Origin of the sequence: Hoyosella sp. YIM 151337 (assembly GCF_026041215.1) — a bacterium.
GTDB lineage: Bacteria > Actinomycetota > Actinomycetes > Mycobacteriales > Mycobacteriaceae > Hoyosella.
The window spans coordinates 57,672-101,677 of record NZ_JAPEIQ010000019.1 but is presented as its reverse complement, the minus strand read 5'-3'; the positions used below and the strand labels follow the sequence as shown (position 1 = coordinate 101,677).

The 44,006-nt window shown below is 62.2% G+C and carries 38 protein-coding genes, 2 tRNA genes and 1 CRISPR repeat array; of the genes, 5 read left to right on the top strand and 35 right to left on the bottom strand.

Annotated features, from left to right (window positions below; all coding sequences use genetic code 11):
- Window positions 1–16: 16 nt before the first annotated feature.
- Window positions 17–2,122: a CRISPR direct-repeat array (repeat unit 29 nt; unit sequence GGGCTCATCCCCGCATCCGCGGGGAGCAC).
- Window positions 2,123–2,179: 57 nt separating this feature from the next.
- The 10 genes from cas2e to ONR57_RS09470 all read right to left on the bottom strand — a co-directional run bounded on the left by cas2e (window position 2,180) and on the right by ONR57_RS09470 (window position 13,535).
- Window positions 2,180–2,512: a type I-E CRISPR-associated endoribonuclease Cas2e gene (gene cas2e / locus ONR57_RS09515; protein ID WP_308198676.1), complete on the bottom strand. Its 333-nt coding sequence runs from the start codon at window positions 2,510–2,512 to the stop codon at window positions 2,180–2,182.
- Window positions 2,513–2,535: 23 nt separating this feature from the next.
- Entirely contained in the window at window positions 2,536–3,495 is a 960-nt protein-coding gene (cas1e, locus tag ONR57_RS09510; RefSeq protein WP_265123028.1) for a type I-E CRISPR-associated endonuclease Cas1e, read from the bottom strand.
- Complete coding sequence (gene cas6e / locus ONR57_RS09505) at window positions 3,492–4,205, bottom strand: type I-E CRISPR-associated protein Cas6/Cse3/CasE (protein WP_265123027.1); 714 nt, start codon at window positions 4,203–4,205, stop codon at window positions 3,492–3,494. Before cas6e ends, cas1e begins: the two co-directional genes overlap by 4 nt.
- A complete protein-coding gene (gene cas5e / locus ONR57_RS09500) occupies window positions 4,174–4,863 on the bottom strand; it encodes a type I-E CRISPR-associated protein Cas5/CasD (protein ID WP_265123026.1) in 690 nt (229 codons plus the stop codon). The genes cas6e and cas5e overlap by 32 nt, the downstream gene beginning before the upstream one ends.
- Window positions 4,860–5,993: a type I-E CRISPR-associated protein Cas7/Cse4/CasC gene (gene cas7e, locus ONR57_RS09495; protein WP_265123025.1), complete on the bottom strand. Its 1,134-nt coding sequence runs from the start codon at window positions 5,991–5,993 to the stop codon at window positions 4,860–4,862. Before cas7e ends, cas5e begins: the two co-directional genes overlap by 4 nt.
- 6 nt (window positions 5,994–5,999) lie before the next feature.
- Window positions 6,000–6,653: a type I-E CRISPR-associated protein Cse2/CasB gene (gene casB, locus ONR57_RS09490; RefSeq protein WP_265123024.1), complete on the bottom strand. Its 654-nt coding sequence runs from the start codon at window positions 6,651–6,653 to the stop codon at window positions 6,000–6,002.
- Complete coding sequence (gene casA, locus ONR57_RS09485; RefSeq protein WP_265123023.1) at window positions 6,650–8,278, bottom strand: type I-E CRISPR-associated protein Cse1/CasA; 1,629 nt, start codon at window positions 8,276–8,278, stop codon at window positions 6,650–6,652. Before casA ends, casB begins: the two co-directional genes overlap by 4 nt.
- A complete protein-coding gene (gene cas3 / locus ONR57_RS09480) occupies window positions 8,275–10,968 on the bottom strand; it encodes a CRISPR-associated helicase Cas3' (protein ID WP_265123022.1) in 2,694 nt (897 codons plus the stop codon). The genes casA and cas3 overlap by 4 nt, the downstream gene beginning before the upstream one ends.
- Window positions 10,969–11,234: 266 nt before the next feature.
- The gene (locus tag ONR57_RS09475; RefSeq protein WP_265123021.1) at window positions 11,235–12,107 is read right to left on the bottom strand and encodes a sulfite exporter TauE/SafE family protein; all 873 of its coding nucleotides are present in this window, start codon (window positions 12,105–12,107) and stop codon (window positions 11,235–11,237) included.
- A gap of 33 nt (window positions 12,108–12,140) precedes the next feature.
- On the bottom strand, window positions 12,141–13,535 hold the full coding sequence (locus ONR57_RS09470; RefSeq protein ID WP_265123020.1) for a rhodanese-like domain-containing protein: 1,395 nt from the start codon (window positions 13,533–13,535) through the stop codon (window positions 12,141–12,143).
- Between the two features lie 257 nt (window positions 13,536–13,792).
- Here ONR57_RS09470 and ONR57_RS09465 point away from each other — a divergent pair, with 257 nt between their 5' ends.
- Entirely contained in the window at window positions 13,793–14,209 is a 417-nt protein-coding gene (locus ONR57_RS09465) for a hypothetical protein (protein WP_265123018.1), read from the top strand.
- Between the two features lie 13 nt (window positions 14,210–14,222).
- Entirely contained in the window at window positions 14,223–15,560 is a 1,338-nt protein-coding gene (locus tag ONR57_RS09460) for a DUF1254 domain-containing protein (protein ID WP_265123017.1), read from the top strand.
- A 276-nt stretch (window positions 15,561–15,836) separates the two neighbouring features.
- Here ONR57_RS09460 and ONR57_RS09455 read toward each other — a convergent pair whose 3' ends face one another.
- The 4 genes from ONR57_RS09455 to ONR57_RS09440 form a co-directional block, all read right to left on the bottom strand.
- A complete protein-coding gene (locus tag ONR57_RS09455; RefSeq protein ID WP_265123016.1) occupies window positions 15,837–16,946 on the bottom strand; it encodes an ATP-binding protein in 1,110 nt (369 codons plus the stop codon).
- A 41-nt stretch (window positions 16,947–16,987) separates the two neighbouring features.
- Window positions 16,988–17,953, bottom strand: a complete 966-nt coding sequence (locus tag ONR57_RS09450) for a linear amide C-N hydrolase (RefSeq protein WP_265123014.1) — start codon at window positions 17,951–17,953, stop codon at window positions 16,988–16,990.
- 153 nt (window positions 17,954–18,106) lie between these two features.
- Window positions 18,107–19,561, bottom strand: a complete 1,455-nt coding sequence (locus tag ONR57_RS09445) for a lipase family protein (protein WP_265123012.1) — start codon at window positions 19,559–19,561, stop codon at window positions 18,107–18,109.
- A 65-nt stretch (window positions 19,562–19,626) separates the two neighbouring features.
- Window positions 19,627–20,577 carry an alpha/beta hydrolase gene (locus ONR57_RS09440; RefSeq protein WP_265123010.1) on the bottom strand — a complete coding sequence of 317 codons (951 nt, stop codon included), beginning with the start codon at window positions 20,575–20,577 and terminating at the stop codon, window positions 19,627–19,629.
- A gap of 223 nt (window positions 20,578–20,800) precedes the next feature.
- Here ONR57_RS09440 and ONR57_RS09435 point away from each other — a divergent pair, with 223 nt between their 5' ends.
- Window positions 20,801–22,159, top strand: coding sequence for a wax ester/triacylglycerol synthase family O-acyltransferase (locus tag ONR57_RS09435; protein WP_265123008.1), 1,359 nt, complete (start codon window positions 20,801–20,803; stop codon window positions 22,157–22,159).
- Here ONR57_RS09435 and ONR57_RS09430 read toward each other — a convergent pair whose 3' ends face one another.
- From ONR57_RS09430 to ONR57_RS09370, 13 genes are all read right to left on the bottom strand, one after another.
- Entirely contained in the window at window positions 22,160–22,777 is a 618-nt protein-coding gene (locus ONR57_RS09430; RefSeq protein WP_265123007.1) for a TetR/AcrR family transcriptional regulator, read from the bottom strand. It abuts the gene before it with no gap.
- A 56-nt stretch (window positions 22,778–22,833) separates the two neighbouring features.
- On the bottom strand, window positions 22,834–24,405 hold the full coding sequence (locus ONR57_RS09425; RefSeq protein ID WP_265123006.1) for an ABC transporter ATP-binding protein: 1,572 nt from the start codon (window positions 24,403–24,405) through the stop codon (window positions 22,834–22,836).
- Window positions 24,402–25,223, bottom strand: coding sequence for an ABC transporter permease (locus ONR57_RS09420; RefSeq protein ID WP_265123005.1), 822 nt, complete (start codon window positions 25,221–25,223; stop codon window positions 24,402–24,404). Before ONR57_RS09420 ends, ONR57_RS09425 begins: the two co-directional genes overlap by 4 nt.
- Window positions 25,220–26,302 carry an ABC transporter permease gene (locus ONR57_RS09415; protein WP_265123003.1) on the bottom strand — a complete coding sequence of 361 codons (1,083 nt, stop codon included), beginning with the start codon at window positions 26,300–26,302 and terminating at the stop codon, window positions 25,220–25,222. The genes ONR57_RS09420 and ONR57_RS09415 overlap by 4 nt, the downstream gene beginning before the upstream one ends.
- Entirely contained in the window at window positions 26,299–27,987 is a 1,689-nt protein-coding gene (locus ONR57_RS09410; protein ID WP_265123002.1) for an ABC transporter family substrate-binding protein, read from the bottom strand. Before ONR57_RS09410 ends, ONR57_RS09415 begins: the two co-directional genes overlap by 4 nt.
- 202 nt (window positions 27,988–28,189) lie before the next feature.
- A complete protein-coding gene (locus ONR57_RS09405; RefSeq protein WP_265123000.1) occupies window positions 28,190–30,265 on the bottom strand; it encodes an alpha/beta fold hydrolase in 2,076 nt (691 codons plus the stop codon).
- Window positions 30,266–30,268: 3 nt separating this feature from the next.
- On the bottom strand, window positions 30,269–30,874 hold the full coding sequence (locus ONR57_RS09400; RefSeq protein ID WP_265122998.1) for a molybdenum cofactor guanylyltransferase: 606 nt from the start codon (window positions 30,872–30,874) through the stop codon (window positions 30,269–30,271).
- Entirely contained in the window at window positions 30,871–31,335 is a 465-nt protein-coding gene (gene aroQ / locus ONR57_RS09395; RefSeq protein ID WP_265122996.1) for a type II 3-dehydroquinate dehydratase, read from the bottom strand. Before aroQ ends, ONR57_RS09400 begins: the two co-directional genes overlap by 4 nt.
- Window positions 31,336–31,337: 2 nt before the next feature.
- On the bottom strand, window positions 31,338–32,618 hold the full coding sequence (gene clpX / locus ONR57_RS09390) for an ATP-dependent Clp protease ATP-binding subunit ClpX (RefSeq protein WP_265122994.1): 1,281 nt from the start codon (window positions 32,616–32,618) through the stop codon (window positions 31,338–31,340).
- Between the two features lie 314 nt (window positions 32,619–32,932).
- Complete coding sequence (locus ONR57_RS09385; protein ID WP_265122992.1) at window positions 32,933–33,598, bottom strand: ATP-dependent Clp protease proteolytic subunit; 666 nt, start codon at window positions 33,596–33,598, stop codon at window positions 32,933–32,935.
- 69 nt (window positions 33,599–33,667) lie between these two features.
- Window positions 33,668–34,255 (bottom strand): ATP-dependent Clp protease proteolytic subunit, encoded by a 588-nt coding sequence (locus ONR57_RS09380; protein ID WP_265123036.1) that lies wholly within the window; start codon window positions 34,253–34,255, stop codon window positions 33,668–33,670.
- A 206-nt stretch (window positions 34,256–34,461) separates the two neighbouring features.
- A complete protein-coding gene (gene tig / locus ONR57_RS09375; RefSeq protein ID WP_265122990.1) occupies window positions 34,462–35,889 on the bottom strand; it encodes a trigger factor in 1,428 nt (475 codons plus the stop codon).
- A 123-nt stretch (window positions 35,890–36,012) separates the two neighbouring features.
- Window positions 36,013–36,086 (bottom strand) — tRNA-Pro (locus ONR57_RS09370).
- A 249-nt stretch (window positions 36,087–36,335) separates the two neighbouring features.
- Here ONR57_RS09370 and ONR57_RS09365 point away from each other — a divergent pair.
- Window positions 36,336–36,406, top strand: a tRNA-Gly gene (locus tag ONR57_RS09365).
- Between the two features lie 339 nt (window positions 36,407–36,745).
- Here the strand turns inward: ONR57_RS09365 and ONR57_RS09360 are convergent.
- From ONR57_RS09360 to ONR57_RS09345, 4 genes are all read right to left on the bottom strand, one after another.
- A complete protein-coding gene (locus tag ONR57_RS09360) occupies window positions 36,746–37,072 on the bottom strand; it encodes a hypothetical protein (protein WP_265122988.1) in 327 nt (108 codons plus the stop codon).
- Between the two features lie 101 nt (window positions 37,073–37,173).
- Window positions 37,174–38,166, bottom strand: coding sequence for a DUF2804 domain-containing protein (locus ONR57_RS09355; RefSeq protein WP_265122986.1), 993 nt, complete (start codon window positions 38,164–38,166; stop codon window positions 37,174–37,176).
- 11 nt (window positions 38,167–38,177) lie between these two features.
- On the bottom strand, window positions 38,178–38,483 hold the full coding sequence (locus ONR57_RS09350; RefSeq protein ID WP_265122984.1) for a GNAT family N-acetyltransferase: 306 nt from the start codon (window positions 38,481–38,483) through the stop codon (window positions 38,178–38,180).
- A 25-nt stretch (window positions 38,484–38,508) separates the two neighbouring features.
- Window positions 38,509–40,107, bottom strand: coding sequence for a hypothetical protein (locus ONR57_RS09345; RefSeq protein ID WP_265122982.1), 1,599 nt, complete (start codon window positions 40,105–40,107; stop codon window positions 38,509–38,511).
- Between the two features lie 93 nt (window positions 40,108–40,200).
- On the opposite strand from ONR57_RS09345, the gene ONR57_RS09340 reads away from it, so the two are divergent.
- Window positions 40,201–40,962, top strand: a complete 762-nt coding sequence (locus ONR57_RS09340) for a DUF1542 domain-containing protein (protein ID WP_265123035.1) — start codon at window positions 40,201–40,203, stop codon at window positions 40,960–40,962.
- A 20-nt stretch (window positions 40,963–40,982) separates the two neighbouring features.
- On the opposite strand, the gene ONR57_RS09335 is transcribed toward ONR57_RS09340, so the two are convergent.
- From ONR57_RS09335 to ONR57_RS09320, 4 genes are all read right to left on the bottom strand, one after another.
- Window positions 40,983–41,786, bottom strand: a complete 804-nt coding sequence (locus tag ONR57_RS09335; protein ID WP_265122980.1) for an Fpg/Nei family DNA glycosylase — start codon at window positions 41,784–41,786, stop codon at window positions 40,983–40,985.
- Window positions 41,787–41,798: 12 nt separating this feature from the next.
- Complete coding sequence (locus tag ONR57_RS09330; RefSeq protein ID WP_265122978.1) at window positions 41,799–42,272, bottom strand: ribose-5-phosphate isomerase; 474 nt, start codon at window positions 42,270–42,272, stop codon at window positions 41,799–41,801.
- Between the two features lie 60 nt (window positions 42,273–42,332).
- The gene (locus ONR57_RS09325) at window positions 42,333–42,947 is read right to left on the bottom strand and encodes a DsbA family protein (RefSeq protein ID WP_265122976.1); all 615 of its coding nucleotides are present in this window, start codon (window positions 42,945–42,947) and stop codon (window positions 42,333–42,335) included.
- Window positions 42,948–43,047: 100 nt separating this feature from the next.
- Window positions 43,048–43,950 carry an SGNH/GDSL hydrolase family protein gene (locus ONR57_RS09320; protein ID WP_265122974.1) on the bottom strand — a complete coding sequence of 301 codons (903 nt, stop codon included), beginning with the start codon at window positions 43,948–43,950 and terminating at the stop codon, window positions 43,048–43,050.
- Window positions 43,951–44,006 lie beyond the last annotated feature (56 nt).

Below are 44,006 nucleotides of genomic sequence, written 5' to 3'. Positions count from 1 at the left end.
CGAGCCGGTAGGTGCCGGGCTCATCCCCGCATCCGCGGGGAGCACGTGCAGATCATTTCCACGAGCCGGTAGGTGCCGGGCTCATCCCCGCATCCGCGGGGAGCACCGGTAGTTGACGATCCCGCAGTAGCCCCGCGCGGGCTCATCCCCGCATCCGCGGGGAGCACTTTCTATGTTTGGTGTCCCCGAGGAATCAGCAGGGCTCATCCCCGCATCCGCGGGGAGCACTCATTCTCCCACCGCTCCCGGATCACAGCCCGGGGCTCATCCCCGCATCCGCGGGGAGCAGTTTTCCCAGTGATAGTGATCATTTCAGTGATCGGGCTCATCCCCGCATCCGCGGGGAGCACGGTACGCCGAGCCGCGTGCCGTGGAGAAGACCAGGCTCATCCCCGCATCCGCGGGGAGCACGTCCAGAGTGGACACTATTCGTGTCCACGTGAGGGCTCATCCCCGCATCCGCGGGGAGCACCGACTGATACCGGACATTCAGCGTGTCACCCGGGGCTCATCCCCGCATCCGCGGGGAGCACGCAGCAGAGGGTCACGACCGTCATCCGGCGAGGGGCTCATCCCCGCATCCGCGGGGAGCACCGGTTTCCCCCCCGACCCGATCGGGCTTGAGGGGGCTCATCCCCGCATCCGCGGGGAGCACTTGTGGAGAACCTGCCGAAACAGGGCGATAACGGGCTCATCCCCGCATCCGCGGGGAGCACGCGTTTTAAACGTTTTTACCGCTTCGGCTGTTGTGGCTCATCCCCGCATCCGCGGGGAGCACCGGGTTGACCGCGCGGTGCTTAAACGACCGGTGGGCTCATCCCCGCATCCGCGGGGAGCACCCCGATTCAGGCAGCGAAGCGTCGAGCGCGCCGGGCTCATCCCCGCATCCGCGGGGAGCACATCCCCAGCCCCCGGCTGCCGCTGATGATCCGGGGCTCATCCCCGCATCCGCGGGGAGCACCTGACGAGCACGATGCAGTCGCGGTCCACGTGGGGCTCATCCCCGCATCCGCGGGGAGCACAGTTCGGTGCGTGTGGCGCCGGGGGGTGGGGTGGGCTCATCCCCGCATCCGCGGGGAGCACTGGTGGACCCCCACCGACCCTGCCAGCAGCGAGGGCTCATCCCCGCATCCGCGGGGAGCACTGGAGCAGGTGCGGCATCAGGTGGTGGACGTGGGGCTCATCCCCGCATCCGCGGGGAGCACGCGGGGTGAGCGGAAGTGGTTCCCGTCGTGGGTGGGCTCATCCCCGCATCCGCGGGGAGCACCGTCTTCTCCTGGTGGTGTGGGGGTGGCGGAAGGGCTCATCCCCGCATCCGCGGGGAGCACCCCCACCGACACTGGGGCGTGCCACGCGAAAGGGGGCTCATCCCCGCATCCGCGGGGAGCACCCCGCGCTGATGTATGCCGCTAACCGTGCGGTGGGCTCATCCCCGCATCCGCGGGGAGCACCAGGTGACTGTGGAGGCTGATGAACCACCGGAGGGCTCATCCCCGCATCCGCGGGGAGCACTGGGATATGCGTGACCCGAAGCATCAGGCTCAGGGCTCATCCCCGCATCCGCGGGGAGCACAGCCTCGATCGACCCAGCATTTAGAATTTCCAGGGCTCATCCCCGCATCCGCGGGGAGCACATCACCGCTGATGCGTCACAGGTGCAGCAGGCGGGCTCATCCCCGCATCCGCGGGGAGCACCGGTCGCACCCGAGGAGTAACCGATGCCTGACGGGCTCATCCCCGCATCCGCGGGGAGCACGTGCTGGATGCGCTTGAAGAGAGGATGAACGGGGGCTCATCCCCGCATCCGCGGGGAGCACAAGGGGATGTCACGGAGAGTGCGGAGATGCGCGGGCTCATCCCCGCATCCGCGGGGAGCACCAGCGCAGAACTTCTGGTAGCGAGATATGACGGGGCTCATCCCCGCATCCGCGGGGAGCACGTGGCGGCGGCCCGGTGGGGGCGCCGCCGTCGGGGCTCATCCCCGCATCCGCGGGGAGCACCGACACCTGGGTCGCAGTGTCCGCCGCCGATCGGGCTCATCCCCGCATCCGCGGGGAGCACTTGCGCGGCTGCTACGGTCGGCTCCGGCTTCGGGGCTCATCCCCGCATCCGCGGGGAGCACACTTGCTGACCTGTGCAAATTTCGGTTCGACTTCGAGTTTTCATTCAGTTCATCCAGCTATCCTCCCCGCCTACGGTGCACTTTCCTATAGCGACTCGCCTTGCTCCAACCAGCCCTTGGTTTCGCCGCCGATTGAAGCGCCTGGCCTGTGTGTGGACGCCGTACGAGGTTCACACCGTCCAAATCGATGGGTTCCCAGTCGTATCGGTGGATCATGAAATCGAGCTTCTGCTCGTTTTTCGCCGGATACACCATGATCGCCCGACCGTCTTTGACGAGCTCACAGACACGCTCCCATAAAAGCTCTCGCACGCGGCGCGAAAGAACACCGACGAATACGCCGGGACTTATTTCTAGGAGCCAGCGGGTGACCTGGCCCCGGAGTCCCACAGGACACGCGGTGATGACGAGAACTACCACGGCGGATCCTCGTCAAGTTCCGCGTAGGACTGGCCACTCGCAAGGGGTGGGCCTTGATCGTCCCACAGGTAAACGACGTCTCCCTCCCACTCAGGTTCTTCGGGGCCAGCGTCGGGCAACAGAAGCGACTTAATGTCCTGTGCACAGCGCGTGAGGAGTTTCTCGCGCACAACGGCATCCCGAACCAGCCGCCTCGTGTCTCCTGCAATGTCACCGGACCCTGCTGCAGCTATGTCGAACGCTGCCGGTATGGCGACTTCCGCTTTGTACAGATCCGCGACATCGTAGACGAACGAACGATCGTGACCGGTGTGGATGAACCCGAGTCCCGGCGAGCACCCAAGCGCGGCGATCACAGCGTGCGCAACACCGTACAGGCAGGTAGTTGCCGCCGAGAGCGCCTGATTGACATCGTCACTCGCTGCGAAATCGTTCGGGTCGTAGTCGCGTCGGGACCACTCCACACCAGTTCGCGAAGCGTGCTCTCGGTAACATCGGCGGACACGTGCACCCTCACGTCCACGTAACTGCTGCATTGTCAGCTTCGACGTGTCTTCTCCTGGGAAGCGTATCGCGTACATGGCGCGGGCAACCGCGAGCCGACCGTCACGGGATGCGAAGGCTCTGGCTTGCGCATCAAGGAGGCGGCTTGACCTTCCGAGTGGCCGTCCGTGGGCGTAGTAGCGAACACCATGTTCCCCAACCCAGACAGTTGTGGCACCTGACTCACCAATAAGCAGCATTGCTTGATGTGTGACGCGTGTGCCCGGTCCGAGCAGGACTGCTCCGACGGCCGCTGTAGGGATATGAACCACGCCACGGTCATCCGTTGCTGTGAGCGCGTTGCCATCTCGATGGATCGTGCATCGTTCGAGGTAAATGAACGATATGCGGTCGGTGGCGCGTACTAGTTCACGTGGGCGGGTCGGAGATGCACCAGGATTGCCCTTCATCCCGGTGCGCCAATCGGTAAGGGTGCAAGTGTGAGCAGTCCACAGCCGTACGCCTTCGCCCGCCCCAGGCCTTCTGTCAGCGTGCGCCTCAGTGCTTGGGGATCTTGGACTGTGAGCACACCGTCGTATGTTGCCGTTGCGATGACAACTCGGTGCCCGCTTTTGAGGAAGCGCAGCGTCGATCGGTTCGTAACTCGTGAAGTCGCGTGCGTTCCCTCCGAACTTGTCAGCGCAAATCCGCACGTCTCCGCACGACGGACAAGCCACTCTTCCTGTTGTCTCACGGTGACATGCGCTAACGGCTTGGTATCAGCCCAGCCTTTGTCCGCTTTCGTACCGTGAAATACCGGGTTCGCGCGGAGCTTGAATCCCCACATCTGGCCCTTCGCCAGCCTGTCCAGCAGGGGGCGATAGTCACGGGTTTGCCACATATCACCGACCTGCCAGCCTGCCTGTTCTGCCACATGACTCAGGTCAGGTTCGATCGGACTCACCAAATAGAGCGCCGTCAACGAATCGCTTGTCTGGTCTACCCGCCACAGCGACCGTCCGCCTGCTCGCTCAAGCGAACTGGGAGGGAAAGCCGACTGCACCGCTGCATGCATGGACTGGGGAGAGGTGAGCAGTTTCATCGCACCACGCCGTCGCGTGTTGAGAGGCATTCTGGTCAAGTACAATTCACACACCTCCCAGCGCAGCAAGTGGCTCATGGCCGGTGGTCCCCAAAGGGTTGTCGATATCGAGGAAATGCTCGGAGACGGCACGCCAGTCATAGCTTCGGTACCGGGGGTCGAAGCTCCTCGGTTGATCGCGGACCAGTTCCGCGGAGTCGTCACCGTCGCTATCTATAACGATCCTCAGACGCAGTCGATCAGGTTGCTTTCTCTGGTACCACTCCGCGGCCCGCCAGGGTTGGTCTTGCAGCGCTGCCAATAGTGGTTCGTCGGTGACTTCCATGAGGAGCGGCTCGGAAGGCGGGCACGACCGCCTGCCGAGGTACAAAGGGAAGGTCGGGTTGATCAAGGCCTCGGAAAGACCCGAGATCAGTTCCTGGCCGCCTTCAACACCCGCGATAAAAGCGGCGTCCGCCAGGTAGTAGCGGTACGACAGCGGCAGTGTTTTCGAACCGTCGAGACTTCGGGCCACCTGGAAGTCTCGGATCAGAGTTCCCTGCTGGTCGACGCGCACACCGAACCGCAAACCCGCTAGATGTGAGATGTCATCGGTACGACGACACCCCTGCGCGGCGGCCAGCAATCCGATGATCCCACTCTTGGTCGGCTCGTGGCGCGTGTCCCTACGGGTATATCGACTCGCTGCTCCCCACGCTTGCAGTGGCGCTGCCAAGCGGATAATCAAGGTAGTCATAGTGATTCACCAAGGAGTCCGAGCACGTGCGTCTCAAGCTGGTCAACCAGTTCAGAGACGCTGACACGGTCACCGTGCCCCTCCAGGGGCTCGACAGCATCGCCGACGCTGACGTACCAGCGGTAGCTGGGGGCTCCGTAGGCCGACGCTACTTCTTTATCGCGCTTCACCAGTTCGCGCACGGCTGTGCGGACGGTACTGGTCTCAGCGCCCAACTGAACTGGGTTTTCGAATGCGCCGACGAGATTCACTGGCTGATCTGCTCGTACCGAGACGAGAATCGCATCGGGCACGGTCCTGTTTGCGAAAGAGTTCTGCTTACCCGTCGGCATAGACAGCGCTAGTGACTCCACAAAGGCAGCGGTTGCGCGGGCAGTTGCGGCATCGTCTCCAAGGTTCGCGCGCAAACCGTGAACGCTCACCGTCGCATAGCGGTACAAGGTCGAGGAGTTGAACTCGACAGTTCCGATCATCCCGGCGCCGGTTTCCTTATCTTCCTCTTTCAAGTCGTCGATAGCCGTGTAGTAATCGAATTCCGGTTCAACTGCGTGCACGCTAATTGCGTGGGCCACCTGAGCCGCCGCGTCAACACTCAGTTCGGCGTCGTCAGCAACCATCCGGCCGAAGAGCGCCACATCGAAGCTGTGATCCGAATTGATTGCCGCTTTAGCTTCCTTCGAGCCAATTTTTGCGCCTGCCCTGTGGGCAGCGATCGCGAGTTCCGCCAATTTGTGGAACTGGTTCGTGCTCAAGAACACGAGGTAGCCGGCTTCGGACATGCCAACATCGTCTTCTGGCGCGTTCTTTGCTGGCCTCGGTTTCGTTACCTTGATCCCCGCCGATCCGAAAGCATTCGAAGCGGCGAGCTCCGCGTCAGGCAACTCGATCGACGTGTCGATCGAGCGGATCTCGTCCACCAGAAGCTCAACGATCTGCTTGGTGCGGTATCCGATGTCTGATCTGTTCAGGGTCGCATTGAAACGCCTGCGCGTCGCTCGCTTCCAGGCTTGACTCGATACACGCGCGCGGCGCACACCGCCGAAGACCGCTGTCTTGGGACTGCCCGTGTCGTCACGGTTGATGTTGCTGGGCGGAACGGCCTGCAGGATGTGGACATCGATGAATGCCATTGCTCCTCAATTCTTTCGAATCTCGCTTTCGAGATCTACGGGTGTTTCTCTGACACGGTGGTAGTCGCGTCCCCACCGAAGACGCACACTGTTCGCTCGCCGCCCGCCGTAGAGGTGACGCAGGTCGACTGCGATCTGTCCGTAGTCGAGTGCGATCTCCTCGGAACGCAGCATCGAGATCAGGGCCCGAAGATGGTAGGTGATTCCGTTGGATGTCTGTGCAAGCGCAACAGCCTGGAACCGGCTGCGCACCGCATTCTCGCGCCCGGTAGCCGCCGAGAGCATCCGCGCTGCAGTTCCTAGCGATACTCCATGCTTGTGCATCCGCCTCGCTCGATGCGATTGCTGATGGAGGGCGTACAACGTGATCGCCGAATGCGCAGCACGTTCAAACAACGTTGGCATCTCGGGGTGGGATAACCTCGCGCACAACGCTTCTGGGAGCGCTCCCAAAGTTTCTGCCCATACTTCGGGTACGCTGCCAGGTTCCGCGGTGACAGCTCTGCGAAGTTTCGCGAGGGTCGCCCCCGCCTCCGCCCCATCCGCCGCGACGTATCGCTCCTGAAGCGACGAGACGAAGCCAGCAACTGCAACACGTAGCTGAGCATCTGGCGGCTGAGCCGAACGCTCTTCTAACGGAACCAGAACCGATTCGGTCATTGCGCACCTACCTTGTTTTCGACCTGTTCGAATGCACTCGGGAGCGCCTTGCGCAGCGCCGCCCAGAAGTAGCGCTCGGCGAGTGCGGAATCCAGCCACCGATCACGGACGAGGCGCCCTTTCCATGCGGGTCTACCCGCGCTGCCGATCAGCTCATATGCTTGCCCGGCAACAATATTGCGGACCTCCACCTGCCAATCGCGTGCAGCTGCTGTGTAGTCCGTGTCAGGGAGGATGTTCGCGACCCAGCGGCGGAAAGGCGCATCAATGGCAAAGAAGCCCTGAGCGCGTGAAGTCGACCGAGCGCCAGCCGGGTCGCCACCCGCCGCCTCCGCGAGGTTTCCCGCGAGCGCTGCGAGTGCCGAGACCGCATCGTCTGCGCACTGCACAGCCCGGGTGACGAATACGCGCGCCTCGCTTTCGTGATCGAGGAGCAACGCGTGGACAAGAAGTTCATCGTCGATACTTGCGCCGACGAAACTCGCCTGGTTGATGTATTGCAGCCCCAGAGCATGTGGACGTACTGGCAGAGATGCCTCGAGAATACCGTCGTTGACCAACTGGTCGATCCAGCCGACGACGCCCGGCGCAAACCCTGGAGAGGGCTTGCCCTCCGGTGCGGGCAAATCGGCGAGCAGCGACTCGATTCCGCGCCATAATGCCCGGCCAGGATCTAACTGGCTGGGATAATAGCGCGGCTCCCCCGCCTTCTTCGATTGGTTCTCGCTGTAACGCCAGCGAGTCATAGACTCGACCGTGTGCTGGTTGTACGGGTCGATTGGATCGCCGTTCCCCACCAGAACGCCAGTGACGACGTCACCCTCTCGTTGTAGACAGATTCGTCGGCTCTGCCACGTCAAGATGTCGGTAGGTCCAGTCGGCGTGAGGTCCTCGCGGCAGCCCACACCCGGATCATCACGTTCCCACGCGGGAAGATCACCCGCCGATAGCGTCGACCGGCGATGATGCTGCAGCACGGTGTTAAACATCAACGTCTCAAACAGGTTCCTGCCCTCGAACAAGACACCACCGAGCTGTCCGCACCAGGCAACCCCGATCGGGTATCCCTTACCGTTTTTCGTGCGCGGGTCCCTGGGGTCTCCGGACTTGATGCCAGACGAATCGAATGCCTGACAGTGCACCACCCATCGTGCTGCTTCCGAAAAGGCCAGCCGCTCGGCGCGAGCGCCCGCACGGGTCGTGAAGTACTTTGACCCCGCGGGGATATCCGAGATGAGCAGGTCTACGGGCCGGAACGTGCCTGCTGCCGTCTGAAAGCCGGTGACTTGGTAGAACGGCGCCGCCGGGGCGAACAGATCGAACCTGCTATGAACTCGGTTGAGATACTGGTCGATCTGATCCATTGGCAGCGACCCTCGGTTCCAGACTTCTTCCCAGGTGCCAACAGGATCTGCCCCCCATTCGATGGCACGGCGACAGATAGCCAGCAGAACGCGGGCAATCGCGAAAGCCTGTGTTGGGATGTCCCCCAAGATTGTTCGAGTATCCTCCGCTTCGACGAGTGTTTCGCGGATCGAGGCCTCACGTGGGGGACCGTTTCGCGGACGGATGATTATCCACGGCTCGTCGATCAGGTTGAAGTGTGTGTTGCTAGTCGTCGTCACTCGGAATCCTCCTTCTCCACGATGAGTCCTTCCACGCCGTCGTAGCGAATTTCGTAGTTCAGCAGTCGAGTCCGGAGATCGGAATCCAGCTCGAGGACAAGCTCTCCCTTGAGCCAGTTCGATTCCTGCCAACCGATGTACATGCGTTCTTCAAGGGCCTCGATCACCGCGTCCCCGACCTTGGGGTGAGTGAGCGACCGGGGAAGCCGCACGCTTCCGCCGAGGGCCCGCCGTGCGATGGCGTCATTGGGCCGAAACTCGGTGACGATCTCGTCACCTCCGCACTGTTTGAGCAGTGCCACCCCGTTCCCGACGCGGCGAGTAAGGATGACGTCAATTCCCTCTTCCGTGTCGCGGACTTTCGCCTGCCCGCGTGGACCATCGACTTCACCGATGTTCTCTGCCAGCCAGCTAGCAAGAGTCGGGCTCGCGGCCGGTGGCCAAATGCGCCAGGTATCAGCTGCTTTCTCCAAGTCTTTGACCTGTTTGGCGAAACGCTTGCGTGCGTCCTGCTCCTGCGCCTTCCAGGCTTCGGGCATCGGAAACTCGTCGGCGTACGCGATGCGTACCACTTCAGAGATGTCCTGCGGCAATTCCAGTGTGTTCCGCTCTTGGAACACAGCGATGGCGCGCAACAAGTGGAGGTCTGGGTAGACGTACCGAGACTCGCGAACTGGTGCTGGCGGTTGTGCTGACCAATCCTCGACGCCGGTGAGGACGATGCGCGGCACCGACAGTTTCGCTGGGCGCGTTCGCTGGTGCCGGTGCAACCGTCCCAGTCGCTGGAGGATCAGGTCTACCGGAGCAACGTCACTGATCATTAAGTCGAAGTCGAGATCCAGTGACTGCTCGATCACCTGCGTACCTACGACGATTCGCCGATGCGGTCGGTCTCCACTGCGTCCTAGATCGTCGACGAGGCGTGATTCGATGTCCGCGCGGTGCCGAGCCACGAACCTCGAATGCAACAGCACGACCTCACCAGGAAAGCGGTGGTCAAGCTCCCGGGCGACCATTTGTGCACGCCCGACGGTGTTGCACACGATGGCCGCACAGCCCCCGTCGGCAAGGGCGCGAGTAATCCTCGACAGCAGCGCCGCTATGTCATCGTTCATGCGCTCGACAGTGACCTGAGTCTGGGTGGAAATCTCAGCAGCGGTCGTTCGCCGCGCACCGTCGGAGACCGTTATGCGTGGGTAGCTACCGGCCGGAACGCCGCCCGCCGATGAAGCCCATCCTCTCCCCGACTCGTAGGCGCCGAGAAGCCGCTCCCTGTGTGCTTCCGGCAGAGTCGCGGACATCAAGATCACGGGGACGTGATAGGAACCCAGCCATTCGAGAGTCCTTTCGAGGTACTGCGTCATATAGGCATCCGCAGCGTGCACCTCGTCAACGATCACGACCTTGTTCGCGAGGGCAAGGTGGCGGAGCGCGAGATGACGCGCCTTCAAACTCGCGAACAGCAACTGATCGATCGTTCCTACGGCGAAATCTGCGAGGAGTCCGCGCTTCCTGCCGTGCAGCCAGCTATGAGCAATCACGTGCGCGTTTTCAACGAAACTGTCCCGGCCGATGTCCGCAATCGCGAAGTCCGACAGTAAGCCCCGATAGTCGTCGTTCAACTCCGCCTTGCCGTGGGCGAGCACGGCACTAGCGATATCTACTGAGTCAAGGCCGTCGATCCACTGGAGGACTCGCGCAAACATCGCGTTCGACGTCGCCATAGTTGGGAGTGCAACAAAAACACCGCCGCTGCCGAATCGCGCCGCGAACACCTCTGCCGCCGCGAGAGCGGCCTCCGTCTTCCCAATGCCCATAGGTGCCTCGATGATCAGGGCACCGGGCTCGCGCATCGAATGTGCAGCGTCCCACACTGCCCGCTGCACAGCATTAGGGCGTGCGCCGGCACTCAGCCTGAACCTGGATCGGAAAAGATTCTCCAGTGGTGGCGGCGTTGCTGCATTCCACCTCTCGGGTAAAGCCAGGTCAGCCCAGGCCGCCTCGGCGGTAAGGAGAGACTGGTTCCTCGGGCCAAGTGGGAAACGATCACTGCTCGCTATCCAGTCCGCCATGATCACGATGGCCGTCCACAACACCTGACGCTGGGGAGACAAAGGACAATCTGCCCATCGATCGAGAAACGTTTCGGCACCGGTAAGTCGCGTCAGGTGGTCGAGAAGTTCGTTGCGCGCCGCCGTCCACTCCGCGCCGCCGTAGTTATCGCGGTCTGCTGCGACTCTGATATTGGACTCCGTCGGCGGCACCCCGTGGTGGCCGCCCGCGACGATCGCGTACGACTTGGCGGCACGGCGCGACCAGCCCCTGCCCTGCAGATAACCGTCTATCGCCTTATGACTCACCAGCGAATGAGGCGTGTCCTGCCTTCGCTCGACAATTAGCTTCATCTGAAGCCCCGCATCCCTCATCCGATCCGCCAGCTGCGGAACCTGCGAAGCGAAGGCGGGACTCAGCTTTCCCACGTCGTGTATCGATGCCAGCCAGCACGCGAGAGCATGCGCTTCCGATGGCGTCATGTCCTGACTGAGAAAACTCCGCGTTGCCTCGGGTAACCAGGATGCCCAGAGTTTCTCCGCGACAGCGGCCGCATCCTCGCAATGCCGAACCAGCGGCATCCATTCGTCATCGGGCCTCCGGTATTTGCCCCATGCGCTTAGAACCTGCTTGCTCAACAATCGCGTTCGCCCCCTACCGAGGAACAAGCCGATTGATTACCGTGTCGTATATGTACGGATTCTATGCGGATTGAATCCGTTACACAGTTGTTTGCCTCAGATGGTAGATTCATGCGTTCCCCGCGTACGCAGGGATGAGCCCCGTGTTGAACACGCACCCCAAAGGCTACGGTGCGCTTCTCCCCACGAATGCGGGGTTGGCCGTCAGCTAAAGGCTGCACACGGCCCGGGCGGGCCCTAGCGAAACGCCCACCCCGCCACCCCTACACCCCCTGCGGCCGCCACCTGATCAAGCAGGTCTTGTCAGCGAGCCGGCATACTGCTGCAGTTAGTCCCACCACTGCGACGCCTGCGACGAGCGCGGCGCCGACTGGCCCGGGCAGTTCCTGCGAGAGCACGACAGCGCCCATTGCCAGCACGAAGTACCCGAAGCCCTTCCGCAACGACTCTTCCCGGATGCGCGCGGTGAGGCGCGCACCCACTAAAGCGCCGATGACCGCAGCTGCCGTGACGGCAGCGACGACACCCCAGTCGAGAGATACGGTCGTGAGATACCCCGCGAGGCCAGCGAAGGATTTCATCGATATCACGAGCAGTGACGTCCCCACCGCGATTGACATGGGCAAACCACCGAGGAGGGCCAGTGCTGGCACCACGAGAAATCCGCCGCCCGCACCCACCAGCCCGGTAACAAGCCCGACGATGAGGCCGTCAACCAGAATCCGCAGCACTGGCAGTTCCCCAGCCTGGCCGTGCGGCTTCGCGGCTGCCTTTCTGCGGCCGCGGATCATGGCGGCGGCGGTGGCGATCATCATGATCGAGAACGCGATCATTAAAACGGTGCCGGGCAGTTGGCCGCCCAGGAGACCGCCAAGGAACGCCCCTGCCATGCCAGCGGACCCGAAGATCAGGCCCGTGCGCCAGCGAACGTTACCTCGTTTCGCGTGCATTATCAGGCTGATCAGCGAGGTGACACCGACTGCGAACAACGAGGCAGCGATCGCTTCCTTAGCGTCCATGCCCGCGACGTAAGCGAGCAGCGGGACCATAAGGATGGAGCCGCCGCCGCCGAGCAGCCCCAGCGAAAGTCCTACTGCAACAGCGAGAATGACGACCACGATCACCGTTATTTCCATCGCCTGAGGCCCTTTCTGCCGAGCGGTGCGGACCTACTGCCGGCCGTCGTTCCATTCCGACCATCCGGCATAGCTTCCGGCCAGTTCGACGACGTGGTACCCCTTGCGGCGCAGTGCGCTCGCGGCGACTGAGTTGCGCACGCCCGACTGGCAGTACGTGACGATCGTGCCGTCTGCGGGCAGTTGGTCGAGATGCCAGAGGACGCGACCGGCACTGAGCTGGTGAGAACCGGGGATGTGTCCATCCGCGTGTTCGGTCTTGTTGCGCACGTCGAGGAGCAGTTTGATGTCGCTGGTGTCGAGTGCTGCGGGCGCAATCGTCGCAGGCTTCGTGGTTGGCAAACCAGCGAGATGAGTGGTGAAGCCTGCGAACCGGTCAATGCCGACGCGTACCAGGTGATTTCGCATCTGCTGCGCGGTCATCTGATCTGGAGCGAGGAGCACCAGCGGCTGCCCGTCTGTTTCAGGGTCGTACGCCCACGCGCCGTAGGTCGCGGCCTTCGCCGGGCCTGGAATGTTCAGCGACCCAGCCACAGTTCCGTTGTGGACGTCGGTGTGCGGTCGGGAGTCGACAAAAACGGCTTCACCAGCGTCGAGTGAACGCGCGACTGAGTCGTTGGCCAGCTGCTTGAGTGGAGGCATTGCACCCAGCACTGCGGGGCCTTCCTTGTTCTGCCGCTTCATGCGCGCGAAGTACGCGTGCGCGTCGGGCTGACCGTTGAGGAGCTGGTCAACGAACCCCTGCTCGTCACCATCCCGCACATACGGCGCCCACCACGCGTTCAGTCGTTCGTATCCCACCGTTGTCGCTGGCAGTGCACCGAGCGCTTTACCGCAGGCACTGCCGGAACCGTGCCCCGGGTACACCTGCACATAGTCGGGAAGAGTCAAGAACACCTGGCGGAGGCTCGCGTATACCTGCCTGGCGCCGGCGAAGCGTGTGTCGACTCCCCCGGCTGCTTCATCGAGCAAGTCCGGGCGGCCGAGGTCCCCGGCGAAGACGAAATCGCCGGAGAGCAGATAGCCCGGCGCATCACTGAACGCACCGTCGGTGATCAGGAACGACAGGTGTTCCGGCGTATGTCCGGGAGTGTGCCGGGCCGCGATTGTGATGTTGCCGATCGAGATGGCGTCACCATCGAACAACCGGGATGCATCGAAGCCGTATTGCCAGTCATCGCCGCCCTCACCGGAGACATACACCTGCGCCCCGGTAGCGGCAGCCAGCTCGCGGGTGCCCGACAGGTAGTCGGCGTGGATGTGAGTTTCCGTCACGGCGACGATCTGCATGCCGTGCTCTTGCGCGAGGTCTAGGTACTCACCGATATCGCGGCGGGCATCGACAACAACCGCTTCGCCTTTTGCCTGACACCCAACGAAGTAGCTGGCTTGAGCCAAGTCGTGGTCGTAAATCCTCTCGAGCAGCATTGCGCCTCCTTAATGATCGCGGATTCGATCAGTGTCACTATACCCCTGGGGGTATAGACAACGAAGACGGCCACAGTATTCCCGCGATCGCTGCGCAGCACCGTGTTGCTGGGAGGCGGCATCGTCCAGCGTCTTGCCCACAGCAACAGCCCGGTTTGCGCATTCACGCCCCCGACGAATGCGGCGTTGGTTGAATAACTACAACAGGCCACTATTCCCCGTTGACAGCACGAATCAACACTCACCGGAGGTCCACTATGCGCAGAACCGCTCCTCGTCTCACGCTTACGATCACCTGCACGCTCGCGGCAGGACTGCTCGCGGCCTGTGGCTCAGACCCGGAAGAGCATGAAGCGCACGCATGCGAAGCGATCGCCAACTTCTCGGTCGACGTGGGGGAAGCGCGCTCTCTCCTCGCGTCATCCCCGACGGTCGGCGAGATCCGGGACATGCGGGCCGAGCTCCAGGTGAGTTATGCGGAGGTCGCCGACGCGCTCACGGACGTGACAAACGACCGGGTGCGCGCACTCGAAGAGGCCTGGGCGCAGTTTGATGCGGCAGTCGCCGACGTTGAGCCGGAGGCCACGGTGCCGGAGGCAATCGCCTCGCTGCAGGAGGAAATCGCTGGTGTCGAGCGCGCCGAGCAGGAACTTCGCGCCGGACTCGAATGCTAGGGGGCGAAATCCCATGACGCCAACGACTAGTCCTGAGCTTGTCCAGCGCGCGTTCGAATTTGGTTATCCGCTGGTTTACAACATATCGACGGTCGGACTCTTCCTCGCCCGCGGGTTCGGGGGGCTGCCCCCTACACCGTTCAATACCTACGCGTTCGCGGATGAGCTGGCTGACCCGAACACGGACTTCGTGAGTGTTAACAACGACACCCTCTACGCGATCGCGCAACTCGACTTGTCCGGCGGGGCACTGGACGTGGACGTGCCGGACACCGGTGACCGGTACTACGTCCTTCAATTTGTCGACGCCTGGACAAATAACTTCGCCTACATCGGAACCAGAGCGACAGGGAACCGCGCGGGCAGCTTCCGCATCGTTCCCCCGGATTCTGATGAAACGGACTCAGCAGACCGGACGGTGATAGCCGCTCCTACGCACATCGTCTCGATCGTCGGCAGAATAGCCTGTGACGGGCCTGGGGATATTGGCAATGTGCTGCGGCTGCAGCACGGCTTTCAGATCCGTCCCGTCACCCCAAACGGTTCACTTTCGGGGATTCCGCAACCCCATCAAGATGTTCCCGCTGAACTAATGTTCTGGGAACAGCTCCGAGTGTGGTCGCAGGCATTCCCGCCAGCCCCTGCTGACATTGAGTACCTGCAACAGTTCAGGGCGCTCGGACTGCTCGACGAGGCTAGCCCTTACGTTGATCCCGAACCAGCGCTGATGCGCGAACTGACCGAGCAACTCGCAAAAGCCAAGCGCGACTTTGAAGCACACGCGATGAGTTCGTCTACGGAGGATCTTTCTGCGTGGCAGATGAATCGCAGCCTGTTCAACTACAATCTGGACTTTTTTGAGGTAGGTACGCTGCAAGCGCCCGAATGGCGTATAAGTGACCGCGCGGAAGCGTACACGGTGCGCGCGATTGCAGCCAGAATCGGCCTCTGGGGAAATCATGCGTATGAAGCGCTTTATCCCGCCACTTACGTAGATGACTCCGGGCGGCCCCTCAACGGCGCACACCGGTACGAGCTGCGCCTGCGAGACCTGCCGCCAGTCAACGCATTCTGGTCACTCACGATGTATGACATGCCGGACTATTACCTCGTCCGGAATAAACTCGACCGCTACTCTATCGGCGACCGCACACCGGGTTTGATGAATGAACCAGATGGCAGCTTGATCATCACCATCCAGAACGAAGAACCAGATGATGCGAAACGCCGGGCCAACTGGCTTCCCGCGCCTGCTGGCGATTTCCGGCCCATGATGCGGTTATACGTCCCAGGGCCAGAAATACTCGGCGGAACGTACGAGCTACCACCAATAGTGAAAGTCTCGCCTTGACAGAACTTCTCCGAGACACGCTTCCGCTGGCTCTCGGAATCGCAATAAGCCCTGTTCCAATGATTGCCGCGACACTCATGCTGATGTCGCCGCGAGCGCACGCGACCGGCACCAGTTTCCTCTGCGGCTGGGTCCTGCCTATATTGCTGCGCCGCAGCGCGCAGAAAGAGCGCTCAACAGCGCGCGCAGTTGGCTTGTGGAAAACAACGCAACAGTGATGGCTATCCTCCTCGTGACACTCGGCGCAGTTGTGATTGGCAAAGGAATCGGCAGCTTCTAAGCCAGGCTCTCAACACTGGCGCCGTCATGGCGCAGCGGCACCGACACGTCGGTACCACCTTCAAGTGTGAACCTACTAGCGACTTGCACGATCGCAGGTTCGGGCGCGAACCCGCCGGCGAGGATCGCCTGCCCCTTCCGCAGATTGGGGGCCTGCCCGAGTAACACTTCCGGAACCGTACCGAAGAAGTCCGCGATTTCAGCGAGGTCATTACGGCTGTTCAGCTTCATCAAGCAAAGGTTGTCGCATTGCGACAGAACCTGAGTGTGAATCTTCGAGGGCCGTTGGGTGGAGAGGAGTAGCCACAGACCGAACTTCCGGCCCTCCGCCGCGATCTGAATGATCCTCTCGCAGAGCGCCCGCTGTGCGGGTGAAACAGGATTCTGTGGACATAGGTTGTGCGCTTCGTCTATCACCATCAGAACCGGACGGCGTTCCTCACGCTTCGCCCAAAGCTGATCGAGCACTGCGAGAGCCGCAGCGGCAAACTCGTCTGTGGTCTTGAACCCGCCTAGGTCCAGTACCGTCGCGTCTGGCCGCTGATCGATAACATCCTCTACGCCGCGCCCTCCGTACGCCCAAACGTCCCATTGGAGCACCCGGAGGTTCTCCAGGCGCAACAACAGTTTCCGGGCACCGGGTGCCGGCGCGTCCCGGAGCCGTTCAATGAGCGCATCGACACCGGCAGCCCCGGCCTCGCTCTCCATCCGGACAAGCACGTTGTACTCTTCGGCGTCGAGAATGGGGTCCAGCCGCAGAACTGCAGCGCGGGACGCGAGATCCATATCGACGAATCGCACCGTCAGGCGCTGGTCTGCCTCCCCCCGTGGACGGAAGACCCGAACGTCCGCTTCGCCAAGTCGCGCCGAGACCTCAGGTGGAGCGTCGGCGCGGGGCTTACCGAAAGAGACGAAGTCGGCGTTGGGATCGAAGATGAGCATCGGAAGAGCTGTCTGCAGCATGAGTCGCTCAAGGACGACTCCCAGCGCGTATGTCTTTCCCGAGCCGCTCTGCCCGCACCAAAATGTGTGCCGATTGAAGCGTGACGCGTCGAGACTGAAGGTACTCCCTGCCTCAGCTGAGACACCGACGGACATTTCAATCATCAGCAATCCACTTTCGTTGAAATTTTTCGGGCACTTTCGGCCTAACTTGTGGTGAACTGCAGCGCATCCACCCGCACGAATGCAGGCGTAACGTTGCCGATTAACCCCTCGCTCGATAGATCGAGCTTCTGCCAGCGGCCAAAGTCGATTTCTTCGAGGTTCGTCCATACGATGTTCGGGCTGAAGGACGACTCGAATAGGTAAACACCGGCGGTCAGGTCGGCAAGTGTGCGCCAGATTGTCGCCGATATGTTGGGCCGCAATGGGTCTGGCTCGCCAAACGGTTGCGCGGCGTTCCGCATCACACTGAGCAGCGCCGCATACGCACGGGGCCGCGTTTCCGCTGGCGGCAGCCGGTCAAGATAGTAGCTCGCGCGTACGAACCGGTCCGCAGCTTCGGTTGTCCCTGGCAGCGGCTCGGTACCGCCAAATCCTTCGTACCGCTGCCTTAACTCCAACTGTTCGTCGAACGTCGGAGAGTTCGTCATGACGGTGTACGCGCGGTCGTGATACACGTGCGCGGTGCCGTCAACGTATTGGATAATCGCGGAGTCACCACTTCGATCATCGAGTGCTAGATGCACCGTGGCTTCCCGCTGTGACCGTGGCTCGATAAGTGAACAAATCTGAAAGTTGCGCTCCTCCATGAGTTTCAGGCAGTCTGCGACAGTCGCGCAGGTATCGAGGAACAGTTGCGCCCACAGCGACACTGCCAGCGCGGGCCGTGACATCTCACGCTCGCCATAGTCCGACTCCGCGAGCCACAACAGATGCGCCGCGAGCCCCACCTCGTTGACGCCGTCCGATGTGGCCATGTCCCACACCGTTGCGACAACACTGCCGTAGTCAGCGGTCCATGTCAGCGGGTTCGCATCCGCACCATGGCCGACTCGCTGTATGCCTCGCGGTGAAACCCACAGGTTGGTGTCCATCTCCTCGCGCCAGTCCATGTTGCGGCCCACCTGTACACCGTGTCCGCTCGCTGTCCATAACGCCCGTGTGCACATGTCTGGTCCTCCGCCGTGGTCCTCCTGTACCGATTTTGCCGGCCCAGCAGCACTTGAGAGGCCTAACCCGAAAATTAGCAACAGAAAGTCAGGGATTCGTCGCGCACCACACGACATGACGTTAACAACGGTCATGCCGGACGGCGGAGGAAGTCAGCCTCCAGCGCCGATGGCCTGTCCACCGACGATTGCGAGGATGTTGTCGACAAAGGAGGGCACGACAGTCTCTGCGACACCCGGCTCGATGAGGGTACTCGGCAAGGTCTGAATGTCACACCCCGCGAGCGACGCTGCCGATGGGTCCGTGAGACGTTGCTTGAGCCATCTGAAGGCTCCCGGACTTCCGCTCACCGCGATGAATCCGTGAGTAGTAAAGATTTCACGTGGCGGGTTTTGCGGAAAGTCTTCCCGGCGATATGTCACTGGGGCGCCGCCTCGGCAGTAGCTTTCGACAAGTTTGTCGGTGCCGACAATGGGTGCCACTTCCTCGCTAACACCATTGTGAATATATGTCGGCACGGTTGGCGCCCGGCCAGTGATTCCGCGGGCATCTATTTCGCGCCGGATCACCGGGTTCGCGAGAATCTCATCGATCGGAGTATTCAGGTGCAGGTCATAGTCGAACCAGAGGTTGTTGAGCACGTTCTGCGCAGCACAATGGTTTCGCGTGCGGGCTACGATATCTCTGCCTTGCGGAGTGAGGTATGAATTCATCTCGGCCATAAATTCAGGCGAATCTTTGCCAATGCTAGCGAGTGCAATTGGAATCAGTCCCGCAAGCAGCGAGCGATTTGATGATCTGAGGGATGCTTCGAGATCACGCTCTGGCGCGCCGAACGCTGCGCCGCGAATATTGAGCTCCGGGGCGTAAGTGGGGTGCTCCTCGATCGCCCAGCTCGACGCGATGGCACCGCCCGAGTAGCCCCACAAGGCGGTCGGTGTCGTCGGTCCAGCCAGGCCAATAGGCTCGAAGTTCGTGACTGCACGGATTCCGTCGAGTACCGCGTACCCAGGCTGGTGTGGCGTGAGGAACCGATCATCAAGCGAGCCGTGGTCCGGCATCGCGACCGCCCACCCTTCCGCGAGACCTGCAGCTGCGAGCAGAACCTCCGCCGCGGGCGCGCCGAGGGTGACAGGCCCAACTGGATCCGTGACGTCTATCGGAGCTCCGTGCACCAGGGAATATGACGGCCCACAGACGCGGAGGGTCGAATCGGTCGCCGCCTGATACGACAGAAGCGCACGGGGCTGTGATACGCCCCTCGGCACCATTACCGTCGTCACCGCGGCATCAGGTGCGCCATCGGCATCAGATGTGCGGTAAAGCAGCTGCCATGCTTGCACGTTGATCGGAAGCAACTGCATCGCGTTGACTGTGACTTCGCGCGATCGGATGATTTCCCCGCGCGCAAACGACGCGAGTCCATCCGGTCGGTCATAGAAGGCATCTGGTGGTGGCGGCGGCTCTGCGCCAGCGCTTCCACCCGCAAGCAGCGGCGACAATGTGAGTACCACGGCGAGGGTGAGGATTTTCGCGATGAGCCGTCCTTGCCACTTGCGGCGTTTATTCATTGAGCCATCGCCATCGCGCTCGACTTGCATTTTCATTGTCACCTTCAACCCGAATGGTTTTACCTAGTTAGCGGAAGTGGCCGTAAAACGTACGCTCGCCGTCACCCGGTTGCCTCGTCACGAGCTTGCGCCGCAACACATTCATGGATGAAATCAGCAACAAGTTCGATAGCCTGACGCGCCTCAGGAACAAAGCCTGCCGCCGCCTGGAATACGTGGACCTGTTTATCCCAGAACTGCAGTGTGCACGGCACGCGGTAGTGCATAAGCCGGCCAGCCATCATGCGAGCGTCGGGGCTCAGCATCTCGGTGGTGCTTGCTTGAATGAGAACTGGAGGGAGGCCAGAAAGGTTTTCGCTTACCGGAGACCGCGGTGCTCGGTGGTGCGATGGCGCGACGGGTCCTGGGCGCGCGGCTGTCGCCTGGGCGGTGAGGGCGCGGATAGCACTTCGGGGAAACAACGAGCACACGTCAGCGGTGGGTGCGGACAGCTTGGGCTCGTGATCCCAGTTCGTGAGTGGCGACAGCGCGACGATCGCTCCGGGGGCGGGCAGGCCCGCCTCGAGCGCGCAGATTGCCGTCATAAAGACCAGGTAGCCGCCGGCGGAATCGCCCATGAAAACCACCTGCTCTGGCCTTATTCCGGACTGGAGCAGGTATCGATAGGCGTCGACGCAGTCGGCTACCGCGTCTTCAACAGAGTTCTGGGGAAGCATCCGATAGTTGACCGTCAGCACCGGCATCGAGACGTCTCTGCAGATGCGGGACACCATCTGCCGGTGCAGATGCTGGTGTCCCACGTAAAAGCCGCCACCGTGCAGGTACAGAATTGCGCGATTTCCGCTCACCTCAACCGGGCGCACCCATTCGGCGGTGCACTGATTTAGCTCCACCCTCTCCCGGTACTGACCCGGCGCGACGGTCAGGAGCCGTCCGGCATGATCGACAAGGTCGTACGGCCACGGGAGCTCGGGCCATCGAGCCCAGATCGAGAGCAGTGGCTTGACTGTGGCGCGCAGAGCCGCGGCGACGAGCTGTCCTCGCGCACTCACGGCCGGGTAGCGACGAACTGGAACAGCACATGGGCCGGCTTTGGGCGCCACCGGCGCATTCGCCGTAACACTCCTCAAGAGCCCCTCGGATGGGTGGTGACTCACCGGGCCTGACCTCACTCCCTGCCCTGCACATTTGCGCTGCCGCACCTGTGATGGATAACACACGGTAAGATACCATTCATCTGACTTGTAAGTCTCGCGTTGGCTGTGAAAGGTTCTGATGAATCTGATTGCTCCCCCCGACTACATGTTCTTGGCGATGGAATCGCGAGAGCACCCGATGCACGTGGGTGGCCTGGAACTCTTCACGCCGCCTGCCGGCGCTGGTCCGGATTTCGCGCGCAACCTTTACGAGCGCCTCCTCGCGGAGCCTGAGGTGGCGGGGATGTTCCGGCGCCGTGTCGGCAGCGCTACGACGACGCCGCGCGCACTTACGTGGACCGATGACAGTGACGTTGACCTGAGCTACCACGTCCGGCTATCAGCGCTGCCCCGGCCGGGGCGCATTAGGGAGCTGCTCGAAACCGTGTCGCTGTGGCATAGTTCGCTGCTAGACCGGCACCGGCCGCTGTGGGAGATAAATATCGTCGAAGGACTCGAGGACGGGCGTTTTGCGGTGTACACGAAAATCCACCACGCGCTCGCCGATGGCGTCTCAGCGCTCAAGCTACTCCAAAACACTCTCGTCACGGATCCCCATGACCTCCGCGTCCCGAGTCCATTCGCCCCGCGCAGTCGCAGCGACCGCACGGCGTCAAGGTCCACTTTGTCAGCTCTGCGAAGTGCTGCGAAGCTCTCACTTGATACCGCTGCCATCATTCCGCATGCTGGCAGAATTGGCCTGAAAGCGGCGCTCGCTGATCAGGTTCCCCTTCCGTTGCGCGCGCCTCGGAGCATGTTCAACGTTCCGATTGGCGGTGCACGGCGGTTCGCTGGACAGTCGTGGCGCATCGAACGACTCAAGGCACTCAGTACTGCACTCGATTGCACACTCAACGACGTTGTACTCGGCATGTGCTCCGGAGCTCTGCGCTCCTATCTGCTCGAACAAGACGCCCTGCCTGACAAGCCGTTGATCTCGCTTGTGCCTGTCTCCTTACGTCAGAAGGGCGCGAATGGCAGTAACGCGGTGGGTGCCGTCCTCGCGAGCCTCGGGACACACAAACCCGATCCGCTCGACAGGATGCACGAAATCACCCGGACAATCGCCCTTGCCAAGGACATGATGGGTGGACTGAGCCAACTCCAGGCACTCGCCCTCTCCGCCGCTTTCGTCAGCCCTTTTGCGATCTCGAGCATCACAGGTGCATCACAGGCGGTGCCGCCGACGTTCAATGTCGTTATCTCCAACGTGCCCGGACCGACTCAGCCTCTCTACTGGAACGGTGCCCGGCTCGACGGGATCTACCCCGCGTCAATTGTCATGGACGGCCTCGCGCTTAATATCACCCTCACGAGCAACGCGGAAAACATCGATTTCGGCCTGGTCGGCTGCAGGCGATCTGTCCCCCATCTTCAGCGTCTTCTCATCCACCTCGAGTCCGCACTACAGGACCTCGAAAATGCGGTGGGGCCGTAGTTATTGTTCGAGGAAATCCAGCACAGTCATGAGGTGCCTGCGGAGAACCGCCCAGTCACCGACGTGCGCAGTGCTTGCGCTCAGTGCCGAGACTGTGACGGCGCCCCGCATCGTTGCAACCGAGAGGAGCAGCCACTCGCGGAACCGCGGGTTGGCGGAGAGCGTGGGAGCCGCGCGGCGGGCCCCCTCCACAACCAGATCCACCGCCTCCGCGAGTACCTGACCCATCCGTGCGGCAACATCAGCGTCGGTCCGCGCAGCAACAAACAACTCCTGAACCGCACCGGCGATTGGCAAATTATGCACTTCCCAGAGGAAATCTAAGTAGTGCTCACACTGATCGCGTTCGCTGCCGGTTTCGTGCGTAGCTGGGAACTCGGCCTTCCCCAACTCGGCAAGCTGATGCGCAAGATGCTGGATTGCCGCAACAATGAGTTCCGACCGAGTGGAATAGTGATACTGAAGTGCGCCCTGGCTGACGCCAGCTCGCTTCGCGACCAGCCGCGTTGTGGTGAGAACGTAGCCGTCCTCAATCAAACAGTCGAGAGTCGCTTGGAGCAGCGCGGCTTGTGTCGCATCCCGCCGCTCCTGCTGACTTAACCTCCGAGAGGCCGACACAATTCCCCATTCGCAACGCAACGCACTGATCCGACAAACACCATACCGATCTCGGGTCACGCCGTCGCAGACGCTGGCCGCACCGCGGCGATGAGTTGCTGCGTATAGGGGTGCTGCGGAGCGCCCAGCACCTTGTTAACAGCACCCTGCTCCACAATCCGGCCATGTCTCATGACCGCGACCCGATCCGCATATCGATGCACCAGCGGCAGGTCGTGCGACACCATCACATAGGTCAGCCCTAGCTGCTTGCGCAGCGAATCAAGCAGCTCCATGACCTCTGCCCGCAGCGACATGTCGAGAGCCGACACGGGCTCATCAAGAAGCAGTATTTTCGGCTCCAGCGCGAGCGCACGGGCGATCGCAACACGCTGGCGCTGCCCACCGGAGAGCTGACTGGGCCTGCGCTTCTCAAACTCCGGTGCCAACCCGACCAGCTGCAGCAGAGTCGGCACTCGAGTCTCCGCATCCGCGGAGCGGTGGATCCGCATGGGTTCTGCGACAATCGATGCCACACTCATCAGCGGATCGAGCGAATCACCAGGGTCTTGCAGGACGATTTGGACGTCACGCCGGAGGCCCCGCCGCTCAGCCCGGGATGCTCCCGAGAAATCGTGGCCGAAGAGGGCGACGGTGCCCTGCGGTGCGTGCTCCGCATGCAGTATTTCGCGCAGTAGTGTCGACTTTCCCGCTCCGGATTCGCCGACGACGGCGAACGCTTCGCCTTTACGCACCGTGAAGGTCACCCGATCCACGGCAGTAATGGTTTCCTGCCTGAACCTGCGGCCGCTGAATGTTCGGGTAAGGCCTAGCACGGAGATGGCTTCGGGCCCCGCGGCAGGTTGCCGATCGACAGGCGTCCAGCGTGGCATCGCGGCCACCATCGCGCGCAGCTCCGCGCTGCGCGGCGCAGCCATCACGTCCTCGACGCGTCCAGATTCCACCACCCGGCCCTTCTCGAGCAGTACCACGTCGTCGCAGTACCGCTCGACGAGCGAAATATCGTGGGTGATGAACACAATCGCGGTTCTGGTTTCGCGCTGCAGTTCGCCGAACAGGTCCATTATTTGCGCGGCTATCGTCGGGTCGAGTGCACTAGTGGGCTCGTCCGCGATCAGAACATCGGGACTGTTGATCATTGCCATCGCGATTGCGACGCGCTGCCGCATGCCCCCGGAGAATTCGTGGGGATAGTTCCTGGCCCGTTGCGCCGCGTTCTCAATGCCCACCTTTTCGAGCATCTGTACGGCGTTACTCCATGCCTCCGACCGCGATACTCGCTGATGGATACGCACCGCCTCCGCGACCTGCGCACCTACGGTGTGCACGGGGGTGAGTGCGGCGAGCGGATCTTGCGACACCAGCGCTACACGAGTGCCCCGCAAACGCGACAGCTGCCGGTCACTGAGTCCGAGCAGCTCCGCACCGCGCAACCGCACCGAGCCCGACGCACTAAGGCCGTGCCCTAGCAGCCCCATGACAGCGAACGCCGACAGTGACTTTCCCGAGCCGGATGCGCCGACCAGTGCCAGCGTACGGCCCTCACGCACCGCGAAGTTCACACCTTCCACAAGTGTGCGGGAACGTGTCTTGACTGTCAGCTCGCTCACTTCAAGCACAACCGTCATACCAACTCCGCCTTGTCTGCATCACGGTCGATCGTCCGCCGCAAGCCCTCGCCGACTAAGCCAACCGCCATGACAATCGCGATCAGGAACGCCACCGGAACGAGAAACAGCCAGGGGTACGTGATCGCTGAACTGCTGCCAATGCCGATCAGCGTGCCCAGCGAAACGTCCGGCGGCCGCACCCCGAAACCGAAGTAGCTCAAGCCAGCCTCGGCGATCACCGCGACGCCCACGTTGATCGTGCAGTCGATGATCAGGAGCGGGGCCATATTGGGTATCAGGTGCGTGCGTATGACGCGCGGCCCTCGCGCACCCATATATTCCGCGGCCCGCACGAACCCGCGTTCCCGCAAGCTCATCGCGCGGGCGCGGACGATGCGCGACGCTAGCGTCCACTGAAACATGGCAATGACAATGATGAGCAGCAGCCACGACTGGCCACGCAAGACCGGTGACATCACGGCGACCACGAGGAACGTGGGCAGGATCAGCATTACGTCAACGAACCACATCAGGCCACGATCAACGCGCCCCCCGTAGTAGCCGGCCAACGTCCCGACGACTGCTGCGACGAGTGTCGACAGAACCGCGACAGCCAAGCCGATGAGAAGTGATTTCTGCAGCCCTTGCATGGTCTGGGCGAACAAGTCCTCCCCCAGCCTGGACGTTCCAAGCCAGTGTTCCCACGAGGGTGGCTGCAGAATGGCTCCATGGTTCTGCGTGACATGGTCTTGCGGATACAGCCAGGGCCCGATAAACGCGATACCGACGATCGTCAGCAGAACAGCCGACCCAAACACGGTGAGAGGGTGTTTCATTCTTCGGCCCCCGCCCGGATCCGTGGATCCAGCAAGACAAGGACGATGTCGGACACCCAGCCCGCGATAACGATCACGACGCCTATGAAAAGCGTGACGATTCCCACGATGCGCGCGTCGTGATCATGGATGCCCGTAAGCAGCCAGTCCCCCATCCCGTGCCATCCGAAGATTCGTTCGGTGAAGACCCCGCCGATGATGTGCAGACCGAAACTGAACGCAAACAGCGACACCATCGGGATCAGCGCCACACGCAGCGCGTGCCGTCGCACCGCTTGACGCCAGCGCAGTCCTTTCGCCCGCGCGGCACGCAGAAACTCACTGTTCAGAACCTCCAGCATGGCGGCTCGCTGATACCGGCTGAAGTACGCGATCTGCGGCAGCGCGATCGCAAGGGTAGGCAGCACCATGTGCCTGACTCGGTCGAGGACGGCCTCCCAGCCGGTGTAGTTACCGCCCACCGTCCGTTCTCCGGAGAAGTACAGGATCTGTGTGCCCGCGGCTTCGTTGACGGGGAGCCAGAGCAGTTTCAGCAGGGTCCCCAGCACAAACACTGGGATTGCGAGCAACGCGAGGGTCCAGAACATGGTGACGTGATCGCTGATGCGCCGAGAGTTGAGCGCGCTGCGCACGCCTACCGCGACACCCGCGATGATCGCGACGATGCTGCCTGCGAAGAACAGCCGCATGCTCGTGCCAGCGCGTGTCCAGAGTTCGTCGGCGATCGGACGGCCGCTGACGGTCGTTCCGAAATCGCCGACGGGCATTCCGGATATCCAATCCACGAACCGCAATGGAATGGGCAGATCGAGAGCCAGTCGCGCCGCTTGCGCGTCGATGACGGCCTGCGCAGGCGGCGGCTGCCGCATCTGAAGCTCAGCCATCGGGTCGAACGTCAGCGAAGCCAGCGTGAACGCAAAGAAAGTCGCCGCCAGGCATAGCATTATGCGGCCTGTCAGCCGCCCGGCCAGGTAGCGGACGAGGTGACGACCGGTGCGCCCCGGCACTGACTGGGCAGTGCCGGAGTCGCTAGTTGATGCCGGAGAGTCGGCGCGAACGCCGACTTTCACCGCTGTCACTGCACCCAGCCGGCCTTCGCGAACCCGTAGTGCGCCAGCCCGCGTGCACCATAGTTCGCGAGATTCTCACGAACAGCGTAAGCGCCGGATTCGGCGTAAAGCGGGATGTGGTGCGCATACTCCCAGGCGAGGCGGTCGATCTCGTTAGCGATCTCGTTGCGCCGATCGGCGTCGAGCTCAGCGAGTCCCTCGTCGTACAAGTCTTCGATACCCGGCACAACAACACGGCCGAAGTTGGAACCGAACGTATCACCTTCGGGAGTCTGGAAGACCGGCCGGTCATGCGCGAATGGCGATGCCGACTTGGTCCACTCGAAAACGGCTAGGTCGAACGCGCCCGGCAGCAGGTACCCGTCATAGAACTGGTCGCTCGGAACCGATACCACGTCAACATCGACGCCCACGTCGTTCAACTGGTTTCGGATTACCCCGGCGACGGTGTCGAAGACTGGGGTTGACTGTGCGATGAGCCTCAGGGTCAGACGCTCACCTTCTTTTGTGCGGACATTTCCATCGAATTCCCAGCCGAGTTCTTCGAGGTTCGCGCGGGCCGCGTCAGCATCGTAAGGCAGCACGTCAGAGTTGTCTTCGTAGCCCGGGTCGGTGGGCGGCAGGATGTGGTTCCCCACTGCCTGCGCACCTGGCGCGATTGTGCCGAGGACGACGTCCGTCACGCCTTGCGGGTCGATAGCTTGTGCGATCGCCTGACGCAGTTCCAGGTCGCTGAGGATCGCACCTTCGGATCCGTTGAGTGTCAACTGCCCGGCGCGCCGTTCTGGTGCCGTCCGGATCTCGACGCCACTCATGGTCTGCGCTCGTTCGAACAGATCGACGTTGCCGCCGATGGGATAGATGTCTATGCCGCCATTCGCGAGCTCATCCGCTCGTGCGGACGGATCGAGCACCCGGAAAATGACGCGATCCAGTGGCGGAGTATCCGCCCACCAGTCGGGATTGCGGTCGAGCACAATCGCCTTGGCCGTCTCGTCGATGCTCTGCACCTTGAACGGTCCGGAGGTAATCTCTGGCTCGTTCATCCACCCGCTGTTGAACGCCTCGGCATCACTCGTGAGTTCCATGGGAAGCAGGAGATTGAAGAGCCCCTCCCACTCCGCGAAGGTGTTGTCGAACGTGAGAACTGCTTCCTTGTCGCTGTCCCCACGCTCGACGGATGCCACGTCGCTGTAACCGACAGTGCTGTAGCCCTCGAATGCCTCATCGTCACCGCTCAGCGCAGCCACCTGAGAGGCTAGGTCTTCCCAGGTGAGCGGGCGCCCATTACTCCACACTGCATCATCGTTGATTCTGTAGGTGATGACCTGCGGGTTTTCGGACGTCAGCGCTGCGGAGTCGAAGAAGGCGGTGTTCAGCTCGTGTCCGCCGTCTGCACCATCGAGGTGGACACTTGGGAAGATCGCCTCAGCAAGCTGCCACGTAACCAACCGGGCACCGTTTATCTGGATGGGGTTGTAATTGGTGGGCAGCGCGTCGACTGGAATCCGCAGGTCCCCACCGTCTTGCAGCTCGGAGATATCGTGCGGGTTGATGTCCTGCGCAGCCGCTGCGCCCTCGGCCGCGCTAGCCGGCTGACTGGACGAGCTGCATCCGGTGAGGGCCAGGGCTGCAGCCACTATGACCACAGCACCGGCCCTCATCCGCGATGCGCCAATTGAACGAGTCGTCACTACAGGTCCTTCCCCCAGTTTGGATGGGCGCGGCTGTTCACCGCGCAGATCGTGAAGGATGAGCGCGCTGTGGGCGCCGTCATCCTTCACGATCGGAGACGCATAACAAGGTGGGAGTATATAGTAACGACAATTGTTTTCAATAATTGCCGCGGTATGCGAAAGCGCCCCGCGTAGCTAACGCGGGGCGCTCAACTCCATCTCAGTCTTCGTCAGCGGCTGGCGGGTACTCGCCAGCCGCCAGCTCCTCTGGCCACGGCTCTGTTTTGCCCAGCACGTTCTTCGCGAGGAAAGCGTAGACAGTCAGATACCAGATCTTCGCGTGCGGCGGACTGAGCACCCAGTGGTTCTCAGACGGAAAGTACAGGAACTGATGATCGGAAATCCCCTGATCGTCCGCGGGCAACGCCGATTCCGCATTGAGTTCGTACCACAGACGCAGCGCCTCACCGATCGGTACGCGATAGTCCTTGTCACCATGGATGACGAGCACTGGCGTTCGGATGTCTGCGACATACAGATGCGGTGAGTTCTCAACGGCCATTTCGGGCGTCATCTCGCGCGCCCAATACCAGGCGGCATCTGTGGTGGGGCCAAACTGGTCGAGCGCCCACAAACTGGCGTGCGTGACGATTGCTTTGAAGCGATCAGTATGTCCGGCGATCCAGTTCGCCATGTATCCACCGAACGAGCCGCCCATTGCGGCTGTCCGTGACGCGTCGATCTCCGGCCGCTGCTCAGCCACGTCCGTCAGAGCCATGATGTCGGCGTACGGTTCTTTACCCCACCTGCCCCAGCCGCGCTGGATGAACTCATCCCCGAAGCCGGTGGAAAGCGCGGGATCTGGAAGCAGGACGGCATAACCCCGGGCCACCATCAGCCAGGGATTCCAGCGCCACTGCCACGAGTTCCACGAGTTGAGCGGCCCACCGTGGATCCACACAAGCAGAGGTGCAGGATTGTCGGCGGAGGCATCGAGCGGTTCAGCGAGCCAGGCGCGCAGTGGTGTGCCATCCGTTGCTGTCGTCATCACCTCGGTCACGGAACCAGGTATTTCTGGTGCACTCGCAGGCCCCAAGAGATCCGTCACGTCGCCCGAAGTGAGATCAATCCGAACTGGGTGCGGCGGCCTGCTGATCCCGGAGCGCAACGCGTATGCCACGTGACCTTCTGGATCGATGACGACGTCACTGTACGCCGCGTCGTCGTTTGTCAGTTGCCGCACATCAGCTGTGTCCGTAACCGGGAGAAGAAAGATGGGGCACCGGCTGTAGTGGTCGGCTGTGACGGCCAGCGCCGAACCGTCAGGAAGCCACCTGATTGATATGGCACGACGGTCCCAGTCGGCCGCTACCTCAACAGTCTGCCCAGACGCGAGGTCGTGCACGTGCAGCGTGATGCGCGGCGCAGTGTCAGGATCTCCGTGGGCTTCGCGCACGTATGCCACCCGGCTTCCGTCCGGCGAGATCGCAGGCAAGCCGAAGTCCGCCTCGGGATCGTCCTTGACCACCGTTACCGCACCGGAGGTTGTGTCGACGCGCACGAGCTGTGCCCGCCGCCTAGCCAGCGGTCCCGGTACCTGCCACGTGGACACCAGGAATGAACCGTCCGCACTGATGTCCGAGTGAGCCTCACGCATCGCACCGTCGGCAGCAAGGCGCGCGAAGTCACCGCTGCCCGTGCCGGCCCGCAGCCCAGGCACCTCCGGCCCCAAGTCATGGTCCCAGTAGCGCACCGGGTAACTCGTGTGGATGATCGCGGTGATCTTCCCATCCTTGCGTAGCTTACGGACCTTCTCTTCGTCCGCATCCGTCGTCACATGCGGATAGGTGGACGTCGTCAGAATAAGCCGATCTGCACGCCGGGCGGCGAGCACGCTGCTTACCCCGCCGGGCGGCTTCGCGAGCTCATAAGCCTCACCTCCACGCGCAGGCAAACACCACAACGATGGCGGCGCGTCATCGCTACTACCGCGCGCAGAAACGAAAACGAGGTCACCCGCGGCCGTAAAAGCGGGTGCGGAGTCCCCTTTCGGGCCGTACGTCACCTGCTGAGGTTCCCGATTGCCGCTGGGATCTACCTCCCAGAGGTTTCCAGTGAATTTAGAGCCATCCTCGCTGACCTTTTCCACACGTGTGACGAGCCGCCGCCCGTCCGGCGAAAGCGCGAGCCCCGACACCCGCGGCAGGCTCAGGTATTCATCCAAGGCGTGGAACGGTGTTACGGCGGCATGAGTCACAGGATTGTTGTTACCACGCGCTGCGGGCTCGATGGGCACGGGTTACTCCTCTCGCGCTGCCTGGGGCGGCCTCAGCGCGGTTAGTTCGTCTGGGGTGTTCACGTTGATCAATTCATTCGCGCATCGCGTGACGTCGACGGTGCTGGTGCGCAGCTCGGAGAGCGCACCGTACATGCTGCGTCCGCCAGCATCTGCATGGGCACGCATCGTCACAGCCGCGGCGGTTCGGTATATCGACGCGAGCGGCTGTGCTCGCGTGCCGTCGTGGGCCAGCACCACGTCGAGAGCCTCGCCCACGCAGTGCGGTGCGAGTTCGCGCACCAGTCTCGCACTGACCAGCGGCATATCAGTCGCACACACGAATGCCCAATGATGTCCGGCCTGCCGCGCTGCGTCCAGCCCGGTGAGCAGGCCATACAGGGGTCCACGGTGAGCGATCGGATCCCGCACGAGAGTCGCGGAAACCTCGGGGCATTTCTGCTTGGGAGCAATCACGACAAACACTTCTGCGCACACGGGCCGCAGGCTCTCCACTATGCGCGCCAGGAACGATTTGTCACCCCACTGCAGTGTCGCCTTATCGCGTCCCATCCTCGACGATGCGCCCCCTGCGAGGACGATACCGGCCAGCTGAATTGTCGGGCTCACGCCTGTGTCGTCACGTATCCGACTGCCGCCACATAGCCGTAAACACCGAGACCGCAGACCACACCCGAAGCGATCCCCGACACGAACGAACGATGACGGAACTCTTCACGTTTGTGAATGTTGCTGATGTGTACCTCTACGACGGGGGCATCAACGGTAACGAGAGCATCCCGCAGTGCCACCGAGGTATGGGTGAACCCGCCCGGGTTGATGATGAGACCCGCGCACGACTCGCGCACCTCGTGGATCCAGTCAATGAGCTGGCCTTCGTGGTTACTCTGCCGCGCGTCGATGGTGAAGCCGTGCGGCGACGCAGTTTCACGGCACAGCCGTTCGACATCCTCTAGCGTGGCGCTACCGTATATCTCCGGCTGTCGTTTACCCAGCAGGTTCAGGTTCGGTCCATTGAGAACGACAATGGTGCCGTTATTCACGGCACCATTCGCTGCACTTTCGGTCATCGTTACGCGGACTTGTCCCGGCGCTCCGGTGCCTCCGCACGACGTGGCACGATCGTCGGGTTCACGTTCTCGCGCACCGTGGCCCCAGTGACGACGACCTTTGCGACATCGTCACGGCTGGGTATGTCGTACATAACGGGAAGCAGCACTTCCTCCAGAATGGCGCGCAGCCCGCGAGCACCGGTGCCCCGCAGAATCGCCTGATCTGCAATCGCCTCCAGCGCATCCTGGGTGAACTCCAACTCCACGGAGTCCATCTCGAATAAGCGTGTGTACTGCTTGACCAGAGCGTTCTTGGGCTCCGAGAGGATCTGCACCAGCGAGTGCTTGTCAAGGTTCGTCACCGAAGCAACTACGGGCAGACGGCCGATGAACTCAGGAATCAAGCCGAACTTGATGAGATCTTCCGGCATAACATCAGCGAAGTGATCAATGGTGTCGACATCCGCCTTCGAGCGAACCTCTGCACCAAAGCCGAGACCCCGCTTGCCCACACGGTCGGAGACGATCTTTTCCAGCCCCGCGAACGCCCCCGCGACGATAAACAGGACGTTGCTCGTGTCGATCTGAATGAACTCCTGGTGCGGGTGCTTACGTCCGCCCTGAGGCGGAACACTCGCCTGCGTGCCCTCAAGGATCTTCAGCAAAGCCTGCTGCACGCCCTCACCCGAAACATCACGCGTGATCGACGGATTCTCGCTCTTGCGCGCGATCTTGTCGACCTCGTCGATATAGATGATTCCGGTCTCTGCGCGCTTCACGTCGTAGTCAGCAGCCTGAATGAGCTTCAGCAGGATGTTTTCAACGTCCTCGCCGACGTAGCCAGCCTCAGTGAGCGCGGTCGCGTCGGCAATGGCGAACGGCACATTCAGCATCTTCGCGAGAGTCTGCGCCAGATACGTCTTGCCGCAGCCCGTCGGTCCGAGCATCAAAATGTTGGACTTCTGGAGTTCCACGGACTCATTGCGCGAATCACGTGTCTTCTCGCCTGCCTGAACCCGCTTGTAATGGTTGTACACGGCGACAGCCAGGGTGCGCTTCGCCGTGTCCTGACCAATTACGTACTGTTCGAGGAATTCGTGGATTTCCACGGGCTTGGGTAGTTCATCGAGCTTGACGTCACTCGCTTCCGCGAGCTCCTCTTCGATGATCTCGTTGCACAAGTCGATGCACTCATCGCAGATGTACACGCCGGGGCCAGCGATGAGCTTCTTAACCTGCTTCTGGCTCTTTCCACAGAACGAGCACTTCAGCAGATCGCCCCCGTCGCCGATGCGCGCCATAACCGTGCTCCCTACTTCCCTAGTCTCGCCCGTGCAACCCCGAAGCGCGGGCCGCAATTAACGCAGCGGTGTTGTCCGGCACTCCTGACCGTACTCGCCACAGGCATAGCTGGTCTAGGTTTGTGCCATCCGCTCGACGTGTTCACAGTGTGGTCGCCCGCGCCTTGCGGGTGCCACCCTGGGCCTTCAGCCTCGCCGCTCCTGGCCCCGCCATGCGGTATCTAGAGCGGTCCGGCGTGTCGTCCCAGGATAGCGTGCGGGGCGCCCGCGGGCATCCGTATAACCGCCGCCACAGGAAAATTGGCCCGCGAGAGTCACTGGCCAGTGAGGGACAGCTTCCGGTACTCAAGGACGTTGTCGATAATCCCGTAATCCTTCGCGTCCTCAGCTGTAAGGATGAGGTCGCGGTCACTGTCTTTGCGGATCTGCTCGGCGTCCTTGCCGGTGTGGCGTGCCAGCGTGGTCTCCATGAGACGGCGCATACGCTCGATCTCTTTGGCCTGAATCTCGAGGTCTGAGACCTGCCCCTGCATCCCGCCCGCCGACGGCTGGTGGATGAGCACGCGCGCATTCGGCAGAGCCAATCGCTTGCCGGGTGACCCGGCAGCAAGCAACACCGCCGCCGCGGACGCTGCTTGGCCGAGACACACGGTGGTGATATCAGCGCGGACGTACTGCATCGTGTCGTAAATCGCCATCAGTGACGTGAACGACCCGCCGGGCGAGTTGATGTACATCGTGATGTCACGGTCAGGATCCTGCGATTCAAGCACCAGTAGCTGTGCCATCACGTCGTTCGCGGAAGCGTCGTCGACCTGCACGCCGAGGAAGATGATGCGCTCCTCGAACAGCTTGTTGTACGGGTTCGACTCTTTGACACCGTAGCTCGAGTGTTCGATGAATGACGGCAGGATGTAGCGCGACTGCGGGCCGAGCATCGACGGCGGGGTCTGAGGCAGCATGTTCGGGTTAAAAGTCATGACTTCTCCACAAGTGTCGAGGTAGACGGAGTTCTTGCTTGCTGGGTGCGCCCAGTTTGCCGCCGGAGATCAGCGGCCAACCCCGCCAGACTGCGCAGCACGGGAAATGACGTGGTCCACGAAGCCGTATTCGAGTGCTTCCTTCGCGGTGAACCAGCGGTCGCGGTCTGAGTCTTCGATGATCTGTTCCACTGGCTGGCCAGTGTGCTCAGCAATCAGTTCCGCCATCTCGCGCTTGGTGTGTGCGAACTGCTCCGCCTGAATCGCGATGTCGGCTGCGGTACCACCAATACCTGCCGACGGCTGGTGCATCATGATGCGAGCGTGCGGCAGCGCGTACCGCTTCCCCTTTGTTCCCGCCGAGAGCAAGAACTGGCCCATTGACGCCGCAAGGCCCATGGCGTAGGTGGCGATGTCGCATTCGGCGTACTGCATGGTGTCGAAAATCGCCATGCCGGATGTGACTGAACCGCCAGGTGAGTTGATGTACAGCGAGATATCCCGGCTGGGGTCTTCTGCGGAAAGCAGCAGGATCTGCGCGCACAGCTTGTTCGCGATTTCGTCATCCACCTGCGTCCCAAGGAAGATGATGCGCTCCTGCAACAGCCGCTCGAATACCGAGTCGGTGAGGTTCATTCCGTATGTGCCGGTACGCATCACTGGGTTCTGCGTGGGAATATGCACGGTCACGGGGCCTGCCTTCCGGGTATGACGAAGGTTAAGCGAGGAACATACCAGCGGACTGCGCGGACGGCGCGCCCCCGATATGGCCCAGCTACAACTTACTGACGTCGACAGTAACGAACGTGGGCGGCGCCGGAGTCCCGGCACCGCCCACGTTCGCTGTAAGCGTCAAGATTGACTTACTTCTCCGCTGCTTCCGCTTCTTCCGCAGTAGCCTCGGCGTCATCATCGGACGCCGTGTCCTCTACGGCACCCTCGGCACTCTCCGCGACCTCTTCAGCGTCTTCAGAGCCGAAAATGTCGCTCGTGTCGATGACGTTGCCGTCCGCATCCTTCACGGTTGCCTTGCGGATCACCTCAACCAGGGATTTCGTGCGGCGAGCATCGGCGAAAATCGAAGCGATGCCGTTCGGCTGCTTCTGAAGCTCCTGGATGAACTGCTGCGGCTCCATGCCGTAACGCTGCGCCTCGAAGAAGATGCGCTCGAACAGTTCCTGCTGGCCCACCGACACCTCAGTGGAGTCGGCAATCGCATCAAGCAGCAACTGCGTGCGGATGACCTTCTCAGCCGCCTCTCGCGAGTCGCTATCGAACTCTTCCCGGGTCTTGCCCTGGGCCTCAAGCAGACGGTTCAGGGTTTCTTCGTCATGGTCGAGAGCGTGGACCGCATTGTGCAGCTGCTCATCGACCTGCGATTGGACCACGTTTTCCGGCACCGGGATGTCCACAGCGTCGAGCAGAGCCTCGATCACCTTGTCGCGAATGTCATTGCCCAGCTGCGACTTCTTCGACTGTTCAGCCTTCTGGCGGAGGTCTTCGCGAAGTTCCTCGACCGTGTCGAATTCGCTAGCGAGCGACGCGAAATCATCGTCGACCTCGGGCAATTCACGTGTTTTCACCGTTCCGACGGTGACCGACACAAGCGCTTCCTCACCCGCATGGTCACCGGCGAGCAGCTTGGTGGTGAACTCCGTTTGCTCGCCCGCGCTGAGACCGAGGATCGCCTCGTCGAGGCCCTCGATCAGCTGACCGGAACCGACCTCGTGCGACAGCCCCGACGCGGTTGCGTCGTCGACTTCCTCGCCATTGACGGTCGCGGACAAGTCGAGAGTCACGAAATCGCCGTTCTCGATACCGCGCTCGACCGGAGTAAGCGTGCCGAAGCGCTTGCGCAGCTCCTCGAGCTGCTCCTCCACATCAGCGTCGGTGACCTCCGACTTCTCGACCTCAACCTCGATCGAATCGAAATCAGGCAGCGCAATATCCGGACGGACGTCAACCTCGGCGGTGAACGCGAAGTGATCACCGTCTTCGATCTTGGTGACCTCGATTTCGGGCTGGCCGATCGCCTTAACGTCAGACGAGCTGACCGCCTCCGAATAACGTCCCGGAAGTGTCTCGTTGATGACCTGCTCGAGGACAGCACCCCGGCCCACTCGGGCGTCGATGATGCGTGCCGGAACTTTGCCGGGCCGGAATCCAGGAACACGAACCTGCTGCGCGAGCGCCTTGTAGGCGCGGTCAAAATCCGCCTTCAGCTCCTCGAACGGCACCTCGACACTGATACGTACTCGCGTCGGGCTCAGCTGCTCGACGGTGCTCTTCACGGACATACTCCTGCCTGATTTCTCGTCAATATGTGATTGCCTGTGCGGGCCACCGACAGTGACGGTATGGCCTTGTCGTGATGTGGCGCCTGCCGGGTACGTGAGTACCCGGCCACACCACCGTCGGGGTGACAGGATTTGAACCTGCGACCCTCCGCTCCCAAAGCGGATGCGCTACCAAGCTGCGCTACACCCCGTGTCGGCACCCTCTGCGTCAACTAGCCTCCGGAGAGACTAGCGGCACCAGCGACTCACGTCACTATTCGTCGCGCGAGAAGACTGCCGCAGGACAGCGTACCCCGAGCGTCACCGCAGCATTCACGGGGTTGTCACGGAGACGCCGAAGCAACGATTTTCTCGCCGTCGCGATGATCCTACGTGGAGAGCTTGGCGTTTCCAAAGCAGGTTCGGTACAGTCACTCCCGCAACACGTCGATCGTGTCCATGCGGGCGTAGTTCAATGGTAGAACCTCAGCCTTCCAAGCTGATGGTGCGGGTTCGATTCCCGTCGCCCGCTCTCGAGAAATCCCCCAAAGCCGAACCCAGGTGGGTTCGGCTTTGCCGTTCTCGGGCGCATCGGGTGTGCTGGCGGCGTGACAGCACGCGGGGGAATCTGCGAAGACACCGGCTCAGTTGGCTTAGCTGTCCGTCCCCGCCGCGCAATCTGGAAGGATCAGGGCGCTATCAGCGCCCGAATCCTTCACAATCAGCGCGCAGCATTCTTCCGTTACGGCAACCCCAGGGCCCGATACAGCCGCGGCACCTAAACACGCCCGGAAAGCCCAGAAGACACCACCGAATCAGCCCGCAGATGGTGGCGCAAGCTCCTGCTGCAGCGGCCCCACCCCTGCGCACGTCAGTAATGACCAATGCTCATCCGCGCAAGCACGAAGAAGGTGAACCACAAGTGGAACACTGACGCGCTGACAGCCATCGCCCACACGAAAACCCGCAGCCACAGCCGCCTGGACTTCCAGTACGCAACCACGGCCGCAGCAACTGCAACGGCGAGCGGGAACAACAGGCTGAAAACCGGGCCCATCACCCAGCCCAACCCCGGCAGCCTCCACGTGAACACCTGCACGAGATAGACCGCCTGAACCAGAAACGGCCCCGCAACAACCCCGGCCACAGCAAACCCCACGGCCCGAAACGCCACAGCACGCGCAGTCACTTCACTCACAATTGTTGATCTTTCCCCACCCCCGGCAGCCCGCCGAGACGCTCCGCAAAAGATCCATGACCTGCCTCACTCAGACCTGACATCTAGCCTGGTGGACGCACTCACCAGCGCGCGCGGTGCTGCTCAGTTACCCCGTAGCCGTGGATGACCACCGAACCTCGTTTACCGCAGCGCAGTGTTCCCTCAAAGGCGCCGAAGGGCTGTGTGAAGACACTCGACAGCACGCCCGCGCGCAGATTCTCGGAGCGCTCACCGTCGGGCCGCAAGGTGATGTGCACCGCATCGTCCACGGTGTGCACGCGCCACTCAGCGAGGGTGTTCCGCGGCTGGTACTCGAAGACCGCCTGTCCCACGGGGTGCAGTTCGCCATCTAGCCACACAGCGTTTTCGAGGCCATTCATAAAATGTGCAACCAGGTTGATCGCCACCGGCGCACCGTCCGCCGTGACACCGCTGAGGCTGGCCCAATTCCAGCGAGTATCGCGGGGCGGATAGCCCAGTGAGAAATCAATTGATGCTCGCCCATCCGCACGCACCGGCACACCGTCGGCAGTAACCGTCAGCTGACAATTCAGCGAGCACGCCTTATACGTATGGTGGAATGGCCGGCCCGGAGCAGAACTGATTGCCGTGAGTCCCGGCTGATCGTCGATTATCAGTAATTCCGCGTCGAGCGCAGGGCCGGTGAAGCGCACCGCCCAGCCGGAGTCGCCCGGTGTGATGTTCCAGCGGCGGCGGCCGCGTGCCACATTCCACTCGGCATCAAGGCTTGGCGCGAAATCAGCGGGGAAAGCCAGCGGCAACGCCGCCTTGTGTTCGCGGAACTTCCCCGTTTGCCGATCCTTGAGATAGACAAACGCGGTCCCGAGGTAGCCCGCGTCCACGATCGCGAACCCCAAGAGATACCGCGGGGTGAATGCCGCCGCATAGAACCAGCCTTTACGCTGCGTACGCCGCGCCGAGAAGGGTCCGCTCCCGTCCCAGCGCCGGGTCGAGACGTCCCGGATCCGCCCCAGATAACGGCCGTCACGCGCCCGCCCGGCTGTTCCTCCGCTGAGCGCGGGCGGCGCGTACGGCAAGCGAACTGGGTCCACGCTCTCGTCCCTCAGTTTTCGCGCGCGATGAGGCTGGCGTACTCAGGATTCTTGGCGATGAAATGGCGCACGAACGAGCACGCCGGTACTACGTGCAGGCCCAAGTTTCTGCTGTCGTCGAGGGCAGCTTTGATTATCGCGCCAGCGAATCCATTTCCTTGGTCTTCCGGATTAACCACGGTGTGATTGAAAACACGGACATGGTCCTTTACGACGTAGTCCGCAAAACCCACACGACGACCGTCTACAAGAAGGCGAAAACGCTGGCCGATGACGTCGTGTTCAACCGATGCAGTCATATCTGGTTCAACGTTCATCGACCCTCCTCGTGTTCCCTGGCTCCTAAGCTTCGCCGGAATTCTCGCGGGAGAAAACCCTTTCGATTTGATCGTGACGAGGAACACCAAACGGACGGCTGACCGCTGAAAGAACCGATGCGACGACCGGGCGGCACTCGGACGCCGCGCCGCCATCAAGAAAGCGGTTTACCTCGTGCGCCACCTCGGGAGCGTTCGGCAGCGTCGGATGAGAGACCCATTTGGGGCACGCATTGACGTCTGCGCCGATTTTCCAGCCACCCGGCATCAGGACCAAGTCTGTCGCCGCGACGATACTCAGGCCGCGAATGTGATCAACCAGGGGCGCGCGCATGATTTCCGACGGCCCATCCGGGTCGCCTAACATCCGCTCCAAAGCGGGTGACTCGATCGCGAGTACCATCCCCAGTTCGATCGCGATAGGCGCGATGATGCGCAGCAAGTCGCTCGCGATCCGGCCGGGCGCCTCCTCGTGCGCATCCACGTAACCATGGCCGCTCTCTGGGAACGCACTAAAGACGATGACATTGTCAACCGGGAGATTTTCCCTGGTCGACGCGGTCAGCCAGGCTATCCACGCAGAATGCGAGTGTCCGACCACAGTCAGTGGCCGGGGCACACCTTCGACCTGCAACGCCAGATTCTCCGCTAGCTGATCGATCGGCTGATGGGTGTCGCTGCCTTCGAACGGCGCTCCGGTCCGGATCTCGCAGACGGCGTCCGCGTCCGGTGCGCCGTCGCCCGGCCCGGCGTAGGAGTAGTAGTACATCTGCTCGCAGGTGAATCCGAAGGTTGTGGGATCGAGCCGGAACGCCGCACCATTCCCCGATGAGGAGTTGATTCCTGACATCACCATCAGGCTCCCCTCACGTGTCGGCGGCTCTGGTTCACGCACAAGCAACCGGTCCACACCCCATACGGTCATGAAGACCAAGGCTCCAGCCAGCACCACCGGCAGCGGCCACAGCAGGGAACGCTGAGACCCGATCCGCGGGAGCACCACGATCACGATGCAGGTCACGGCGGCTGTGAGGATGACGAGGCCGAACGTGAGCGCCGGAATCGCTTCCGCCACTCCCCCAAGTGCGGCGACGATAAAGAGATAACCCGCGAGTGCAGCAATCCGTTTGTAGCTGCGTACCCCGTTCGCAACCGCGCTGCGTAATCGCAGGCTCCCGTCCCATGGCGCTGCAGCAAGGACGATGAACGTGAGAACGGTTATTGCAATTGAAATCCAGAAGATGCGCACGTACAGCACCGCGTAGCCCATGTAGCTTGCTTGCGCGGAAATCAGTGCGGGCCCAGCCGCGATCGCATAGAACGCACCCGCGAAACGCAGGCGCCGCCAGTCCAAACCCCCGAGCAAGTACGCCAGCACCGCGATCCGCACCGCGGCCAGTACAACCACCAAACCGATGAATGCCGGCCACGTGGGCGCGATCACAAGGAGCAACCGCATATCGGCGAACATGTCCAGCGGTGGTATTCCCACCAAGTAGACAAGGCCCGACCAGGTGGGGATAACCTCGGCCGCAGCGAGACCCACTACCGCGAGTGCCAGGAGCGCGACCGGCCACAGCCGCAGCCAGGCACCGAATCCACGCTGTTCGCTGAAGTGGGGCATACCTCCGACTCTGCCTGACGACGGCGGCGTGTGCGATCGGTACGGTGGAACTAAATACTCGCAGTGGTTCAGTTCTCCGACGGAAGTGGCGTGATGGAACTACTCCTTATAGCCCTGGTGATTCTGATCATCGTCTTCGTGGTTCGCGCAAACTCAGCACGCAGTGGCACGGCGGGGGTCCCGATTGAGGACGCGCAGGCGGAAGCGCGCCGCTGGATCGACCGGCTCGGCGGCCAAGTTCTGAACCTCACCGGGTCTGATGATGCTTCCAAGCAGGCGCTTGCCGACGCATCCGAACGCTACACAGCGGCGGGCGGCCAGATCGAGAGCGCACAGACGCCGAGGCAGGCTCAACTGGCGCAGGAGACAGCGATGGAGGGACTCTACTACGTGCGCGCCGCGCGCGAAGCAATGGGAATGGACCCTGGCCCGCCTCTGCCCGGACTTGACGGGCAGTCGCGTGCCGGTCAGGTGAGTGAAGAACGGACCGTGCAAGTCGAGGGCAGGGATGTCAGCGCCTCCCCGCGGCCATCGGACCGCACGCCGAACTACTACCCGGGCGGTACGGTCGCGGGCCGACCGGTCCCGGCCGGCTGGTATTCGGAACCCTGGTGGAAGCCGGCGCTCGTAGCGGGCGCATGGGGCATAGGGTCAGTGTTCCTCTTCAGCGCTCTCTTCGCGGGAATGTCCGGTGTGAACTATGACGCGGCCGCGTTCGAAAGCGGTGCTGGCGCGGACGCCGGTGGTGGCGGTGACGCGGGCGCGGGAGACTACGGAGATCAAGGCGACTACGGCGACTTCGGTGGCGGCGATGCCGACGGGGGCGGTTTCGACATGGGTGGCTTCGACTTCTAGTGCCGCGCTAGGCGCCTCAATCATGCAGGCTGACATGAGGGGCACCAGAAGATCTTGCGTGCCTGCAGTTCGCTCTGCAGGATGACGGTGCCGCAGACGCGGCACTTCTCCCCTGCTCGCCGGTACACGTACGTGCGGGGCCGGCCCGGTGCGTAGGCCGGTTCGCCGCTATCGTGCTGCGGGCGCACCGTGATCATCTTGCCTTCACGGACGCCAACTGGCATCAACTCGATGAGGTCTTGCCAGAGACGATCCCAGTCGTCGCGCACAAGCGATGTACCCGTGCGGAATGGGTTGAGACCTTGCCGGAAAAGCACCTCCGCCCGGTAGACGTTGCCAACACCCGCAATGACCTCCTGGTTGAGGAGGAGTCCGCCGATGGCTGCCCGCGAGCGCAGTACGCGAGCCGCCGCACGCTCGGCGTCAGCGTCAGCGTCCGCGCGGAGCGGGTCGGGGCCCAGCCTGGAAAACAACTGGCCAGCCTCATACTGAGTAATTACGGCGCAGCGGGCCGGACCGCGCAGGTCGGTGCCCCAGTCCTGCCCCGCTATGCGCATCCGGACTTCGCCTACTGGCGCAGGCATGGGCGCGGCGTGCTCGGTGAAAGCTCCATACAGCCCGAGGTGAATGTGGACGATCGCGCCACCGTCGTAGTGGTGCAGCAGGTGCTTTCCCCATGCTTCTGCGCCTGTGAAGACCCGGCCGCTCACCTGCCGGGCGCCCTCGGTGAACCGGCCTTGCGGACTGCTCACACGGACCTGGTGGCCCGCGAAGCATTCATTGTGCCTTCGCGCGAGCCGGTGCAGAGTGTGGCCCTCGGGCACTCCGCGCTCCGGTTATGCTCCGGGGACGGCTGGCGCCTGGCCGGTCTTCTCGTAGTCAGCGAGGATGTCGATGCGGCGCTGGTGGCGCGCCTCATCCGACCATGGGGTGCTGAGGAACGCTTCCACTATCGCGAACGCTTCCTCTTTGGTGTGCATGCGGCCGCCTAAGCCGATGAGCTGCGCATTGTTGTGTTGCCGCGCAAGCTGGGCGGTCTCAACGCTCCATGCAAGCGCACAGCGAGCACCAGGCACCTTGTTGGCCGCGATTTGTTCTCCGTTGCCTGAGCCACCGAGGACGATCCCCAGGCTTCCGGGGTCGGCAACCACCTTCCGGGCGGCGTCAATGCAGAAGGCCGGATAGTCATCGACCGCATCGTATTCGAATGCCCCGCAGTCGATGGGCTCGTGGCCGAGAGCGGCAAGGTGTTCTTTGATCTCGTTCTTTAGTTCGAAGCCGGCGTGGTCGGCACCAAGGTAAACGCGCATGGCGCCATTCTGTCAGGCTCGCCGCTCCGTGCACGCACCGACTCGGCCCATTCCGTTCGTTTAGGTGAAGTCAGGCGATTCGCTGCGAGTGCGCTTGAGTTCGAAGAAGTGCGGGTAGCTCGCGAGCGCGACAGCGCCGTCCCACACTGTGCCGGCATCTGCACCGCGCGGGATGCGGGAGAGCACCGGGCCGAAAAACGCCGTACCGTTGATGTGGATCGTCGGCGTCCCGACGTCGTCTCCAACCTTGCTCATTCCCGCATGGTGGCTCGCGCGGAGGGCGTCGTCATATTTTTCACTCTCCGCGGCGCCTGCCAGCTCGAGATCGAGGTCGAGTTCGCTGAGCGCTTCTTTGATCACCGTTCCGCGGTCATCCATGCCCTCGTTGTGGATGCGAGTTCCCATCGCGGTGTAAAGGTCGCGCAGGATGCTGTCGCCGTGTTTCTCAGCAGCCGCGATCAGAACGCGGACAGGCCCTAGGGTGCTGTCGATTTTCTCCCGGTAGTCCGGGCTGATGTCCTTATGCTCGTTGAGTACGTACAGGCTCATGACGTGGAAGTGGACCTCAATATCGCGGACCTTTTCCGCTTCGAGTATCCAGCGGGACGTGATCCAGCACCACGGGCACGCTGGGTCGAACCAGAAATCCACGCGGTCACGCTTTCCTTCAGTCACTGCTGCTCCTACCCGGGCTAAATCTGCATTCTTTTCCAAGAACACGCAGCATGGGTGGGCTGTTCCGATTGTCCGGTCATGTGATGAATTACACATCGGGTTATCTGATGCGCTTGCGGAACTCTTCTTTGATTTCCTTCTGGAAGAGCCTTGAGAACGCGCGGTTGCCAGTGTTGTTGGGGTGCATGCTCAGTGACGTCGAGGTGGTGACGTTGCCTTCGTACCATTTGACGCCGCGCGGCTGACACGCATCGTGGCCAACGCTCGCTGCAGCAAGGTCGACATAAGTGACGCCCGCGTACTTCGCTGCCGCTCTGATGATCTTGTTCATCTCGTCCTGATACTCGGCGATGAACTTCGCATCCTCGTCGCTGGCCGGGATCACGGGGAAGCAACCCTCGTCCCCGACAGTGCCGCCGTGTCCGGCCAAGAAAATCAGCGCCTTTGGGGCGCGGGCCTGGAGTGTGCCGAGCAGCCTGTCGAGCCGGGGTCGCAGAGGTTGTAGTGATTCCATTGCGGCTAGCCGAGTTTCTGGGTTGCTCCGGCAGTTGCGGTCTTCGTTCGGCTCTTTCGTGAAGCACGCGCGCGCGATGTCATACCATCGCACGTCGTTGCCGCCGATGCTGATCGTGATCAAGGTGGTTTCTGGAGTCACCGCGTCTATCTGCAAGGGCCTGGCGCTGCCGTCCCGAGCTTCTTGCGGAATGTCGATCATGTTCTCGATCTTCGCTCCGCTGCAGGCAGCGAACGTGAAGAACTCTGGCTGCAGCCACTCCTCGAGGAGCCGTGGATACGATGCGGCGGTGCGGCCGCAACCGTCGTTGAGAAACCGCAGAGTTGAGGGCCCGGCGGCACGCGAGTCCCCCAGTGCTACGTAGTGCTCGCTGCTGCGCGGCGAACTCGCACCTGGCGTCGCAGTGAACGCGACCAGCAATAGCGCTGCCAGAAGCAGTGATCTGCGCAGGCGCCGTCGCAGCGCGCTGCCCCTCCCCAGTCGGCCCATACGAGCTTCAAAAGTACACGCTTGTGGCCCGCCGCGCGCCGCCGCACCGAGGAGCC

What these genes read in the sequence shown, in the direction of transcription:
- cas5e (WP_265123026.1), bottom strand. Translation starts at nt 4,863, where the DNA reads ATGACTACCTTGATTATCCGCTTGGCAGCGCCACTGCAAGCGTGGGGA.
- ONR57_RS09435 (WP_265123008.1), top strand. Translation starts at nt 20,801, where the DNA reads ATGAATCTGATTGCTCCCCCCGACTACATGTTCTTGGCGATGGAATCG.
- ONR57_RS09445 (WP_265123012.1), bottom strand. Translation starts at nt 19,561, where the DNA reads ATGAAAATGCAAGTCGAGCGCGATGGCGATGGCTCAATGAATAAACGC.
- ONR57_RS09340 (WP_265123035.1), top strand. Translation starts at nt 40,201, where the DNA reads ATGGAACTACTCCTTATAGCCCTGGTGATTCTGATCATCGTCTTCGTG.
- ONR57_RS09330 (WP_265122978.1), bottom strand. Translation starts at nt 42,272, where the DNA reads ATGCGCGTTTACCTTGGTGCCGACCACGCCGGCTTCGAACTAAAGAAC.
- cas1e (WP_265123028.1), bottom strand. Translation starts at nt 3,495, where the DNA reads ATGAAGGGCAATCCTGGTGCATCTCCGACCCGCCCACGTGAACTAGTA.
- ONR57_RS09455 (WP_265123016.1), bottom strand. Translation starts at nt 16,946, where the DNA reads ATGATTGAAATGTCCGTCGGTGTCTCAGCTGAGGCAGGGAGTACCTTC.
- ONR57_RS09385 (WP_265122992.1), bottom strand. Translation starts at nt 33,598, where the DNA reads ATGACTTTTAACCCGAACATGCTGCCTCAGACCCCGCCGTCGATGCTC.
- ONR57_RS09460 (WP_265123017.1), top strand. Translation starts at nt 14,223, where the DNA reads ATGACGCCAACGACTAGTCCTGAGCTTGTCCAGCGCGCGTTCGAATTT.
- cas7e (WP_265123025.1), bottom strand. Translation starts at nt 5,993, where the DNA reads ATGGCATTCATCGATGTCCACATCCTGCAGGCCGTTCCGCCCAGCAAC.
- ONR57_RS09380 (WP_265123036.1), bottom strand. Translation starts at nt 34,255, where the DNA reads ATGCGTACCGGCACATACGGAATGAACCTCACCGACTCGGTATTCGAG.
- ONR57_RS09420 (WP_265123005.1), bottom strand. Translation starts at nt 25,223, where the DNA reads ATGAAACACCCTCTCACCGTGTTTGGGTCGGCTGTTCTGCTGACGATC.
- cas6e (WP_265123027.1), bottom strand. Translation starts at nt 4,205, where the DNA reads ATGAGCCACTTGCTGCGCTGGGAGGTGTGTGAATTGTACTTGACCAGA.
- ONR57_RS09350 (WP_265122984.1), bottom strand. Translation starts at nt 38,483, where the DNA reads ATGAACGTTGAACCAGATATGACTGCATCGGTTGAACACGACGTCATC.
- ONR57_RS09475 (WP_265123021.1), bottom strand. Translation starts at nt 12,107, where the DNA reads ATGGAAATAACGGTGATCGTGGTCGTCATTCTCGCTGTTGCAGTAGGA.
- ONR57_RS09465 (WP_265123018.1), top strand. Translation starts at nt 13,793, where the DNA reads ATGCGCAGAACCGCTCCTCGTCTCACGCTTACGATCACCTGCACGCTC.
- ONR57_RS09345 (WP_265122982.1), bottom strand. Translation starts at nt 40,107, where the DNA reads ATGCCCCACTTCAGCGAACAGCGTGGATTCGGTGCCTGGCTGCGGCTG.
- clpX (WP_265122994.1), bottom strand. Translation starts at nt 32,618, where the DNA reads ATGGCGCGCATCGGCGACGGGGGCGATCTGCTGAAGTGCTCGTTCTGT.
- aroQ (WP_265122996.1), bottom strand. Translation starts at nt 31,335, where the DNA reads ATGACCGAAAGTGCAGCGAATGGTGCCGTGAATAACGGCACCATTGTC.
- casB (WP_265123024.1), bottom strand. Translation starts at nt 6,653, where the DNA reads ATGACCGAATCGGTTCTGGTTCCGTTAGAAGAGCGTTCGGCTCAGCCG.
- ONR57_RS09470 (WP_265123020.1), bottom strand. Translation starts at nt 13,535, where the DNA reads ATGCTGCTCGAGAGGATTTACGACCACGACTTGGCTCAAGCCAGCTAC.
- ONR57_RS09450 (WP_265123014.1), bottom strand. Translation starts at nt 17,953, where the DNA reads ATGTGCACACGGGCGTTATGGACAGCGAGCGGACACGGTGTACAGGTG.
- ONR57_RS09425 (WP_265123006.1), bottom strand. Translation starts at nt 24,405, where the DNA reads ATGACGGTTGTGCTTGAAGTGAGCGAGCTGACAGTCAAGACACGTTCC.
- ONR57_RS09320 (WP_265122974.1), bottom strand. Translation starts at nt 43,950, where the DNA reads ATGGGCCGACTGGGGAGGGGCAGCGCGCTGCGACGGCGCCTGCGCAGA.